52 protein-coding genes and 3 pseudogenes (2 of these 55 only partly in view) are annotated in these 56,964 nt (G+C 68.7%); 31 read left to right on the top strand and 24 right to left on the bottom strand.

All coding sequences use genetic code 11. The annotated features are described in order from the left end of the window. Window positions 1-1,515: the 5' portion of an acyl-CoA dehydrogenase family protein gene (locus BN971_RS20690; protein ID WP_090350524.1), read on the bottom strand. Its footprint begins 711 nt before the window's first position; 1,515 of the gene's 2,226 nt are visible here — the first part of the coding sequence; its start codon is at window positions 1,513-1,515; its stop codon lies beyond the left edge, outside the window. A 194-nt stretch (window positions 1,516-1,709) separates the two neighbouring features. Here BN971_RS20690 and BN971_RS20685 point away from each other — a divergent pair, with 194 nt between their 5' ends. After that, entirely contained in the window at window positions 1,710-2,315 is a 606-nt protein-coding gene (locus BN971_RS20685) for a TetR/AcrR family transcriptional regulator (protein ID WP_085179692.1), read from the top strand. Between the two features lie 7 nt (window positions 2,316-2,322). Here BN971_RS20685 and BN971_RS20680 read toward each other — a convergent pair whose 3' ends face one another. Next, entirely contained in the window at window positions 2,323-2,643 is a 321-nt protein-coding gene (locus tag BN971_RS20680; protein WP_085179853.1) for a DUF732 domain-containing protein, read from the bottom strand. A gap of 354 nt (window positions 2,644-2,997) precedes the next feature. Between BN971_RS20680 and BN971_RS20675 the strand changes: the two genes are divergently transcribed. Then, window positions 2,998-4,077, top strand: a complete 1,080-nt coding sequence (locus tag BN971_RS20675) for a DUF190 domain-containing protein (RefSeq protein WP_085179693.1) — start codon at window positions 2,998-3,000, stop codon at window positions 4,075-4,077. A 19-nt stretch (window positions 4,078-4,096) separates the two neighbouring features. Here BN971_RS20675 and BN971_RS20670 read toward each other — a convergent pair whose 3' ends face one another. Beyond that, window positions 4,097-4,990 (bottom strand): fructose bisphosphate aldolase, encoded by an 894-nt coding sequence (locus tag BN971_RS20670; RefSeq protein ID WP_085179854.1) that lies wholly within the window; start codon window positions 4,988-4,990, stop codon window positions 4,097-4,099. 66 nt (window positions 4,991-5,056) lie between these two features. After that, window positions 5,057-5,408 (bottom strand): annotated as a pseudogene (locus tag BN971_RS20665) (cytochrome b); the annotation flags it as partial. A gap of 333 nt (window positions 5,409-5,741) precedes the next feature. On the opposite strand from BN971_RS20665, the gene BN971_RS20660 reads away from it, so the two are divergent. The 6 genes from BN971_RS20660 (at window position 5,742) to BN971_RS20635 (ending at window position 11,516) form a co-directional block, all read left to right on the top strand. Then, a complete protein-coding gene (locus BN971_RS20660; protein ID WP_090350523.1) occupies window positions 5,742-6,119 on the top strand; it encodes an STAS domain-containing protein in 378 nt (125 codons plus the stop codon). Window positions 6,120-6,182: 63 nt separating this feature from the next. Further along, window positions 6,183-6,632, top strand: coding sequence for an ATP-binding protein (locus BN971_RS20655; protein WP_085179695.1), 450 nt, complete (start codon window positions 6,183-6,185; stop codon window positions 6,630-6,632). A 58-nt stretch (window positions 6,633-6,690) separates the two neighbouring features. Beyond that, window positions 6,691-7,839, top strand: coding sequence for a phosphotransferase (locus BN971_RS20650; RefSeq protein WP_085179696.1), 1,149 nt, complete (start codon window positions 6,691-6,693; stop codon window positions 7,837-7,839). Between the two features lie 98 nt (window positions 7,840-7,937). Further along, entirely contained in the window at window positions 7,938-9,722 is a 1,785-nt protein-coding gene (locus tag BN971_RS20645; protein WP_085179697.1) for an N-acyl-D-amino-acid deacylase family protein, read from the top strand. Window positions 9,723-9,743: 21 nt separating this feature from the next. Next, window positions 9,744-11,084: an aromatic ring-hydroxylating oxygenase subunit alpha gene (locus tag BN971_RS20640; RefSeq protein ID WP_085179698.1), complete on the top strand. Its 1,341-nt coding sequence runs from the start codon at window positions 9,744-9,746 to the stop codon at window positions 11,082-11,084. Window positions 11,085-11,135: 51 nt separating this feature from the next. Next, a complete protein-coding gene (locus tag BN971_RS20635; protein WP_245836574.1) occupies window positions 11,136-11,516 on the top strand; it encodes a hypothetical protein in 381 nt (126 codons plus the stop codon). A 55-nt stretch (window positions 11,517-11,571) separates the two neighbouring features. Here the strand turns inward: BN971_RS20635 and BN971_RS20630 are convergent, their stop codons facing one another. After that, window positions 11,572-12,900 (bottom strand): sensor histidine kinase, encoded by a 1,329-nt coding sequence (locus BN971_RS20630; RefSeq protein WP_085179699.1) that lies wholly within the window; start codon window positions 12,898-12,900, stop codon window positions 11,572-11,574. Window positions 12,901-13,082: 182 nt separating this feature from the next. On the opposite strand from BN971_RS20630, the gene BN971_RS20625 reads away from it, so the two are divergent. From BN971_RS20625 to BN971_RS20615, 3 genes and pseudogenes are all read left to right on the top strand, one after another. Next, entirely contained in the window at window positions 13,083-13,694 is a 612-nt protein-coding gene (locus BN971_RS20625; protein ID WP_085179700.1) for a TetR/AcrR family transcriptional regulator, read from the top strand. Between the two features lie 25 nt (window positions 13,695-13,719). Continuing rightward, the gene (locus BN971_RS20620; protein ID WP_085179701.1) at window positions 13,720-14,931 is read left to right on the top strand and encodes an acyl-CoA dehydrogenase family protein; all 1,212 of its coding nucleotides are present in this window, start codon (window positions 13,720-13,722) and stop codon (window positions 14,929-14,931) included. Between the two features lie 48 nt (window positions 14,932-14,979). After that, window positions 14,980-16,181, top strand: a pseudogene (locus BN971_RS20615) (GNAT family N-acetyltransferase). A 19-nt stretch (window positions 16,182-16,200) separates the two neighbouring features. Here BN971_RS20615 and BN971_RS20610 read toward each other — a convergent pair. Continuing rightward, on the bottom strand, window positions 16,201-17,451 hold the full coding sequence (locus BN971_RS20610) for a cytochrome P450 (protein ID WP_085179703.1): 1,251 nt from the start codon (window positions 17,449-17,451) through the stop codon (window positions 16,201-16,203). 96 nt (window positions 17,452-17,547) lie between these two features. Between BN971_RS20610 and BN971_RS20605 the strand changes: the two genes are divergently transcribed. Next, the gene (locus BN971_RS20605; protein ID WP_169718554.1) at window positions 17,548-18,156 is read left to right on the top strand and encodes a TetR/AcrR family transcriptional regulator; all 609 of its coding nucleotides are present in this window, start codon (window positions 17,548-17,550) and stop codon (window positions 18,154-18,156) included. A gap of 35 nt (window positions 18,157-18,191) precedes the next feature. On the opposite strand, the gene BN971_RS20600 is transcribed toward BN971_RS20605, so the two are convergent. Beyond that, entirely contained in the window at window positions 18,192-19,373 is a 1,182-nt protein-coding gene (locus BN971_RS20600) for a DUF5005 domain-containing protein (protein ID WP_169718555.1), read from the bottom strand. 194 nt (window positions 19,374-19,567) lie between these two features. Between BN971_RS20600 and ctaD the strand changes: the two genes are divergently transcribed. Next, window positions 19,568-21,307 carry an aa3-type cytochrome oxidase subunit I gene (gene ctaD, locus BN971_RS20595; RefSeq protein ID WP_085179706.1) on the top strand — a complete coding sequence of 580 codons (1,740 nt, stop codon included), beginning with the start codon at window positions 19,568-19,570 and terminating at the stop codon, window positions 21,305-21,307. 7 nt (window positions 21,308-21,314) lie between these two features. Here the strand turns inward: ctaD and BN971_RS20590 are convergent, their stop codons facing one another. Beyond that, window positions 21,315-21,593: a hypothetical protein gene (locus BN971_RS20590; protein WP_085179707.1), complete on the bottom strand. Its 279-nt coding sequence runs from the start codon at window positions 21,591-21,593 to the stop codon at window positions 21,315-21,317. A 206-nt stretch (window positions 21,594-21,799) separates the two neighbouring features. Here BN971_RS20590 and BN971_RS20585 point away from each other — a divergent pair, with 206 nt between their 5' ends. Next, the gene (locus tag BN971_RS20585) at window positions 21,800-23,044 is read left to right on the top strand and encodes an MFS transporter (protein WP_085179708.1); all 1,245 of its coding nucleotides are present in this window, start codon (window positions 21,800-21,802) and stop codon (window positions 23,042-23,044) included. Window positions 23,045-23,135: 91 nt separating this feature from the next. Continuing rightward, window positions 23,136-23,711, top strand: coding sequence for a hemerythrin domain-containing protein (locus BN971_RS20580; RefSeq protein ID WP_085179709.1), 576 nt, complete (start codon window positions 23,136-23,138; stop codon window positions 23,709-23,711). Here BN971_RS20580 and BN971_RS20575 read toward each other — a convergent pair. Then, window positions 23,698-26,673, bottom strand: coding sequence for an aminotransferase class I/II-fold pyridoxal phosphate-dependent enzyme (locus BN971_RS20575; RefSeq protein ID WP_085179710.1), 2,976 nt, complete (start codon window positions 26,671-26,673; stop codon window positions 23,698-23,700). The genes BN971_RS20580 and BN971_RS20575 overlap by 14 nt on opposite strands. A gap of 215 nt (window positions 26,674-26,888) precedes the next feature. Beyond that, window positions 26,889-27,929: a ketopantoate reductase family protein gene (locus BN971_RS20570; RefSeq protein WP_085179711.1), complete on the bottom strand. Its 1,041-nt coding sequence runs from the start codon at window positions 27,927-27,929 to the stop codon at window positions 26,889-26,891. A gap of 78 nt (window positions 27,930-28,007) precedes the next feature. Between BN971_RS20570 and BN971_RS20565 the strand changes: the two are divergent. Together BN971_RS20565 and BN971_RS20560 are read left to right on the top strand one after the other, a co-directional pair. After that, window positions 28,008-28,893, top strand: a pseudogene (locus BN971_RS20565) (SCO6745 family protein). 24 nt (window positions 28,894-28,917) lie between these two features. After that, on the top strand, window positions 28,918-29,184 hold the full coding sequence (locus tag BN971_RS20560; RefSeq protein ID WP_085179713.1) for a YdeI/OmpD-associated family protein: 267 nt from the start codon (window positions 28,918-28,920) through the stop codon (window positions 29,182-29,184). Between the two features lie 16 nt (window positions 29,185-29,200). On the opposite strand, the gene BN971_RS20555 is transcribed toward BN971_RS20560, so the two are convergent. The 3 genes from BN971_RS20555 to BN971_RS20545 form a co-directional block, all read right to left on the bottom strand. Then, complete coding sequence (locus BN971_RS20555) at window positions 29,201-29,554, bottom strand: VOC family protein (protein WP_085179714.1); 354 nt, start codon at window positions 29,552-29,554, stop codon at window positions 29,201-29,203. Window positions 29,555-29,634: 80 nt separating this feature from the next. After that, entirely contained in the window at window positions 29,635-30,150 is a 516-nt protein-coding gene (locus tag BN971_RS20550; RefSeq protein WP_085179715.1) for a hypothetical protein, read from the bottom strand. Between the two features lie 149 nt (window positions 30,151-30,299). Further along, entirely contained in the window at window positions 30,300-31,184 is an 885-nt protein-coding gene (locus BN971_RS20545) for a cyclopropane mycolic acid synthase family methyltransferase (protein ID WP_085179716.1), read from the bottom strand. A gap of 317 nt (window positions 31,185-31,501) precedes the next feature. Between BN971_RS20545 and malQ the strand changes: the two genes are divergently transcribed. Both malQ and BN971_RS20535 read left to right on the top strand, forming a co-directional pair. After that, the gene (gene malQ / locus BN971_RS20540; RefSeq protein ID WP_085179717.1) at window positions 31,502-33,508 is read left to right on the top strand and encodes a 4-alpha-glucanotransferase; all 2,007 of its coding nucleotides are present in this window, start codon (window positions 31,502-31,504) and stop codon (window positions 33,506-33,508) included. A gap of 114 nt (window positions 33,509-33,622) precedes the next feature. After that, complete coding sequence (locus tag BN971_RS20535; protein WP_090350566.1) at window positions 33,623-34,981, top strand: WS/DGAT/MGAT family O-acyltransferase; 1,359 nt, start codon at window positions 33,623-33,625, stop codon at window positions 34,979-34,981. Window positions 34,982-35,059: 78 nt separating this feature from the next. Here the strand turns inward: BN971_RS20535 and BN971_RS20530 are convergent, their stop codons facing one another. The 5 genes from BN971_RS20530 to BN971_RS20510 all read right to left on the bottom strand — a co-directional run bounded on the left by BN971_RS20530 (window position 35,060) and on the right by BN971_RS20510 (window position 38,899). Next, window positions 35,060-35,485, bottom strand: coding sequence for an ATP-binding protein (locus BN971_RS20530; RefSeq protein WP_372512090.1), 426 nt, complete (start codon window positions 35,483-35,485; stop codon window positions 35,060-35,062). A 130-nt stretch (window positions 35,486-35,615) separates the two neighbouring features. Continuing rightward, window positions 35,616-36,437 carry a formate/nitrite transporter family protein gene (locus tag BN971_RS20525; protein WP_085179720.1) on the bottom strand — a complete coding sequence of 274 codons (822 nt, stop codon included), beginning with the start codon at window positions 36,435-36,437 and terminating at the stop codon, window positions 35,616-35,618. A gap of 121 nt (window positions 36,438-36,558) precedes the next feature. After that, window positions 36,559-37,764: an NAD(P)/FAD-dependent oxidoreductase gene (locus BN971_RS20520; protein ID WP_085179721.1), complete on the bottom strand. Its 1,206-nt coding sequence runs from the start codon at window positions 37,762-37,764 to the stop codon at window positions 36,559-36,561. Between the two features lie 5 nt (window positions 37,765-37,769). Continuing rightward, window positions 37,770-37,958 (bottom strand): ferredoxin, encoded by a 189-nt coding sequence (locus BN971_RS20515; RefSeq protein ID WP_085179722.1) that lies wholly within the window; start codon window positions 37,956-37,958, stop codon window positions 37,770-37,772. Continuing rightward, window positions 37,958-38,899: a metal-dependent hydrolase gene (locus BN971_RS20510; RefSeq protein WP_085179856.1), complete on the bottom strand. Its 942-nt coding sequence runs from the start codon at window positions 38,897-38,899 to the stop codon at window positions 37,958-37,960. Before BN971_RS20510 ends, BN971_RS20515 begins: the two co-directional genes overlap by 1 nt. Before the next feature lie 201 nt (window positions 38,900-39,100). On the opposite strand from BN971_RS20510, the gene BN971_RS20505 reads away from it, so the two are divergent. The 7 genes from BN971_RS20505 (at window position 39,101) to BN971_RS25200 (ending at window position 47,477) form a co-directional block, all read left to right on the top strand. After that, complete coding sequence (locus BN971_RS20505) at window positions 39,101-39,958, top strand: LLM class F420-dependent oxidoreductase (protein ID WP_085179723.1); 858 nt, start codon at window positions 39,101-39,103, stop codon at window positions 39,956-39,958. Between the two features lie 63 nt (window positions 39,959-40,021). Next, a complete protein-coding gene (locus BN971_RS20500) occupies window positions 40,022-41,047 on the top strand; it encodes an NAD-dependent epimerase/dehydratase family protein (protein WP_085179724.1) in 1,026 nt (341 codons plus the stop codon). A gap of 88 nt (window positions 41,048-41,135) precedes the next feature. Continuing rightward, complete coding sequence (locus tag BN971_RS20495) at window positions 41,136-41,570, top strand: MarR family winged helix-turn-helix transcriptional regulator (RefSeq protein ID WP_085179725.1); 435 nt, start codon at window positions 41,136-41,138, stop codon at window positions 41,568-41,570. Window positions 41,571-41,586: 16 nt separating this feature from the next. Further along, entirely contained in the window at window positions 41,587-42,447 is an 861-nt protein-coding gene (locus BN971_RS20490) for an LLM class F420-dependent oxidoreductase (protein ID WP_085179726.1), read from the top strand. A gap of 200 nt (window positions 42,448-42,647) precedes the next feature. Beyond that, window positions 42,648-46,808, top strand: a complete 4,161-nt coding sequence (locus tag BN971_RS20485; protein ID WP_085179857.1) for a SpoIIE family protein phosphatase — start codon at window positions 42,648-42,650, stop codon at window positions 46,806-46,808. Then, on the top strand, window positions 46,805-47,107 hold the full coding sequence (locus BN971_RS20480; protein WP_085179727.1) for an STAS domain-containing protein: 303 nt from the start codon (window positions 46,805-46,807) through the stop codon (window positions 47,105-47,107). Before BN971_RS20485 ends, BN971_RS20480 begins: the two co-directional genes overlap by 4 nt. Before the next feature lie 202 nt (window positions 47,108-47,309). After that, window positions 47,310-47,477: a hypothetical protein gene (locus BN971_RS25200; RefSeq protein ID WP_169718556.1), complete on the top strand. Its 168-nt coding sequence runs from the start codon at window positions 47,310-47,312 to the stop codon at window positions 47,475-47,477. Window positions 47,478-47,775: 298 nt separating this feature from the next. Here BN971_RS25200 and BN971_RS20470 read toward each other — a convergent pair whose 3' ends face one another. The 3 genes from BN971_RS20470 to BN971_RS20460 form a co-directional block, all read right to left on the bottom strand. Next, complete coding sequence (locus BN971_RS20470) at window positions 47,776-48,495, bottom strand: NUDIX hydrolase (protein WP_085179729.1); 720 nt, start codon at window positions 48,493-48,495, stop codon at window positions 47,776-47,778. Between the two features lie 54 nt (window positions 48,496-48,549). After that, complete coding sequence (locus BN971_RS20465; protein WP_085179730.1) at window positions 48,550-49,356, bottom strand: cytochrome P450; 807 nt, start codon at window positions 49,354-49,356, stop codon at window positions 48,550-48,552. Window positions 49,357-49,490: 134 nt separating this feature from the next. Further along, the gene (locus BN971_RS20460) at window positions 49,491-50,123 is read right to left on the bottom strand and encodes a TetR/AcrR family transcriptional regulator (protein ID WP_085179731.1); all 633 of its coding nucleotides are present in this window, start codon (window positions 50,121-50,123) and stop codon (window positions 49,491-49,493) included. A gap of 89 nt (window positions 50,124-50,212) precedes the next feature. On the opposite strand from BN971_RS20460, the gene BN971_RS20455 reads away from it, so the two are divergent. From BN971_RS20455 to BN971_RS20445, 3 genes are all read left to right on the top strand, one after another. Continuing rightward, window positions 50,213-50,698: a redoxin domain-containing protein gene (locus BN971_RS20455; protein ID WP_085179732.1), complete on the top strand. Its 486-nt coding sequence runs from the start codon at window positions 50,213-50,215 to the stop codon at window positions 50,696-50,698. Window positions 50,699-50,765: 67 nt separating this feature from the next. Continuing rightward, window positions 50,766-52,001, top strand: a complete 1,236-nt coding sequence (locus BN971_RS20450; RefSeq protein ID WP_085179733.1) for an oxidoreductase — start codon at window positions 50,766-50,768, stop codon at window positions 51,999-52,001. A 284-nt stretch (window positions 52,002-52,285) separates the two neighbouring features. Beyond that, entirely contained in the window at window positions 52,286-52,681 is a 396-nt protein-coding gene (locus BN971_RS20445; protein ID WP_169718557.1) for a MarR family winged helix-turn-helix transcriptional regulator, read from the top strand. Between the two features lie 41 nt (window positions 52,682-52,722). Here BN971_RS20445 and BN971_RS20440 read toward each other — a convergent pair whose 3' ends face one another. Together BN971_RS20440 and BN971_RS20435 are read right to left on the bottom strand one after the other, a co-directional pair. Next, window positions 52,723-53,304: a carboxymuconolactone decarboxylase family protein gene (locus tag BN971_RS20440; protein WP_085179735.1), complete on the bottom strand. Its 582-nt coding sequence runs from the start codon at window positions 53,302-53,304 to the stop codon at window positions 52,723-52,725. Window positions 53,305-53,592: 288 nt separating this feature from the next. Beyond that, window positions 53,593-54,435: a serine hydrolase gene (locus BN971_RS20435; RefSeq protein ID WP_085179736.1), complete on the bottom strand. Its 843-nt coding sequence runs from the start codon at window positions 54,433-54,435 to the stop codon at window positions 53,593-53,595. A 494-nt stretch (window positions 54,436-54,929) separates the two neighbouring features. Between BN971_RS20435 and BN971_RS20430 the strand changes: the two genes are divergently transcribed. Beyond that, window positions 54,930-55,382, top strand: a complete 453-nt coding sequence (locus BN971_RS20430; RefSeq protein ID WP_169718558.1) for a nuclear transport factor 2 family protein — start codon at window positions 54,930-54,932, stop codon at window positions 55,380-55,382. A gap of 226 nt (window positions 55,383-55,608) precedes the next feature. After that, a complete protein-coding gene (locus tag BN971_RS20425; protein WP_085179738.1) occupies window positions 55,609-56,325 on the top strand; it encodes an SDR family oxidoreductase in 717 nt (238 codons plus the stop codon). A gap of 57 nt (window positions 56,326-56,382) precedes the next feature. Here the strand turns inward: BN971_RS20425 and BN971_RS26040 are convergent, their stop codons facing one another. Beyond that, on the bottom strand, window positions 56,383-56,964 hold the 3' portion of the coding sequence (locus BN971_RS26040) for a CGNR zinc finger domain-containing protein (protein ID WP_085179739.1). 24 nt of this gene lie beyond the right edge of the window; 582 of the gene's 606 nt are visible here — the last part of the coding sequence; the start codon falls outside the window, past its right edge; its stop codon occupies window positions 56,383-56,385.

Below are 56,964 nucleotides of genomic sequence, written 5' to 3'. Positions count from 1 at the left end.
CGTCGTGAGCGCGGCCAGATCCGAGCCGGCGCCCGGCTCGCTGAACAGCTGGCACCACGCGATCTCCCCGCGTTGCGTCGGCGGGATCAGGCTGTGCTGCAGGTCTTCCGGCGCGGCGCGCAGCAGCGACGGCAGGATCCATTCCGCAATGCCCAGGGAAGGCCGGACCAGGGCGGGCCGCTTGTCGAATTCCTCGTCGATGATCAATTGCTGCAACGGGCCTGCGCCCAGCCCCCACGGCGACGGCCAATGCGGCGCGACCAGGCCCGCCTCGGCCAGCGCCGTGCGCTGCGGCCCCGTGGCGAACTCCTCATAGTCGCCCTGCCGGCCCGGCCCGTCGTTGCGCAGCTGCAGAGCAGAATCCAGGGCGGCGGCCACGCGCGAGCGGAACTCGGATTCGACGTCACCCAGATTCACGGCCATGTCGCGCTGCCGGGTGCAGGTCAGCTGCCCGAGCCAGCGGGCCCATCGGGTGGCCGGGCCGATCGACGCGGCCAGGCTGACCGCCCGCCGCCAGTACAGGTGCAGGTCGTGTTCCCAGGTGAACCCGATGGCGCCGAACATGGTGAGCGCATCCAGAACCAGGTCGGGCACCGGTGAGATGGCGGTCAGCGCCGCACCCGCCGCGGCGATGCGATGCTGGTCGAGCGGTTCGTCGACGGCGCGGGCCGCGTCCCAGGCTGCGGCGGTGGCCAATTCGCTGCTGACCAACAGCATCGCGGCGTTGTGCTGCAGCGCCTGGAAGGTGCCGATCACCTTGCCGAACTGCTCGCGGATGCGCAGGTGCTCGGTCACCGCGTCGACGCACCACTGCGCGATGCCCGCCGTCGTGCTCGCGACGAGGGCCACCGCCACGCATCGCGCGCGGTCGGCATCGATGCCGGTCAGCACGTCCGGGCCCGTCGCGCGGTGATCGGTGAGTCGCAGGGTTCCGGCGTCGGTCACCAGGTCGGTGCCGGCCACGGATTCGACCGTGGCGCTTGGCTTTCCGGTGTCCACCGCCACCCAAACGGCGCCGCCGTCGGCGGTTTCCGCCGCGATCAGGACGGTCCGCGCCGAACACCCGCCCGCCGTGACGTCGGAAGCGCCGGTGATCAGCCAGTCCCCGCCGTCGGCGCGGGCCCGGAACTCGCCGCCGTCGGCAAGGACGAGGGCGGCGGGCGCGCCGGACGCGAGATCACGCACGAGGGATTCGGCCGCGGGGGTGGCGTCGGCCAGCAGGGCGACGGCGCCGGTGGCCACCGTCGGCAGCAGCGGGCCCGCCAGCAATGTCTTGCCCGCGGACTCCAGCAGGCACGCCGCGTCGATCAGCCGGCCGCCCTGCCCACCGAGGCGCTCGGGCAGATGGACCGCGTGGAAACCGTTGGCAACCAGCGCATCCCACCAGTCCGGCAGCCGTCCCTGCATCAACGCGTCATGCTGGTCGCGCGTGGCGGAGATCGGGGCGTGCCGGCCGGCGAACTGTACGAAGGCGTCGCCGAGGTCTCGCTGCTCGGGGCTCAGACCCAGCGTCATGACGGGTTCACGACCCCGCGGCCTGGCGGGCCGAGATCGCTGGCGTTGGCCGCACGGACTGCTATCCTCCCTATACAAGACGGACCGTCTCGTCTTGTCGGAGGTTACGGGGCGGGCTGACAGATGTAAAGCGGACGCGGTGCCGCCGGCACGGTGCGCTGGGACCCCCGGGCCCGCAGGATAAGGATCGCCAGATGCCGACCGATCTCACCCGGAGCGAACCGCCGGCGGCCTCGCCGAGGCGCCGCAGCGAGAAGTCCCGCACGGCGATCGTCACCGCCACCCGCGAATTGCTGCTCGAGCGCGGATTCGACGGTTTGACCATCGAAGCCGTCGCCGCCCGGGCCGGCGTCGGCAAGCAAACGATCTACCGCTGGTGGCCCAGCCGGCCCGCTCTGGTGGCCGACGTGATGCTCGAAGACGCCGACAAGATCCTGGGGTCGGTGAACCATACCGACGATCTGGCCGCCGACCTTGTCCGCTGGGTGGGCAAGCTCGTCGCCAGCCTCACGACGGGCCGCGGCTCGGCCATGCTGCGCATCCTGACGGTCGCCTGCATGGAGCACGAGGACACCGCCGTCCGACTGCGCGCCGGGTTCAGCGCGCCGCTGCACGACAGCGTGCGCGCGCGCCTGCTCACCGAGGGTATCGACGAGGCGACCGCGGACTCGGCGGCGGACGCGATCGTCGGAGGCGTGGTGTATCCCATCCTTTCGGGGGCTCAGCACTATTCGCGGCGGCGAGCCGAGCTGACGACGCGCATCATCGTCGACGCGCTGACCCCGCGTCACCGCCGGTGACCCGCCGCTACTTCGTATTGCTCTTGGAAAGTTGCTGCGGACAATAGTATTTCGCCGACAGCACGGCGAACTGCGATGCGCTGTCCATGGTGAATCCGGGGTTGCGGACCTCCAGGTCGCGGATTACCCCCAGACCCGGTTCGCCGTCTGCCAAGCAGGTGCACACCGCCCGGGCCGCCGCGATGGCGCGGTCCGGGCTCGAAAAGCTGACGCCGTCGTGCCGCAAGGCAGCGAGAAACCCGTCGTTGGGGCCGCCGGCGTCCCCGTACGCGGGCGCGGCCAGCCCGATCGCGGCGCAAACGCCTATCAGCGCAACGAATAACCTCATCTCCTCCACCCCCGTTCGCGGCCGGCGCCGAAAGAACGTTTGCCGGCGTCGGGTCGATTGCAGTTTCCGATACCCGCGTGCCGGGCACGCGAAGCGCGGTGCCAGCAAAAAGACAGGAAATCCGCAGCGATCGCGCACACCGACCTGCGCCGCGGGCGCGCCGGTCGTCCGCGCAATGGCGGCGGTCCCCACCGCCGCGGCGCCTCGGCCTTTCCGTGCACAGCCATTCAGTGAGTAAGATCCGCAAAGCGGCGCACGTCTGCAACGAATCGTCGACCTGCCGTCGCCGGCGATGGCGATGGCGATGGCGATGGCGATGAAAGTGCTTGCGCGGCAGGTTCGGAGGAGCGATCGGTGGACGAAGACTGCTTGAAGCTCAGTACCTATCTGGCGGAGCGACGACGCACGGACGACGGCTTCGTCTCCGACGTACTGCTGGGCCTGTACGGCCAGAACGACATCGCCGTCAGCGCCGTGCTGCGGGGCATCGGCGGCTTCGGGACGGGACGACACCTGCGGACCGACGAGTCGCTGAGCCTGTCGGAAGACCCACCGGTGGCGATCATCGCCGTGGATAGCCGAACGAAGATCGAAGCGCTGCTCGACCCGGTGCTCGCCATCAAGCAGCGCGGCCTGATGACCCTGGAGCGAGCGCGGTTGTTACGCGGGGAGATCGGGCCGCTCGAGCTCGCCGGGGAATTGCACGAGGCCGTCAAGCTCACGATCTACCTCGGGCGCCGCGACCGCGTCAACGGCGTGCCCGCCCATGTCGCGCTCTGCGAGCTGATGTACCGGCGCGGACTCGCCGGCGCGTCGGTGTTCCTCGGGGTGGACGGCACGCTCGACGGCAAGCGCCAACGCGCCGAGTTCTTCGGCCGCAACAGCAACGTGCCGATGATGATCATCGCCGTGGGGTCGGGCGACCGCATCGGCCGGGCCCTGCCCGAACTCGCCGGCCTCCTGCGCCGGCCGATCATGACGCTCGAACGCGTCCGCGTGTGCAAGCGCGACGGCGAACTGCTCGAGCGCCCGCACGCCCTTCCGGGGTTCGATGAGCACGGCCTGCCGCTCTGGCAGAAGCTGATGGTCTACACCTCCGAATCCGCGCGCCAAGGGGGCATGCCGATCCACCGGGCGCTGATCCAGCGGCTGCGGCGGCGCGAGGCGCCCGACGGTGCGACGGTCCTGCGTGGCGTGTGGGGCTTCCACGGCGATCACCGGCCGCACGGTGACACGCTGTGGTCGCTGGGCCGGCGTGTGCCGGTGGTCACCGTCATCATCGACACCCCGGCCTACATCGCCGAATGCTTCGACGTGGTCGACGAACTGACGCGCTCTGAGGGCTTGGTGACCAGCGAGATGGTGCCCGCACTGGTGTCGGACGAAGGCCGTAGCGGCCCAGGCGGACCGCGCATGGCGAACCACCGCTATTGACGGCGGGCCGCAGAAGCGCTCAGCCGGCGACCGAGGCGTCGTAGATCGACTGGATCGCCCTGTCCAGGGTGGCGTTGAACTGCTCGTCGGACTGGTCGATGGAGAGTCCCTCCGTCAGCGCGCGGCTGAAGCTGGCGATCACCCCGGTGTTCTTGGCCAGCAACTCGTTCGCCTCGTCGCGGGAGTAGCCGCCGGACAGGGCCAGCACCCGCATCACCTTGGGGTGGTTCACCAGGGAGCGGTAGTGGTTGGGTTCGGAGGGCAGGGTCAATTTGAGCATCACCCGCTGCCCGTCGGGCACGGCCTCGAGGTGGTTGGCGATTTCGTCGAGCAACATCTTCTCCGCCTGCGCCTTGTCGGCGATGGAGATCGTCACCTCCGGCTCGATGATGGGCACCAGGCCGTGCGAGAGCACCTGGCGGGCCACCTCGAACTGCTGGGCGACCACCGCGGCGATGCCGTCGGCGTTGGCGCCGCCGATCACCGAGCGTTCCTTGGTGCCGAACACGCCCTTGCTGACCGCTCTCTCCAACAGCGCGTCGAGTCCCGGCATCGGCTTCATCAGCTGAGCATCGTCGGACGCGTCGGCGAGGCCCTTGTCGATCTTGAGGATGGGCACGACGCCTTTGGTCTCCCACAGGTAGGTGGTCGACGGACGCCCCTCGATCTCGCGGTCCATGGTCTGCTCGAACAGGATCGCGGCCAGCACACGGTCGCCGCTGAACGCCGGGGAGGTGATGATCCGCGAGCGCATCTGGTGGATGAGGTCGAACATCTCCTCCTCGGAGGAGTACGCGTCGTCCTGGATGCCGTACAGCCGCAGCGCCTTCGGCGTCGACCCGCCGCTCTGGTCGAGTGCCGCGACGAATCCCTTGCCCGAGGCCATCCGGTCCGCTTGTTGTTGGTTCGGCATGAGAAGCTCCACTTCCTCGTGGTGGTCGTGCCGATCATATGCCGGGCCTGGGCGGCGGCCCTGTGGCGCTACCGGTTTGGCGGGCCACAACGCCATGCGGTCGAGGATGCGGTCGCGCAGCACCAGCGTGTGGAACGACACCGCACAGACATGGTGTGATCGGCAGGCGCGCGGCCGACGGGGCGGCCCGGCCGCTCATGGGCTGGGCCAGGAGCAGCCCGTAGAGCAGGGACTCCGACCAACTCGCGACGCGGCGTTCGGCGGCGCTCATCGTGGGCGGGAGCGGCGGTGGCCGGTGGATCGCCAGCAGCGGGTAGTAGGCCAGCGAGGCGATCATCGTCACGCCGATGAACAACCCCGCGATCACCATCGGCGCCATCAGCCGGTGCAGGATGCGCGACGGCACAGCGAAACAAATTGCGGCGGCGGCGGTTTCGGCGGCCATCGGGACACCTCGCCGACCGTGACCGCGCCGGCCGACTTCGGCTCCCCGGCGCGGCGGTGAACGAGCCACTGCTGGGCGCCCGGCCCGGCGAACGGCTTGCCGGAGGCCTGCCCCGGCGCGCGTCGACAGCGGTTGTTTTCGCGTGGCCTACAATCGACAGGACGCGCGGCTTGCGCAACCACGTTGCGGAATCGGGGAGCGTCTTACCGCCTCGAGCGGGTTTGGCGGGGTTGAACCAACAGCCCCAGGTCAGCGGTAGCTGTCTGAGAGCTAGCGGTGTCCCGCAGGGACGAATGTGAGATAAGCATGATCGAACAATCCGGCGAATCTGTCGGCCCCACCCCCTTCCAGGTGGGAAAACACCAGGTGGATGAGGCGGTCGTCCTCTCCGTGGCGGGGGGGGGGGGCATGCTCAGTGCCCCTCAGCTGTCCGAAGCAATCCAGACCGCCACGGCCGCCAGGCCCGCCACACTGATCGTCGACCTTTCGAAGGTCGATTTCCTCGCCTCGGCCGGCATGACCGTCCTGGTGACCGCGCAAGCGGAAGTGGTGGCGCCGACCCGGTTCGCGGTCGTCGCGCACGGGGCCGCCACCAGCAGGCCGATCAAACTCATGGGAATCGACACCGTCCTCCCCCTGTACAGCACCCTCGACGACGCGCTGAGCGATCTCGCCGGTCGTTGAGCTCGACGGGTGTGGGTGCGCTAGCTGGATCCAACGCGATGTTCTGAACCTCAGCCGCAAGAGATGCCGAACATCGACGACCAATTCCGCTTCGCCCGCTCGCGGGTGCCCGCCGACCCGGGCAGCGCGGCCCGCACCCGAGCCGAGTTCTCCGGCTGGTTGGCCACGCACTTCTCTCTCGGTCCGGAGCGCTTCAACGACGTGCTGCTGGCGGTGAACGAGGCCATCGCCAACGCCGCCGAGTTCGCCTACGCCGATTCTCCGCAACGCGGCACGCTGGACGTCGACGCCAGCTACGACGCCCAATCCGACACGCTGGCCGTGACCGTCGATGACCACGGCCGCTGGCGATACCAGGTCGCGCGCGCGCCCGGCGCGCGGCAGGAGCTGCGGGGGCGCGGCATCCCGCTCATGCAGGCGCTCGCCGACACGCTGATCATCGACCGCACCCCACGGGGGACACGCGTCACGCTGAGCTGGACCGACGTGACCGGTCGCCGCTCCGCCGGCTGAGGGAGCGCCGCGCCGGGGCGCCGGGCGGCGCGGCCGTCGGCTACGTTGTCGGGCGGATATGAGAAGCCCACTGCACGCCGCCGTGCCGATGGCGCGCCTGACCGCTCATCTGAGTCAGGGGTTCGGCCGCGTGGCGATCGACGCGCTGGTGGGACGCCGGGCCGGATTGCCGCGGGCGGTCGGCGAGCTCGACGCCGCGGTCCTGTCCGGCGTCATGGGGGCCACCGTTGGCTCCGCCACCGTCATCGGCAGCGACGCCGGGACGTCGTCGCGGGGCCGTCTCGCGCTGGTCGGGGACGACGTGCCCGGGTCGGTCTTCGTCAAGCTGACCGCGGCCACCGCAGGCACCCGCCTGATGGGCGAACTGGGTCGCCTTGGACACACCGAGGTCCGCTTCTACACCGAGCTGGCCCCGCAAGTGGCCGGTGCGCTCAGCGGCGTTCCCCGGGCCTACGGCGCGGCGTTCGACGCGTGGACCGGCCGCTACCTGCTGGTGCTCGAAGACCTGCCCGCCGGATCGTGCGAGTTCCCCGACACTTTGCACCCGCTCTCCGTCGATCAGGCGAGCCAGGTCGTGGAATTGCTGGCCGGCCTGCACGCCACCTTCTGGGACGGGTTGCCGCCCCACGGGCGGGGGCCGCTCGGCTGGCTCTACACCCCGTCGGGTGACGCCACGTCGCTGCTCACCGGTTCGCTGATGAAGGCGTCGATCAAGCGACTCGCCCCCCGCGCGGACTTCCCGGTCGACGCGGGCCGCTTCATCGCCGACAACTACCGCGCGGTGGCCGCGCTCATCGACACCCCGCCGCACACCGTGATGCACGGCGACGCCCACCCCGGCAACGTGTACTTCCGCCACGGCAAGGCCGGGCTGCTCGACTGGCAGGCGGTGCGCCGCGGGCACCCGTCGCGGGAACTGGCCTACACCCTGGTCACCAGCCTTACCCCGGAGGACCGCCGGGCCGCGCAACGCGACCTGCTCGACGACTACCGGCGGGCGCTGGCCGCCGCCGGCGGCCCCGATCTGGACCGTGACGAGCTCTGGCTGCGCTACCGCCAGGGCGCGCTCTACGCCTACGTCGCCGCCCTGATCACCGCGGGACTCGGTGGCATGCAGTCCGACGACATCGCGATGGAGGGCCTCCGGCGCGGCGTGGCCGCGCTCGACGACCTCCAGACCGTCGCCGCGCTCACGGGCGCTCTGTAGCCGCTGCATCTACCGCCGGACCCACCGCACGAGTTACGCTACCTTGCGTAGCGAAATGCGTCGTTTCGTGCCCGCGCCCGGCACCAAGGAGTGGCCTCATGTTCGACCTGAAAATCACCGGTGGCACCGTCGTCGACGGCACGGGCTCACCCCGCTATCGCGCGGACATCGGCATCAAGGACGGCAAGATCGTCGACGTGGTTCGCCTTCCGGACCGACACGGCGCCGACGACCCCGCCATGGGCGGCCTGGAAACGGCGGACGCGGCCGAAACCATCGATGCCACAGGGCGATTGGTGGCACCCGGCTTCGTTGACATCCACACGCACTACGACGGCCAGGTCAGCTGGGACAGCCTGCTCGAGCCGTCGAGCGGTCACGGAGTCACCACGGTCGTCACCGGAAACTGTGGCGTCGGCTTCGCCCCGGTCCGGCCCGGCACCGAGGACTGGCTCATCGCGTTGATGGAGGGCGTCGAGGACATCCCGGGCACCGCGCTGACCGAGGGCATCACCTGGGGCTGGGAGAGCTACCCCGAATACCTCGACGCGATCGGCAAGCAGAAGTTCGCGATCGACGTGGGCAGCCAGGTCGCCCACGGCGCGGTGCGCGCGTACGCGATGGGCGAGCGCGGTGCGCGCAACGAACCCGCGACTCCCGAGGACATCGCGGCGATGGGCCGCCTGGTCACCGAGGCGATCGAGGCCGGGGCGCTCGGATTTTCGACGTCCCGCACGATGGGCCACCGCGCGATGGACGGTGAACCCGTGCCCGGAACCTTCGCCGCCGAGGAAGAGCTGTTCGGCCTCGGCCGCGCCATGGCGGCAGGCGGGCAGGCGGTGTTCGAGCTCGCCCCGCAGGGCGCGGCGGGCGAGGACATCGTCGCCCCCAAGAAGGAACTGGAGTGGATGCGCCGGCTGGGCCGCGAGATCGACCGGCCGGTGTCGTTCGCGCTGATCCAGGTCGACGCCGACCCCAACCTGTGGCGCGAGATGCTGGACCTGTCCGCCGACGCTCATGCGGCCGGCAGCCGGCTCTACCCCCAGATCGCGGCGCGGCCGTTCGGGATGATGATCGGGTTCCAGGGGCATCACGGCTTCAGCCACCGGCCCACCTATCGTCGGCTGGCGGCCGAGTGCAGCCGGGAGGAGCTCGCGCAGCGCCTCGCCGACCCCGCCGTGAAGGCCGCGATCCTGTCCGAGGACGACCTGCCCGCCGACCCGACATTGCTGTTCGACGGGATGTTCGCCCTGGTGCAGTACTCCCTGCACCGGCTTTACGCGCTCGGTGATCCGCCCGACTACGAGCCCACCCCGGACCGCACCGTGGCCGCGATCGCCAAGGCGCGCGGCGAGGACCCGCTGTCCACCCTGTATGACCTGATGCTGGAGTCGAACGCGACCGCGATGCTGATGCTGCCGCTGTTCAACTACGCCGAGGGCAATTGCGACGCGATCCGCGAGATGCTGATGCACCCCGCCGGGGTGATGGGCCTGTCCGACGGCGGGGCCCACTGCGGCATGATCTGCGACGCCTCCTACCCCACGTTCCTGCTGACCCATTGGGCACGGGACCGGCGCCGCGGCGAGAAGCTCTCACTGGAATACGTGATCCGCAAGCAGTCCCGCGACACCGCCCACCTGTTCGGCCTCACCGACCGCGGCACGATCGAGCCGGGCAAGAAGGCCGACATCAACGTCATCGACATGGACGCCCTCACGCTGCACCCCGCCGCGATGGCCTGGGACCTGCCCGCGGGCGGCAACCGGATCCTGCAGCGGGCGAGCGGCTATTCGGCGACGATCGTCAGCGGCACGGTGACCCGCCGCAACGACGTCGACACCGGGGCCCGCCCCGGACGCCTGGTGCGGGGAGCGCGCTAGACGCGAGGCGCCCGAACGCCGATGGAAACCGTGACCGGCAACGGGGCCCGCACGCGCGACGAGGACGCGATCGGCGCCCCGCCGAAGACGCCGACCCTGGTGCCGGCCGAGCGCTACTACTCGCCGGAGTTCGCCGCGCTCGAGATGCAGCGGATGTGGCCCAGGGTGTGGCAGCTCGCCTGCATGGTCGACCACGTCGCCGAACCCGGCGACTACTTCGAGTACCGCTGCGGTCCGTACGGGGTGTTGATCGTCCGGGGCGACGACGGCGTGCTGCGGGCCTTCCAGAACGCGTGCCGCCACCGCGGCAACTCCCTGTGCGTGGGATCGGGTAGTGGCCTGCGCGAGCTGAAATGCGGCTACCACGGCTGGACCTGGGACCTGGCCGGCGCGCTCAAGCGGGTGCCCGGCCGCAAGGGCTTCGGCGCGATCCGACTGTCCGACTTCCCGCTGCTGGCGGCGCGGGTCGACACCTGGGCGGGGCTGGTCTTCGTCAACCTGGATCCGGCGGCGATGCCGTTGACCGAATACCTGGAAGCGGTGCCCGACGACATCGCCTGGTGCAACCTGAGCGATTTCCACTGCTACGCCACGCTCACGGTCGACGTCGACGCGAACTGGAAAACGATCGCCGACGGCTACAGCGAGACCTACCACGTCCAGACCCTGCACCCCGAACTGCTGCGCTGCGTCGACGACGTTCACGCGCCGCAGCGGATCTGGGGTCACACGGGAAAGTCGGACCAGCCCTACGGCGTGCCGAGCCCACGCTTCGACGGCACGCTGACCGACGAAGAGGTGTGGGACGCCTACGTCTACACCCAGGGCGCCCTGATGGGCGCGGCCGAGGGCACCCCGTTCCCCGCCGACGAGCGCCGGCCGGGGCAGACGGTTGCGGACCTGGTCGCCGCGCGCACCCGGGCATTCGCGGCCGGCCGCGGAGTGAACCTGGACTGGGCCGACACCGACCGGATCACCCGGTTGCACCAGTACAACGTCTTCCCCAACATGACGCTGCTGGCCACCGCCGACCACCTGACGGTCATGTGCTCCCGGCCGGGTCGCGACCCCGACCATGGCGAGATGGTCATCTTCCTGATGACGCGGATGCCGCCGGGGGCGCCGCGAACGAAGCCTAACGACGTCCGCGCCGGCGCGGCGGACGCCGAGCCGGGACTGGTGCTCACCCAGGACATCCGGATCCTGGCGGGGCTGCAGCGCGGCCTGCACCAGCCCGGCCTCACCCACCTGGTGCTCTCCAATGAGGAGCGGCGCGTGATCAACACCCATCGCAACCTCGAGCGCTATCTCGAAGTGCCCGAATCCGAGCGGATGACCGGGGGCGAAACTCCGCCGACGTAATTGCCCCCGGGCACTCCCGAAATCGGTCCGAGTCGAATTAGACTCCCGCTTGTGACGACCCCGTCCAACGCTTGGGGTGACGAACGACGGCACCTATCGCATCAGCTGCAGATGCGATATCCGGCGCTCGGCCGTCGGCGGGCGCGGCGGCTGTGTCAGCGGTTCGAACGGGTGGGGGTCCGGACGGCGCCGGAGCGGCTGCGCGCGATGCTGGCGGGTGCGCCGGTCGCCGACGGTGAGGTCACGGACGTCAATTTCGCGCTGATCGCGATGCAACTGGACCGCGAGGCGCGCCTGGCGAAGTACAAGCGGCTCAAGCGGCGCAGCGCCCGCTCCCTGCTTTTCGCCGGACTGGTGCTCGTCGTCCTGAACTTCCTGTTCTGCATGGCCTACGTGTTGCTCAACCTCGCCCAGCAGACCGCGCCGTTGTGAGTCCGCCTCGGTCGCGGTCGTGGTGACAGACCGCCTCGAGCTCGATGCCGAACTACTAGGCGGGGCCGCGCCCGTCGCCGGCCAGCCTCAGCAGCAGGCGGGTGCCGCCCAGCGGGCTGGTGTGCAAAGACGCTGTGCCACCGTGCAATTCGGCCTGTTGAGCCACCAGGGCCAGGCCCAGCCCGGAACCCGAACGCGAGGCCGTCGAACCGCGGGAGAAGCGTTCGAAGACGGCGGTGCGTTCGGCCTCGGGCACACCGGTGCCGTTGTCGTCGACCGCGATCTCCACACCCTCGCCGGAACTGGCCACGCGCAACTGGATTTCGGTCGCGCTGCCGTGCTTGACCGCGTTGGCGATCGCGTTGTCGATCACCAGCCGCAGCCCGGTGGGTAACCCGATCATCAACACCGTCGGCGACGGCACCAGAGACACCCGCACGCCGGGATAGATCCGAAGCGCGTCGTGCGCGGCGCGGTCCAGCAGCTCGGTGATGTCGAAGGGGACGAAGTCGTCGACGGTGGTCAGGTCGCCCTGGGCCAGCCTCTCCAGCGCCGTCAGGGTGGCCTCGATGCGGCTCTGCGTGCGGATCACGTCACCGATCACCTCGTGGCGCTGGTCGGGACCCAACTCCAGGGTGGTCAACACCTCGAGGTTGGTCCGCATCGCGGTCAGCGGGGTGCGCAGCTCGTGCGACGCGACGGCGGCGAAGTCGCGGGCCGATTCCAGGGCGGCCCTGGTGCGCTGTTGCTCGTTGCCGATGCGGGCCAGCATGCCCTCGACCGCCTCGGCGATCTCCACGGCCTCGCGCACGCCGCGCACCTGAACCTCGTCTGGGCTGGACTGGGCGTTGATGGCGCGGGCCTGCTGCGCCAGCAGCAGGAACGGGTTGACCATGATCAGCGAGATCACCCACCCGACGACGACGGTGCCGCCGATGACGCTGGCGCAGATCAGCAGCACCCGCATGTGCAGCTCGTTGATCCGGTGCTGGGCCTCGGCCAGCGGGGCCGCCAGGGCTATCGAGGCCGGACCCGCGCTGAAGGTGCGGACGCGGTACTGCACGCCGTTGATCGTGGTGTTCGCGTACCCGTTGGGCAGCTTGGGCAGCACGATGTTGCCGGGCACCGACACCGTCACGTCACCGATGCGCGCCGTGCGCACCAGGTTCCCGTCCGGCATCGGGCGATCGGCGTTGGCGAGCTGCGCGGTGTTGATCAGCGAGTTGATGTCGCCCAGGCTGGTGACCGAGTCGAGGCGGCGGTCGAGCTGGCTGTACTGGTCGTTGGTGACGCCGATCCACACCCACGCCCCCAGCGCCAGGACGAGGGCGATCACCGACAACGCGGCGACGATGACGATCGTCCGAAGCGAGAGCACCCGCATCGGCAGCTGTACATGCCGAGGTAGGCGAATAATCGGGGCTCCAGTCAGTGCGCGCTCGAAGTGCCGGACCGACGCCCAAGATATCAGCCGGCGTGGCTTCGCCCCCGGCAGCGCACGGGCCCGGCCGGCAGACCGGGCGCCGCGACTTGCCCGCCGCGGTGGTGAGTGAGTACTCTCTCCCCATGCTCACCGAGCCGACCCGGGGCCGTGACCGGCTGCTCGCCGCGGCGCTGAGGCTCTTCGCCGCGAAGGGGTATGCGGCCACCTCGGTCGCCGACATCCAGCGCGCGTCCGGGCTGGCGCCCGGGTCGGGTGCGCTCTACAAACACTTCGGCTCCAAGCGCGAACTGTTGGAGGCCGCGGTCTCGCACCGGATCGACAGCATCGTGGCCGCCCGGGAGGAGTACGACGCCGGTGAGCCGGGCGGTGTGGAGCATGCGGTTCGCACCGCGGGGCGGTTGATCTGGGACAACTTGAAGCAGAGCGAGGACCTGCTCAAGGTCATGCTGCGCGAGCCCGACGAGCTGGGCGACCTCGACGAGAAGACGTGGCAGGTCATCACCGACAACGCCTATCAGCGCTTCGCCGACGAGCTGGCCGCGAGCAACCGCAGCGGCCGCACCAGCATTCCCGATCCCGAGGCCGCCGCGGCCGTGGCGATCGGCGCGCTGTCCTATGCAGCCACGCTGCAGGCGCTGACCGGCCGCACGCCCGGCAACATCGACGAGGAACGCTACTTCGAGGCCTGGGTCACCCAGACGATGAGCGTCCTGGCCCAGCACGGAAACCGTTGAACACCAACACATCAGGGGAACGATCGTGACTTTTTCACTGCAACTCAGCGACGACGTGATCGAGGTGCGCGACTGGGTGCACAAGTTCGCGGCCGAGGTCATCCGCCCGGCCGCGTCCGAATGGGACGAACGGGAGGAGACCCCGTGGCCGGTGATCCGGGAGGCCGCGAAGGTGGGGCTGTATTCCCCCGACTTCTTCGCGCAGCAGGCGGCCGAGCCGACCGGTCTGGGCTTCATCACCACCTTCGAGGAGATGTTCTGGGGTGACGCCGGCATCGCGCTGTCCATCCTGGGAACCGGGCTGGCGGCTGCGGCGTTGGCGGGCAACGGAACTCCCGAACAGCTGGGCCGCTGGTTGCCCGAGATGTTCGGCACGCCCGACGACCCCAAGCTCGGCGCGTTCTGCTCGTCGGAGCCCGATGCGGGATCCGACGTCGGCGCGATCCGCACCCGCGCACGCTACGACGAGGCGGCCGGCGAGTGGGTGCTCAACGGCACCAAGACCTGGGCCACCAACGGCGGCATCGCCAACGTGCACATCGTGGTGGCGTCGGTGTATCCCGAGCTCGGCACCCGCGGCCAGGCCACGTTCGTGATCCCGCCGGGCGCCAAGGGGCTGTCGCAGGGCCAGAAATTCAAGAAGCACGGGATCCGCGCGTCGCACACCGCCGAGGTGGTGCTCGACAACGTGCGCCTGCCCGAGGACGCGATCCTCGGCGGCCGGGAGAAGTTCGAGGCGCGCATCGCCCGGGTCAAGTCCGGCGCCTCCGCCGGTGGTCAGGCCGCCATGAAGACCTTCGAGCGCACCAGGCCCACCGTCGGCGCGATGGCCGTCGGCGTCGCGCGCGCCGCGTACGAGTACGCCCTCGAATACGCCTGCCAGCGCGAGCAATTCGGCCGCAAGATCGGCGAGTTCCAGGCCGTCGCGTTCAAGCTGGCCGACATGAAGAGCCGGATCGACGCGGCCCGGCTGCTGGTGTGGCGGGCCGGCTGGATGGCGCGCAACAACCACAACTTCGACTCCGCGGAGGGCTCGATGGCCAAGCTGGTGGCGAGCGAAACCGCCGTCTACGTCACCGACGAGGCCATCCAGATCCTGGGTGGCAACGGGTACACCCGCGACTACCCGGTGGAGCGGATGCACCGGGACGCCAAGATCTTCACCATCTTCGAGGGGACCAGCGAGATCCAGCGCCTGGTGATCTCTCGCGCGCTGACGGGGCTGCCGATCCGCTAACGCCACCGCGTTGCGGGCGCCGCCGGGGCCACGCGCCATGATGGCGCTATGACCCCCGAGATCCGCGTCCTCGACGATGAGGACGATCTGGTCGCCGCGCTGAACGTGTTCCGCACCGCCATGGTGGGTTTCCCGCCGCTGTCGAACCTGCGGCCCGGCCAGATCGCCACGCTGCTCGAGCCGGGCCGCACGGTGGGCGCGTTCGTCGACGACCGGCTCGTCGGCACCGCCGACGCGGTCACCAGCCGGCTCACGCTGCCCGGCGGATCGATCGTGGCCCACGCCGCCGTCACCCACATCGGGGTGCTGCCGTCGTTCACCCGGCAAGGCGTCGCCACCGACCTGATGCGTCACCAGTTGTCCGACTGCGCCGCCCGCGGCGAGGTCGTGGCGACACTGCGGGCCTCCGAGGCGACCATCTACGGGAGGTACGGCTACGGGGTGGCCAGCTCGTCGCAGTCGGTGGAGGTACAGACGGCGCGGGCCGCGCTTCGACCCGGTGTCGCGGACGGTGGGCCCGTGCGGCTGCTGGACCCCGCGCAAGCGTGGGACGTCCTGCCCGGGATCTACGCGCGAAACCGACCGTCGCGACCCGGAACGATCGATCGCCCGGACGTGTGGTGGCAGGGACTTCGGCTGCGCACCGAATCATCCTCGGGCGCTTACTATGTCGCGGTACACGGCGAGCCCGGCACGGAATCGGGTTTCGCCCGCTACCGGCCCATCGACACCGAGGCGTGGTTCGTCAGCCAGCAGCGCACCATCGTGGTCGAGGATTTCTTCGCCCCCACCGTGGTGGCCTACCTCGGCCTGCTGCGTTTCCTGCTCAATCTGGATTTGGTTGACCGCGTGCTCTTTTGGATGCTGGCCGTCGACGACCCGCTGCCGTGGCTGCTGGCCGATCGGCGGGCCGCGCGGGTCACCGCGGTGCACGACGAAACCTGGCTGCGCGTGATCGACGCCGGCCGGGCACTGTCTGAGCGCCGCTACGCGGCGGGCGGGGAGGTCACGATCGCGGTGAATGACCCGATGCTTGCGGCGAATTCGGCGAGCTTCACCGTTTCCGGGGAGGGCGCCGAGCCAACGGAGCGGCCCGCGCAGCTACACGTCGCCATCGAGGGCCTCGGCGCCGTCCTGCTCGGCGGGGCGAGGTCGCCGGCCTGGTCCGCGCCGACGACCCCGCGGCGCTGGCCGTGGCCGACCGGCTGTTCGCGGTGCCCGACGCACCCCATGCCGGGTTCTACTTCTGACGCGGCGCCGGGCCGCGATTCACGTGAGCGAGTAGCGAATCGGCAAGTGCTTGAGCCCGCCGACGAAGGTGGTCGCCATCAGCTCGGGTTCACCGGCCAGCTCGATCGACCTGATCCGCGGCACCAGCTCGGAGAAGAAGCTGTTCATCTCCATGCGCGCCAGCGCGGCGCCCAGGCAGAAGTGCACGCCGTATCCGAACGACAGGTGCTTGTTGGGGTCACGGCCGACGTCGAAGCGCATCGGGTCGTAGAACACGTCCTCGTCGCGGTTGGCGGACACATAGGACAGCAGCACCGACTCGCCCTTGGCGATCGGCACGCCGCGCACCTCGGTGTCGGCCTGCGCGGTCCGCATGAACTCCTTGACCGGTACCACGCAGCGGATCATCTCCTCGACGGCGGTGCCCATCAGGCCGGGATCCCGCTGCAGCCGGGCCAGCTCGCCGGGGTTCTCCACCAGCGCCAGCATGCCGCCCGCGATTCCGGCGCTCGTGGTGTCGTGGCCCGCGCTGGCCACGATCACGTAGTAGGACGCGGTGTCCATGTCCGACAACGGTTCTCCGTTGATCGTGGCGTTGGCGATCGCCGAGGCCAGGTCCTCGGTCGGGTGCTCGCGGCGCGACGCGGTGAGTGCCGCGAAGTAGTTGAAGAAGTCCAGCAGCACGGCGAGCATGTCCTCGGGTGAGCCGCCCCGCTGAAACTCCATGTCATCTCCGCCGAACATCTCCTGCGTGAGCTTGAGCATGCGCGGAAAGTCCGACTCCGGAAGCCCGAGCAGCGACAGGATCACGTACAGCGGGTAGTTGACCGCGACCTCCTGCACGAAGTCACACTCGGGACCCTTTTCGACCATCTTCTCGACGTAGATCTTGGCCAGTTCGTCGACGCGGATCTTCAAGTCGCGCATCGCCTTCGGACGGAACCAGTCGGCTCCGATCTTGCGCATGTCGCGGTGCAGCGGGTCGTCCATGTGGATCAGCGTGCGCAGGCCGATCCCGGCCTCCATCTGCGTGCGCAACATGTCCTCGCCCTCGGCGATCATCAACAGGGGGCGAGGATCGTTGGTGAACAGGTCGTTCTGGCGCTCGATGTCCATGATGTCGGCGTGCTTGGTGATCGCCCAGAACGGCCGGTAACCCCTGACGTCGACCCAGGACACCGGAGCGTGCGCCCGCAGGTGAGCCAGCGCGTCGTGCAGCCGCTTTTCGTCGGTGTAGGCCAGCGGCTCGGCCAGGACCCGCGCGGCCTCGTCGATGATCCGGGTGCCCATGCGGTCTCCTTGGGGTCTGGTGCGACGCATCCACGATGTGGAACGATTGCGTTTCAGATTATGGGGGCGCGCCGACAGATGGGTCAAGATGTGGTCATGACGGCGGTGGGTCGCACGTACGGCGGACTGAGCGCACAGCAGCGGTCGCAGGACCGGCGGCTCCGCCTGCTGGAGGCCGCCCGCACGCTCATCGCCGACGGCGGTGTGGCGCCGCTGACCGTCGACCTGGTGTGCCAGCGCGCCGCGCTGAGCAAGCGGTACTTCTACGCCGAATTCGCGACCAAGGACGACCTGCTGGACGCGTGCGCCGAGGAGTTGTTCGGCCGGTTGGGCGCCCAGATGGAGGAGGTGCTGACCACCGCTCCGCTCGCCGATCGCGTCGAGGGCACGCTGCGCGCGGTCGTGCACACCTTGGCGTCGGACCCCGCGGACGCCCGGCTGTACATGGAGTGCCCCGGATTTCCCCGGTTGCGCGAATGCCAGCAGCGCGCGGTGCGCAGATTCACCGAGCGCATGGCCGCCGACGCGATGTCCTTCAGCGGCCGGCCGAAGCCGTCCGTCGACCGGATGCTGGCCACGCGCGCGCTGGTCGCCGGGACCACCGACCTCATCGTGGCGTGGCTGCAGCGCGACCTTGACACCGACGAAGAGCGAATCATCGCGACCCTCACCGCCACCGCGCGCGGGGCGGCGGCCGCTATCTGAGAGCGCCGAAGCGCTCGGGGCGCAACGCTTTCGGGTCAAGGACAGGGCCGCCGGGTGGCCGCGACCGCCGGCCCGGCGTTTGAGCCGCCGTTCCAGCGCAACGACACCACCACGAAGCGCGGCCGGTAGATGCTCACCTGGCGGTACACGTCTCCCCCCGGCGAGGTGTCGAGGCTGTTGACGTCATAGGAGATGACGAGGCTGGTCGGCGTCGAGAGCTCCGGGTGCGCGTGCGCGTTGTAGGTGTAGACCTCCGGGTCGCGATACAGTCCCGAGGCACCGCCCTCGGGGGTCCGGTAGAGGGTGACCGCCGGCCCGAACGGTCCCGTCGGCGAAGAACCGAATCGGCCGACGAGGCGGTCGGTGAACAGCTTCCCGCCCTCCATCGTTGTCAGCAGGTACACCCCGTCGCGCAGCGGGTGCACCGACAGCTCCGCGGAGACGCCGTCGGCCACCCGCGCAGAGTCGGACTCGGACGGGGACCATTCCCGGCCGTTCCAGAATGAAAAGGCTTGGCGCAGATCGGCTCCCGCAACGCGGGCAACGTGCAGGTACTTGCCCTCCCCGGCGCTCTCCACGCCGTAGACGTACGTCCACCGACCCGCGGGCTGCACCCACTGTCCCCACTGAATCCCGCGCGATCGCGGCAGCGGGATGATGGTGGGGGCCGACCGCAGGTCGCTCCCTTCGAAGCGCGCCAGCCATGACCCGACGAACCCGAAGTCAAGCGGGCCCGGCCCGGTGCCGCTCCACTCGGTGAGCGGAACCTGCAACGCCCCGGCGGCGAAGGTGGCCGCGCCCAGCCAGAACCAGTGCGCGGGATCGGCCGGCTCGATCAATGCCGCGGGGTGGTCGGGGCTCCCGCCGACGACGGTCGACCAGTGGCCCTGCGCATCGCGGACGACGAGGGAATTGTGCACGAACGCCGCGCCGGGCGGCCGGCTCGGCGGAGTGATGGGTCCGAGGAAGGTGTCCGAGAAGGCAAGCACCTCCCGGTCGCCGGGCAGCGGCGCCGACCAGGTCGAGTCCCCGCCCGTCCAGCCGGTGCCGGAGTCCGCGTAGCCGGTGAGCGCGGCCTGCAGGCAGGTGAGCGGTGCGGCCCCGGTCACGGCGGGCGGCGCGGGCCACGCGCCGCGGCCGCTTGAGCTCGGGATGACCAGCCCGAGTGCGGCCGCCGTCGCGATGAGGACGACGAGGAATCGGCCGGCCCGCCACACGAGCACACCATAAGCCAGATTTGCTCGATACGGACGCCGGGGGAAGGTAAGCCTCACTTTGTTGTGGCGCGGGCGTGACCAAACGCGCAGCGAAATTAGGGACGTTTGGCCCTAGGGCCGTCCGCGGACCGGCCGGAATACTTGGGCCGCTTGTCATTTGCTGGGGGCGATGCTGAGTTGCAGGGAGGTAGTTCATGACCGCTGAGGCGCCGCCCGTCGGTGATCTGGAGGCCCGTCGGCCGTTTCCGGCGCGAACGGGCCCGAAGGGCAACCTGATCTACAAGATCATCAGCACCACCGACCACAAGATGATCGGGATCATGTACATGGTCGCCTGCTTCATCTTCTTCTTCATCGGCGGCCTGATGGCGCTCTTCCTCCGCCTCGAGCTGGCCAGGCCCGGGCTGCAGTTCCTGTCCAACGAGCAGTACAACCAGCTGTTCACCATGCACGGCACGGCCATGCTGCTGTTCTATGCGACGCCCGTGGTCTTCGGGTTCGCCAACCTGGTGCTGCCGCTGCAGATCGGCGCGCCCGACGTGGCCTTCCCGCGCCTGAACGCCCTGTCGTTCTGGCTGTTCGTGTTCGGCGCGCTGATCGCGTTGAGCGGCTTCATCATGCCCGGGGGTGCGGCCGACTTCGGCTGGACCGCCTATACGCCGCTGTCGAATTCGGTGCACACGCCCGGCTCCGGCGGCGACCTGTGGATCCTCGGCGTCGGGGTCGGCGGCCTGGGCACCATCCTGGGGGCGGTGAACATGATCACCACGGTGGTGTGCATGCGCGCGCCCGGTATGACCATGTTCCGGATGCCGATCTTCACCTGGAACATCTTCGTCACCAGCGTGCTTGTCCTGATGATCTTTCCGTTGCTGACCGCCGCGCTGTTCGGTCTGGAGGCCGATCGCCGCATCGGTGCGCACATCTACGACGCGTCCAACGGCGGGGTGATCCTGTTCCAGCACTTGTTCTGGTTCTTCGGGCATCCCGAGGTGTACGTCATCGCGCTGCCGTTCTTCGGCATCATCAGCGAGGTGGTGCCGGTGTTCTCCCGCAAGCCGATCTTCGGCTACACCACGCTGGTCTACGCCACGCTGTCGATCGCCGCGCTGTCGGTGGCGGTGTGGGCGCACCACATGTTCGCCACGGGAGCCGTTCTGCTGCCGTTCTTCTCGTTCATGACTTTCCTCATCGCCGTGCCGACCGGAATCAAGTTCTTCAACTGGATCGGCACGATGTGGAAGGGGCAGCTGACGTTTCAGACACCGATGCTGTTCTCGCTCGGCTTCATGGTCACGTTCCTGTTCGGTGGCCTCACCGGGGTGATGCTGGCCAGCCCGCCGCTGGACTTCCACGTCAGCGACACCTACTTCGTCGTCGCGCACTTCCACTACACGCTGTTCGGCACCATCGTGTTCGCCACGTATGCCGGGGTGTACTTCTGGTTCCCGAAGATGACGGGCCGCCTGCTCGACGAGCGGCTGGGCAAGCTGCACTTCTGGCTGACGTTCCTCGGCTTCCACACCACGTTCCTGGTGCAGCACTGGCTGGGCAACTCCGGGATGCCGCGCCGCTACGCCGACTATCTGCCCACCGACGGTTTCGCAACGCTGAACTTCATCTCCACCATCGGCGCCTTCATCCTCGGCGCGTCGGTGCTGCCGTTCGCGTGGAACGTGTTCAGGAGCTGGCGGTACGGGGAGCCGGTGCTGGTCGACGACCCGTGGGGCCACGGCAACTCGCTGGAGTGGGCGACCAGTTGCCCGCCGCCGCGGCACAACTTCACCGAGCTGCCCCGGATCCGTTCGGAGCGGCCGGCTTTCGAGCTGCACTACCCGCACATGGTGCAACGGATGCGCGAGGAGGCCTACGTCGGTCGCGGCCACGCGAAGGCTGCGCCCGACGAGCTGACCGCCTCGACGCCGAGTTCGTAGCGGCGCGTCAGCCGTGGGGCGCCTCTGAGATCTTGCTGTCGGGCTTGCCCACCGTCTGGCAGTAGGTCGTCGCGGACAGCCGCGTCGCCGAGATCTCCAGGCTGGTCGGGTCGGCCCCGCTCTTGTCCTTCAGCATCTTGCTGACTTCGTCGTTCTGCTTCTTCTCGTCCTGCGTGGTGAAGTCTTTGCACTTCGTGTCACCGCCGGTGTTGATGACTTGGGAGGGCGAACATGCGCTGAACAGCAGCACGGCGGCGGCGATCATGGCCCGTGAGGCTTGCTTCATCGGTTGCCTTTCTGGATGGGAGGGGTTGCTACGTTTTCACCAAAGCCCCGAAATTCTAAACGCCGGCCGCTCACCCGCCGTTTGCTGACGGCCCGGACGCGTCACATTCGAAACGCGTGCGGCCCCCTGCGGCGGGAATACCTTCCCCGTCGGTCCGGCTGTAACGGAGGCCGGCCGGCCACGGGTGGCTAGGGGGAGGGCATTGGATGGGGTCGAACGGGGCGACCGGCCTGGCAGGCCGGACGGAACTTCAGGCACGCGGGCGGGACGGATCGAATGCGACGCTGTTCGCCGCGGTCTTGTTCCTGCTGTTCGCGATGGGCTGGGCCGCCAGTCACTTCGTGGCGTTGATGCCCGCGATCAGCGACAGCCAGCACATGAGCCCGGCCATGCTCGACGCCATCTTCGGGATCTACGCGCTCGGTTTGCTCCCCGGGCTGGTGGTGGGCGGGCGTACGTCCGACGCGTGGGGGCGGCGGCCGGTCGCCCTGACGGGCGCGGCTGCCGCCCTGGTGGGGACGCTGGCGATGGTGGTCTCCGAGCACTCCTTCCCGTTGCTGGTGGGCCGTTTTGTCGTCGGGCTGGGCGTCGGTCTGGCGATGAGTTCCGGCACGGCATGGGCCTCGGACCTGAGGGGAACGCCGGGCGCGGCCACCGCCGGGGCGGTGCTGATCGCCGGGTTCGCGGTGGGCCCGTTCATCGCGGGAGCGGTCGCCGGCGCCGGGCGGCCCGGCGTCGGCCTGTCGTTCTGGATCGCCGCCGGGCTGCTCGTGCTGGCGATGGGCATCGCGGCGGTCACGCCGCAGGACGCGGGCGCGTCGGCCGCGGCGCGCGACCCCGAGCACGCGGCGCACGCGCGGCACGGCGTCGGGTGGGCCCTGGGGTGGGCGATGCCCCTGGCGCCGTGGGTTTTCGCGTCGGCGACCCTCGGGTTCGTCACGCTCCCGGCCCGCATGCACACCGCGCTGTCTGCTCCACTGGCGGCCGGCACGGCGACGCTGCTTGTCAACGGTGTCAGCGGGCTTGTCCAGGTGGCCGCGCGCGCCCGCGCGTGGGGTCCCCAGGCCGGCACGGTGGGGGCGGTGCTGGCGGCGCTGGGCTACGCCGCTTCCGCGGCGGCGCCGCCGACCATGTCGCTGGCTATGGGCCTGCCGCTGCTGCTGGTATTGGGGTGTGCGTCCGGTCTGTGCCTCCGCGAGGGATTGATCGATCTGCAGACCGCGGCGCCGCCCCGGGTGCGCGGCGCGCTCGTCGGCGCGTTCTACGCGGTGACCTACGTCGGCTTTGCCTTGCCACTGCTGCTCACCGTGGTCGGCTCCCCGACGGTGTCGGCGCTGATCCTGCTCGCTTTGGCCGCGGTCGCGGCCGCGACCGCCGTCGGCAGAGCCGTGCGCCTGAGACGAAACGCGCACCGCGGCAAGCCAATCGGCCACCGGATGCCCGGGCCGTGACACCCATTCCAGCCGGAGCGGTTGACTGGCTCCGCCGGCATGGGACACGATGGCCGCAAACGTTCGACGGCCATCAATAGACGGGGTGCGAGTGGCTGACATCACCAGTTTGATCCTCGCGGACCACGAGTGGTTCCGCGAACAATTCGCCAGCCTGGACGAACTGCAGGCCCGGACACCGGTGAACCGCGGCGCGCTCGAGCGGGTGTGGCGACCGCTCGCGGACAAGCTCGACGTGCACGCCTACATCGAAGAGAAGATCTTCTACCCGCAGCTGCTCAAGCGGGGCGCCGACGATCCCGAGGGTGAGACGATCGACGCGATCGGCGACCACAACGACATTCGCGATGCGGTGCGCGCCGCCAACGGCTCACCGGTGGGCAGCGACGCGTGGTGGGAGGCGGTCGGCGACGCCCGAGTGGCCAACGACGATCACATGGCCGAAGAGGAACGGCAAGGACTTTCGGACTTCCGCCGCCACGCGCCCATCGGGCTCCGAGAGGCACTCGGGCGCCAATACGGCGAGTTCATGGCCTCCCATCCCACCACCGAGGGAGTCCCGATCGTCGACCGTGACCCCAGGCGCTACGTCGAGGAGATCGAGAACCCCGCGCCGGACAAGCGCGACGACGGTTCGCTGGGCATCGGCAGCCTCAAGGGCCGGTGAGTTCCGCCGCACCGACCTCGACGACGTCCGGGCCGGTGGGCGGAGGAGCCGGTGACACCGCGTCGCCGGGAACCTGCTGGCCGATCAGCTCTTCCTGCCCGATTTCGGGAACGCTGCCGCCGTCGTCACTTCCGCCGCGGCGCGGCGGCTTCCTCTTCGACGATTTGGTCCGTGCCGTCGCCGGCGGCGCGGCGGAGCCGTGGCCGTTGGGCGGTAAACCGGCGCTGGCGCTGGCGATTTCGACGGCCTTGTCGGTGTAGACGCGGTAGCCGAAGTTCGGCAGATAGCCGTGGATTTCGGGTGTGTCCAGGTCGCGCATGAACTGCAGGATCTCGCGGCTGAACACCTGGCCGGGCACCAGCACGGGAAAGCCGGGCGGGTAGGGCGTGACAAAGGTGGCCGACACGACCTCGTATCCGGCGTCCAGCTTCTCGTCGATCTGCTCGCCCCTCAGGTACTCACAGTTCGTGTCGTCGTAGGACAGGTAGAACCCGCGGCGGACGTCTCCCTCGGGCGTGGGCTTGCTTCCGCTGTGGTCCATGAACGCGGGATGGAAACCGCTGAAATCGGGTAGGGGCAAAGGCATTTCGGTGAGCCGGAAGACGGCGCGCTCGAACTGCTCGCGCTCGCCCAGGCTCATCTCGGAGATATTCTGGTCGAGCTCGCGCGCGATGTTGACCAGGACCTCCACCAGGAAGGCGACCGAGCTGCGCGTGGTGCCGATGTTCGTCATGAACAGCACGCTGTTGCGCGACGTCTTGTTGATCTGGATCCCGTAGCGGTCCATCAGCTGCTGGCGCTTGAAAGTGTCGCCGTCATAACCGGTATGGCCGATGAACAAGGTGATCCTCGACGGGTCGAGCACGAACTCGTCCTGATCCCACGCGGCCATCATGTTGCGAAGCCCCGACCGAAGCGGCTGCGCGATGGCCGACGGACGGTACCGCTCCGGGATCAGGTCCGACGTGCGAAGGCATCTCATGTACTTGCTCAGCAGCGGATGGTTGTCGATCGCGTCGCGCAACTGCATCGCGTTCTCGATCTGCCGCTGCACCAGTTCGACGCCTTCGAGCGCCACCTGCCGCCGGCCCAGGTCCAGCGAGGCGAGGATCTGATAGTTGGGCGAGGTGGAGGTGTGCGCCATGTAGGCCTCGTGGAACGGCTCGGCGACCTTCTGGTCGAAATCCTGGTCGAAGACGTGGATCATCGATCCCTGCCGCAGCGCGGTCAGCGTCTTGTGCGTCGACTGGGTGGCGTACACCCGCACCCGGGCGCGCGCCGGATCCGGAATGAGCCGCCGTTCCAACAGGTCCTCGTCGTCGGTCTTGCCCGCGGCCCCTTCCCCGGCCAACGACTCCTCGTACCGTCGCCGGTAATCGGGGTCCTGGAGCCGCTCGCGCAGCGCCCGGGCGGCGGCCATCGCGGTCCGGGTGCGATAAACCGGGTGGAAGCGCGCGAACGCGAACCAGGCCTCGTCCCACAGGAACACCAAGTCGGGCTTGATCGCCAGGCACTCCTCCATGACGCGCTCGACGTCGTAGACGATCCCGTCGAAGGTGCAGTTGGTCAGCGACATCATCTTGACCCTGTTGAGCTTGCCGGCGCGCTTGAGCGCCAACAATTTCGACTTGATCTCCCGCAGGGGCACCGCGCCGTACATCGAGTATTCGTTGAGTGAATATGCCTCCAGGTAAACGACATTCGCTCCGGCGAGCATCATCCCGTAGTGATGCGACTGGTGGCAGTTGCGGTCCAACAGCACGATGTCGCCGGGCGCGACCAGAGCCTGGGTGACGATCTTGTTGGCCGTGGACGTCCCGTTGGTGACGAAGTAGGTGTGGCGCGAGCCGTAGGCCTGCCCGGCCAGTTGCTGGGCTTCCCGCAGCGGCCCCGTGGGCTCCAGCAGCGAGTCGAGCCCGCCACACGTCGCCGACGTCTCGGCCATGAACACGTCCAGGCCGTAGAAGCCGACCATGTCCTTGATCCAGTGCGAGTTCACGATCGACTTGCCCTGCGAAATGGGCAGGGCGTGAAAGACTCCCGTCGGCCGGTGGCTGTATTGCTTGAGCGCGCTGAAGAACGGCGTGCGGTAGCGCGCGGCCACCCCGTGCAGGATCGACAGGTGCAGCTCCAGCATGCCTTCGCGGGCGTGGAACACCCGGCGGAAATACTGGCCGAGCCGGCCGGCGATGTCCTCCACATCGATTTCGGTCATCAGGTACAGGTCCAGCTCCGGCCGCAGGTTCGACAGGGAAACGGCGAGGATCTGCGCTCGCTCCTCGGGCGTCTGGTGGTCCGCCAGTTCGTTCGACACCTCGGTGTCGACGAATTCCGACAGCGCCGACAGGTCCCGGGTTGACTGGTGCGAGAAACGCCGCCTGATCACCACCGCCTGCAGGTTCACGTTGAGCCGGGCGGCGATGAGCGCCTCGTCCCCGCTGGACACCACCACCAGCTCGTAGACGAATTCGTCGTCGGGCCGTCGCCATTTGCGCACTTCGCTGCGGAGCGCGCGCTCCTGGTCCTCGGTCATCTTCTCGACGACGAGCACCTCGAAGTAGGGCCGGTCACGCTGGGACGCCGGCTGGTGTTCGACGAGCTGGCGCGGGTCGGACGGGAACATGTCCAGGTCGTCGGTGCCGGCGTTGTCCACGTCGCCCGAGCGGTAGGATTCCGTGGTCAGCGCGCGATTGACCTGCCCGACGGTCTGCGCGAACTTGTCGTAGCTGCCGGCCGCGAAAAGCCTTTGCAAACGCGCGAATTGGGGTGAGCCGGGATAGGCCCAGTAGGGCTCCAGGGTACTCAGGCGACCCAGCAGCTCCCGGCAGGCGTTGGCCCATTTCTCCTTCAGCGCCCCGGTGGTGGACGGGCGCGTCAACCGGTCGGCGGCCTCTTCCAATCGGCACCACGAGTCGCTGCGGACCTGCCACAGGCTGTTGTAGGCGCGCAGGTGTTCTGTCATGGCCACCTCTTTTCGGGCGTTACGAGCGGCTCCGCCGTGCGGAGTCGGTCAAGGGTCGCAAATGCAGCCCGCCCCGTGGTAGACGGAAGGCAAACAACGCGTGTCCGTCCGATTACGGCGGGACAGGCCTTCACCCGCGGTCAACACCTCGGATTTGACCGACGGCTTAAACCGTTTGGGAAGAGCAACTTTCGCCCGGCCGTCGATTCGAGCGATCAGAGTGACGGGGCACTGATGCCGAGCAGCTCCGCCAGCTGCGCGGCCGAGTACCCGCCCGGGCTGCCGCCGTCGCGCAGTGCCATCCGCACCGCGCGTGCCAGCGCCGCGTTCCGGGGAGCCGTGCCGCGGTGGCGGTGCGCGATTCTGACGATCTCTCCGTTGAGGAAGTCCGTTTCGGCGTCTCCGGTGCTGCGGCTCAACGATTGCCAGGTCGAGTTGCTCGGTCCGCCGTCCCATCCGGGGACTGGCCGGACCGTCGGTCCGTTGGCGCGCGCCGCGGTGGAATCGGCGAACGAGACGAATTCGATGCCGGCGCGCCGCAACACCTCTTGCCCCTCGGCGCGCACCGCGGTGACCAGATCACCGGCCGCCTCGGCGGTCAACGCGCCCACCGCGTTACCCAGGTTGCTCAGCAGCTTGTTGTACTTCCAGGGCGCGACGTCCTTGGGCAGGGATACACGAATTCCGGCATCGCTCCACGTTTCGGCGAGCCGCGCCAGCAGGGTCGCGTCCTCCGGCGTGCGGGCCGAAGCGGGCCACCGAGCGATGTGGAACTGGCCGGCCAGCGGCCAGGACCGCACGATCACCTCGCCGGGCTTCAGATGCACGGCGGGCATCCAGACGCAGATACCGAACACCCGCCGGAAGTAGCGCAGCGACTTCTCCTCGGCGACAACGCCGTTGAGCGCGGTCATCACCGGCAGTCGCTCGCCGGCGGTCCCGGCGGGTCGACCGTCGTCGCAGACGGGGCGATCAACCCAGTCCTGCAACGCCGTGTCGAGTTGCTGAGTCTTGGTCGCAAAGACCAGCACGTCGCGGGAGGTCAACTCCACGTCGTCGGGCCGCGACGCCGCGGCCACGGCGATGCGCAAGGTGCCGTCGGGAGTCCGCAGCGTCAAGCCGTCGGACGCCAGCGCCTGCGCATGCTCGCCGCGCGCCACCAACACCGCGGGAATCCCGGCGCGGGCGAGCACCGCGCCCACCGTGCCGCCTATCGCGCCGGCGCCGATGATCACGTATCGGTGGTCGGTTGACATTTCGCTGGGCCTTGGGTCGTCGGTCGGGGACACAATCCGCGAGAGTACGTCGGCGGGCCGGGTGGTTTACTGCCAGGAGTGCACAGAGAACCGAAATTGGCGCGGCGCTTCTTCGATCGATTCGAGCCGATACACGCCGTGACCTACTTCGCGCCCGAGGCGCGGGCCGCGCTGGACGAGCTGGGCTACCGCGGATTCTGGATGGGTTATTTCGCCGCGCGCTCGGCGCCACTGGGCACGGTGGCCACCGAGGTGGTCACCGCGATCTTCTACAACTTCGCTCCCGAGCGCGTCGCGAAGGCGCTGCCGGCGGCGTGGCAGATCGCCGGTCCGGAGGCCGCCCTGCGCGCGCGGCACGAGTCGGCGGTCGCCGCGCTGCGCCGGTACGGGCTCGACACGAATGAGAACCTCGGCTCCGCCGTCGAATTGGCCGCCGAATTGGCCGCCCAGGCCGCGCGCAACGCCCCGCTCGACGGCCGGCCGCTGTTCGCCGCGAACCGGGCGCTGCCGTGGCCCGTGGCACGCGACGACGCTGCTGCGCGAACAGCGCGGCGACGCACACGTGGCGGCCCTGACGGCCGCCGGCATCTCCGGCCGGGAATCCAACGTGCTGCACGCCGCGGCCGGCGGAGTCCCGCGGGACTACATCGCGCGCACCCGCGATTACGACGAGGCGGCGTGGCGCGACCACGTGCACGCGCTGGCCGCGCGCGGCCTGCTGCACGACGACGGGTCGCTGACCCGCGCCGGCCGCGAACTGAAAGACGAGATCGAGTCGACCACCGACGCCCTGGGCCTGTCGGCGCTGCACGCGCTCACCGACGACGAGGTGGAGACGCTGTTTCAAACGCTGACTCCCATCACCCGGGCCGTCGTCGCCGCCGGCGACGTCCCGGCGCTCACCCCGATGGCGTTGGGCCGCGACGAATTGCACGACGGCAGCGCACATTTGGCCGCCCACTAGCTGGTGGCGGCTACCCTGGGGGCCATGGCGAACCACCGAGTGCCGGGTGGAGTGGTGCACGAGCTGCCGGCGGATCTGCGCGAGTCGCTGATCGGCAACGCCGCGGCGCTGGCCGCCTGGAAGGACATCACGCCGCTGGCGCGCAACGAGTTCATCTGCTGGGTCGAGGACGCCAAGCAGGACGCGACCCGGCAGCGCCGCATCCGACGCACCCAAGAGGAGTTGGAGGAGGGCAAGCGGCGGCCCTGCTGCTGGCCGGGGTGCAAGCACCGCGAACGGACCGGCCGTTAGCCGGGGCTCGGCGCGGTCAGCGGCCTAACGACTTATAGAAGACCAGGCCGTTGCCCTTGTTGTCGTACACGACGGCGCGACGCTCGTGGGCGTCGTCGTAAGGGGCCTTGACGATGGCGCCCCCGCCGGCCTCGACCGCGTTGGCCGCGGCATCGACGTCGGCGGTCTTGATGCCGACGACGACCCGGCCGGGGATGGGATGGTCGACGGCGGTCGCCAGCGCGAGGGTGACCGCGCCGCCGTCGAGGGCCGCGAAGTGGGCCCCGTCGCGGAACTTCAGCGACATGCCCAAGGTTTCGGTGTAAAACCGGATCGATTCGTCCAGATCATCCGTCGACAGGACGATCATCTTCACTTCGTGGTCGCTCATGGCTGCCTCCCGTGGCTCGAACGCCCCCAAATACTAGGGGGAGGCAGCCCGGTGCGGGGCCGGTTGGCCCGTCGCCTCGGCTACGCGGCGCCCGGAGCCGTGCTCGCCGGTTGAGCGACATCGAAATCCATCGGCGGCCCGTCGCCGCGTCCGGCGTCTTGGTCGGCGACGGCCGTCGCCAGCGCGGTGCCGCCGCGGATCGTCCCGACGATGTCCACGCGCTCGTTGAGCGCGAAATGTCCAGGGGCCGTCGCGGTGCGAGCACCGGCCCTGGTGATGAGCGCGGTGTCCGGGGTGAGCAGGTAGGTCTGCGTGTACCCGTCGGGACTGCGGGCGGTCACGGAGTCCGCCGACACCGCGATCACGGTTCCCTGCTGGCGCACCGGCTGGGAGACGGCCGCCGGGCCCTCGTCGGCCACCAGCGATCGCTTTTCCGGCTCGACGTTGACGATCAGACCCACGGCCGACGCGCACAGCACGGAGGCGGCGATTACTTCGCACGCGCCCGCGACGCCGGACAGCGCCCGTCGCGCTCCCCCATCGGCGCGCGATCGTCTTTGCTGAGTGCGGCTGGTCATGCGGTGCTTGGCGCCCACGGTCAATCCTTCCTGCGGTTTCGCGCCGACGTGCGGTGGCGGCTACCGAATCAGGTTGTTGCTCGTGGTGTTACCCGTCGCGCACAACCGGTAAACCGCGGGCCGGGGGGCCGCGCGGCACGCCGGGGTGCGAAACGCGGTGGTGGGCGTCAGGCTTTGGTCAAGGTGAACTGCGCGACGTCGGTGTAGCCCTCGCGGAAGAGGTCGGCGCAACCGGTGAGGTACTTCATGTAGCGGTCGTAGACCTCTTGCGACTGAATCCGGACGGCATCCTCGCGGCGCTCCTCGAGCGCGGCGGCCCAGGTGTCCAGCGTGCGGGCGTAGTGCGGGCGCAGCGGCTGCACCCGCTCGACCGCGAAGCCGACGCTCTGGGCGTGCTCGATGACACCCTTGGCCTGCGGCAGGTCACCGCCCGGGAAGATCTCGTCCATGATGAATTTCATGAACCGCAGCTTGGTCATGGTGATCGGGAGCCCGCGCTCGGCGAACTCCTCATCGCTGGGCTTGATGATGGTGTGCAGCAACATCACGCCGTCGGCGGGTAGCGCCTGGTAGGCCGTCTTGAAGAAGTCCGCGTAGCGGTCGCGCCCGAAATGCTCGAAGGCGCCGATCGACACGATCCGGTCCACCCTCTCGTCGAACTGCTCCCACCCCTGCAACAGCACGCGCTTGCTGCGCGCGCTGGGATGCTGGTCCAGCCGTTGCTGCACGTGAGCCTGCTGGTTGCGGCTCAGCGTCAGCCCGACCACGTTCACGTCGTAGCGCTCGAGCGCCCGGACGATGGTGGTCCCCCACCCGCACCCGATGTCGAGCAACGTCATGCCCGGCTCCAGCCCGAGCTTGCCGAGCGACAGGTCGACCTTGGCCAGTTGGGCCTCCTCGAGCGTCATGTCGTCGCGTTCGAAGTAGGCGCAGCTGTAGGTGCGCGTCGGGTCCAGGAAGAGCGCGAAGAACTCGTCGGACAGGTCGTAATGCGCCTGCACGTCGTCGAAGTGGGGCACCAAGCCGGTGGTTTCGCTGCTGTTTTCGGGCACTGCACGACCTTTGACATTGACGTTGTTACGGCTCGGCGGCCGTCAGATCCACGCCGATCGAAGAACCCCCGAACCACCCAGTGTATCGGGCGCCGCGGCGGGCGACGCTCCCAGCTACCCTTCGCCGCGGCCGGCGCGGATCGGCGAAAGGGCCCCGGGGGGCCGCACGTCCGCGGAATTTGTTGGGACCAAGCGCAATACCCCGGTGTGTCGCCGGCCGCCGCGGCGCCGGCGCGGTGTGAGAAACCCGCACCGGGGTATAGACACCCAATGCCTACACCTGAGCGCTGTTCCGGCGCCGCCGCGGGGGCCCGGTAGTGGCGAAGCAGCAGTCGATCCCGGAAGATCTGCGGCGGTTGGCGGCCGCGCACGGGGTGGCGACCTCCTACCGCAACGAGCGCCGCGAACCCGTCGAGGTCGACGCCGACGTCGTGATCCGGGTCCTCGGGCTGCTCGACGTCGAGGCCCGCACCGAGGCCGATCGGAGCCGCGAGCTGGCCAGGCTCCAGCAGCGCAACCGCGCCGGTGTGCTGGCCCCCTCCATCGCGGCGCGGCTGGACGGCCGCCCCCACCCGCTGCCCGGAGCCGCGCTACTGGTCGGCGAGCACGGCGACCGGTTCGAGGTGCGCGACGAGCTGCCCGGCGACCTCCCGCCCGGCTGGTATCGGCTGCACACCCGCGACGGTCAGGAGGCCACCCTGGTGGCGGCGCCGCAGCACGTCCCGGCCGCGCCGGCCACCTGGGGTTGGATGCTGCAGCTGTATGCGCTGCGCTCGTCGCGCTCGTGGGGCATCGGTGACCTGGGTGACCTGCGCGAGTTCATGGACTGGACCGCCGCCGAGCACGGCGCCGGGGCGGTGTTGCTGAACCCGCTGAGCGCGCCCGGGCCGACGCACCCGGTGCAGCCCTCGCCCTACACGCCGTCCAGCCGGCGGTTCGCCAACCCGCTGGCGCTGCGCGTCGAAGACCTCGACGCCTACCGCGGGGCAGACCCCGACACCCGCGCGGAAGTCGATGCCCTGCGGGTGTCGGCGGACACCGAGCGCATCGACCACGACCTCGTCTGGGCGGCCAAACGCGACGCGCTGGAGTTGCTGTGGCGAGCCGAGGGTCGGCCCTCTCCGCTCGACGAGTCGCCCGCCCTCGCGGGGCTGCGCGACTGGGCCACCTACTGCGCGCTGGCCGAGCGGCACGGCGGCCGTTGGTCGCGCTGGCCCGACGCCCTGCGCGACGTATCCGGGGCGGCCGTGGCGTCCGCGCGCCGCGACCTGGCGCCGCGGGTGGCGTTCCACGCCTGGGTGCAGCAGCGGTGCACCGAGCAGTTGGTCGCGGTGCGGCAGGCAGCCCGCGACGCCGGCATGGCGCTCGGGGTGTTGCACGACCTGCCGGTCGGGGTCGACGCGGAGGGCGCGGACGCCTGGGCGCTGGCCGAGGTGCTCGCCGGCGGGGTGAGCGTCGGGGCTCCGCCCGACAACTTCACCCCGCGGGGACAGGACTGGGGGCTTCCGCCGTGGCGACCGGACCGACTGGCGGCCACCGGCTACTCCGCGCTGCGGGACATGCTGCGCGCCGTGCTGACCTACGCCGACGGTCTGCGGATCGACCACGTCGCCGGGCTGTGGCGGCTGTGGTGGATCCCGCCCGGCGACGGCCCCGACCGCGGCACCTACGTGCACTACGACGCCGACGTGATGCTGGCCGTGCTGGCGCTGGAAGCGCATCGCGCGGGGGCGACGGTGGTCGGCGAAGACCTGGGCACCGTCGAACCGGAGGTCACCCAGGCCCTGTCCGCCAATGGGATGCTGGGGTGCGCCGTGTCCTGGTTCACCCGCGACGAGTCCGCGCCTTCAGAGCCCCTGCTCCCGCCGGCGCAGTGGCCGTCGCGGGCCGCCGCCAGCCTCTCCACCCACGACCTGCCCACCGCCGCGGGGTTCCTGCGCGGCGAACACGTGCGGGCGCGCGCCGACCTCGGCCTGCTCGTCGACGTCCCGGCCGAGCGGACCAAGGCGGAGCGGGAACGGGCCGAGTGGCTGGCGCTGCTGCGTTCCGAAGGGTTACTTCCTGACGAACCGCCAGAGCCGGACGATGCCCAGATCATCGTCGCGATGCACCGGTTGCTCGCGGCGACCCCGAGCCGGTTGAAGCTGATCTCGCCCTATGACGTGATCGCCGAACCGCGCCAACCCAACCTGCCGGGCACCATCGACGAGTATCCGAACTGGCGGCTCCCGCTGCCGGAGACCCTCGAGCAGCTGCGGGACGACCCGCGGGTCGCCGAGATCACCGACGTCTTTCGCAGGGTGTCGGCGCCCCGCGGCCGCTAGCACCCCGCGCGGAACTCGGGCGCCCGTTTGAGTGTGGCCGGCGTCTCGTTCGGCTACAGGGAGGTAGAGCGTGTGCCGGGCGGGCGGCGCAGCCGGGAAAACGGGGTGAGGGCCATGAAACCGATATCGCCGACGGACGCGATCTTCCTGATCGGCGAGTCTCGCGAGCATCCGATGCACGTGGGCTCGCTGCAGCTGTTCGAGCCGCCGGAGGACGCCGGCCCGCACTTCGTCCGCGAGTCGTATCAGGCCATGCTGGAGTGCGCCGAGGTGCAACCGACCTTCCGCAAGCACCCGGCCTTCCTGGGCGGCTTCACCAACGTCGCCTGGTCGTTCGACAACGACGTCGAACTCGACTACCACCTGCGCCGCTCCGCGCTCCCCGAGCCCGGACGGGTGCGCGACCTTCTGGAGCTGGCGTCCCGGTTGCACGGGAGCCTGCTCGACCGTCACCGCCCGCTGTGGGAGGCCCACCTGGTCGAGGGGCTGGAGGACGGCCGGTATGCCGTGTACACGAAGTTCCACCACTCCCTGATGGACGGCGTGTCCGCGCTGCGGCTGATGCAACGCGCCTTCACCTCCGACCCCGACGACGATGAGGTGCGGGTTCCGTGGAGCATCGGTCCCCGCAAGCGCGGCGATCGAGGCGGCCGCCCGTCGCTTCTCGAACGGGCCGGGCGCACCGCCGGCTCGGCGTTGTCGCTGGCGCCGTCCACGTTGAAGCTCGCGCGGGCCGCGCTGCTCGAGCAGCAGCTGACGCTCCCATTCCGCGCGCCGCGCACCATGTTCAACGTTCGGATCGGCGGGGCACGGCGGGGGGGCGCCCAATCGTGGGGCCTGGACCGCATCAAGGCGGTCAAGTCGGCGGCCGGGGTGACGGTCAACGACGTGGTGCTCGCCATGTCGGCGGGGGCCCTGCGTGCCTACCTGCAGGACCAGGGCGCCCTGCCGGAGAGCTCCCTGACCGCGATGGTGCCGGTCAATCTCCGCAAGGACGACGACGACGGGGGCGGCAACATGGTCGGGACCTTCCTGTGCAACCTGGCCACCGACCTCAGCGACCCGGCCCGCCGGCTCGAGGTCATCAGCACATCCATCCGCGACACCAAAGAGGTGTTCTGGCAGCTGCCGCCCGTCCAGCAGCTTGCGCTGTCGGCGCTGAATGTCGGCGGGCTGTTCGCCGGGCTCATCCCCGGCTACCTGTCGGCGGCCTCGCCGCCGTTCAACATCGTGATCTCGAATGTCTCGGCCGGCCGCACCGAACCCCTGTATTGGCGCGGTGCGCGGCTGGACGGAAACTATCCGCTGTCCATCCCCCTCGACGGGCAGGCCATGAACATCACGGTGACCAACAACGCCGCCAATCTCGACTTCGGTCTCGTCGGCTGCCGGCGCAGCGTTCCGCATCTGCAGCGGATACTGGGCCACCTCGAGACGTCCCTGAAGGAACTCGAACGCGCCGTCGGAGTGTGACACCGGTGGCGGCGGGCCCATAAGCCGTTGCGGGAAGCCGATATTGGGTCTAGCCGACACCTCGCGGCTGGTGATGCGTCACGACCATCGATTCCAGCCGCTTGGGGTGTCGGCGATGTACTCCAGAGAGACCGTCGTGCCGCTCGGCCGGGCATCGATGGTGCAGTGGTCGGCCAGCGCGTGCATGAGCAGGATCCCGCGTGAGGCCCGCGGGTCCTCAGGCCTCTTCGGCGGCCGCCGGTACCAGCTACCGGAATCGCTGACGTACACCCGAATGTTCTGTGCCGCTTGGTCGTAACTCGCGCGCAGGGTCATGGTGCCGGCGGTGTGGCGCGCGCGGTAGGCGTGCTCGACGCAGTTGGCCAGCGCTTCGTTGACGCCCAGCACTACGTCCTGGCAGACTTCCGCGCTCATCCACGTGAGTTCGTTCAGCCACTCGCGCAAGACATGGCGAAGCTTGGCCGCGGTCACGGCGTCGGCGGCACCGGCAAGCACCAGTTGCACCGGGATCGCGGTCATTGACGGGGAACTCATGTGCAACGGATACCCAATTGGGCTTCGGCCCATAACGTGGTTCGCGTCTCGCTTCGGATAAGTACTCGTTGCGCGCTGAGATCTTGATTTCCAATCGTTTTCACGACGACGCCTCCGCGTCGGCCCGCTCCTCCTGCAGTCGGTCCTTGCTGCGCAGCAACCTGAGCAAGGTCACGAAGCCGAGACCACCCGCGACGTTGCCGACCACCGTGTAGCCGAACCAGCCCAGCCAGTCCCAATAGCCGAACGGCGCCTTGCCCGTGGCGAGGGCGCCGAAGATCAGCAGCGAGTCGAGGATCGAGTGGAACAGGCGCGTCCCGGCGAGCAGGAAGGCGCCCGCGATCGCGGCGGCGATCTTCGCGGGCACCGAGTCGGTGCCGTGCTGCATTCGGGTCATCAGGGTGATCACCATGCCGCCGAGCACCGCCAGCGCCAGCGTCCGCGCCGACAGGGGCGCGGTCGCGAAGTGAACGCCGGACTCGATGGTTTGTGCGTGCAGTTCGGGAAAGCCCGCCATGATCAGCCACATGATGACCCAGCCGCCGACCAGGTTGGCGAGCATCGTGCCGCCCCACAACTTGAACAGTTGCGCCAGGCTGGCGCGCTTGGCCGCCACGGTGACGACCGGTACCAGGAATCCCTCGGTGAACAGTTCGCTGCGGCCCAGCAGGAGCGCCAGGAATCCGATCGAAAACGCCAGACCCGCCAGCAGCGGCTGGTGGGTGGCCTCCAGCACCGACAGGTAGGCGAGCACACCCAGCGCCACCTCGGTACCACCGAAAAAGCCGGTGACCAGCACACCCCGCCAGGTGCGGTGCATCCGCTGGGTGCCTTCGCTCAGCATCCTGGTGAAGGCGTTCTCCAGTTCGTCCTCGATGGGACTGTCGTACTCTCCCAGCTGCCGCTGGATCGCTTGACTCATGGGTTCCTCACGCCGGCGTCGCTACCCGTTCCGGGTGCAGCCGAGTGGATACCCGCTTCCGGCGCCCGGTCCCCCGCGTTTGTGGCGGACCCCACAGCCGCCGGCCGATACCGCGTCGCCGCTAATCCGGGCGGCGGGGCGGGAAATCGGCGCGCTTGGCGATCGCGTCGCGATACGCGTAGACCCGGTCCGCGATCGTGCCCAGCACCGCGACGGTCCGGCCGCCGCGCCCGTAGGCGGCGACGAAGCCGCCCGCCCCGGGCCGTCCTTCCACGAACTCCAACGCGTCGTAGTCGGCCGGCACGCCAAGCATCTGCACCTTGACGTCGTACTGATCGGACCAGAAGTACGGCACGTCGTCGAACGTCTCGGCCCGATCCGGGCCCGCCAGCAGCGTGCGGGCGGCGGCGGCCCCCCGCCGCCCGGCGGTGTCCCAGTGCTCGATGCGGAGGTGGCGCTCGTACAGCGGATGCCACCAGCGGGCGACGTCACCCGCGGCGACGACGCCTTTCACGCCCTCGGCGGCGCCCGTCGCGTCGCACACGACTCCGTCGTCGATGCGCAGGCCCGAACCCCGCAGCCAGTCGGTGGCCGGGGTGACACCCAGCCCGACGACGACCAGATCGGCGGGGACCTGCGAGCCGTCGGTGAGCCGCACCCCCTGCACGCGCCCGTTGCCGACGAACGCGTCGACACCGACGCCGACCCGCAGCTCCACGCCGTGGCGTCGATGCAGCTCGGCCCAGCACGGCGCCATCTCCTCGCCCAGCGCCAGCGACAGCAGCCCCCCGGACTTCTCGACCAGCACGACGTCGAGTCCCAGGGATCGGCAACTCGCGGCCACCTCGGCTCCGATGAACCCGCCCCCGACGACCACCACGCGCGGCCGCGCGCCGAGCCGCTCCCGAATGGCCAGGCAGTCCTCGACCGTGCGGAGCAACAACACGCCCTCGGGCACCGGCCCGCCCGGCCAGGCGCGCGGCACGGCGCCGCTGGCGATCACGAGCCCGTCGAAAGGCAAAGCCAGATCACGGTTTTCGTCGCGCACCGCGACGGTGCGCTCCGACATGTCCACTCCGACCGCCGAGGCGCCACGCAGCACGCGCGCGCCGAGGTCGAACTGGGCGGCCATATCGATACCCGCGCGGTGCACCTCGCCGGTGAGCAGCTTCTTCGACAGCGGGGGCCGGTGGTAGGGGGCCTGGCGTTCGGCGCCGACGATGGTGAGGTCGCCGTCGTAGCCGTCCAGTCGCAGTGTTTCGGCGGCCCGCATCCCGGCCACGCCGGCCCCCACCACGACCACCTTGCTCAGTTGATCCGTCGGCACGGGCTTCAGTCCTTCACCGTGATCGCCCGGGTGGGACAGGACACCTCGGCGCCCCTCAACTTGTCGCGGAGCTCGGCCGACGGCTCCCTCTGGAGCACGTGCAGTCCGTCTTCCCGCACATCGAACACCTCGTGGCAGATGCTCATGCACACGCCGTTGCCGTCGCAGGTGTCCAGGTCGACCCAAACCTTCATCACGCGCCCGCCCGCTCGGGCGACAGGTTGGGCCCGCCCGACGTCCGCTGCGACAGCGCGCGCTCGCGGGCGTCCCTGGCCGCCGGCGAATACTCCAGGTAGTCAACAGCCATCTGCGTGGACCCCTCGTCGTTCGGGTGGTGGCGGGGCCGCATATACCGGAGAGGCGTCGTCACGAGCAGCTTCCACGGGCCCGGCAACCGATACTCGCGGGCGGCCCACAGCCAGTCCCGCCAGCGCCATTTGCGATCGATGGTCGGGTCCTGGGCCATCAAGTAGCGGGCTCCCGCGACCCACCAGCCGATGAACAGCGGCGCCGTGAACAACATCGAGAACGCCCTGATCAGGTAGCTCCCGCAGACATGCTGGTAGACGTCGAACACCAGTGCGCGGTGCTCGACCTCCTCGGCGCCGTGCCAGCGCAGCAGGTCGAGCATCATGGGGTCGGCCCGTGCGTAGTCCAGGCCCCGGTTGGTCAGCACCCACTGGCCCAGCATCGCCGTGAAGTGCTCCAGCGCGGCGACATCGGCAAGGCGCCGGTACAGCCACCACCGCTTCATGGCCGGAGGAAACCACCGGGGGGGATCACCCAGCGTCATCGACAACACTCGCCCGAGCCGATCGGTGTACGGCCTGGTGTCGATCCCCTGCTCGGCGAGGCGGTCCAGTACCACCTGGTGCGCCCAGGCGTGCCAGGACTCCTGCTGGATGAACGGTTTGATGGACGCCTCGAGCTCGGGATCGTCGACCATCGACGACGCCTCGAGCACGGCTTTGATGAAGTGCCGCTCGCCCTCGGGCAGCAGCAGGTGCAAGACATTGATCATGTGCGTCGAGAACGGGTCGTCGGGCACCCAGTGCAGCGGCGTCTTCGACCAGTCGAAACGGACCATCCGCCGGTACTGCGGGTGTCCGTCGTGATGAAGTTCTACCTCCGGCACGGCACGCTCCTTCCGGTCGACCGACCGAGGGCCGGTCCTCCCCATCGCCTCGAGGAACCGGTCGACCGCCGCGGAATTCCGAACAGCCCGCGCGGCGACCATCCAACCGGCCGGATACCCGGCCCGTCTGGCCGCTATACATACCGGCGGCGATTTCCGCGGCTCTGGAAGCAATCGCGGCGTGGCGGGGTTGAACGGTGGATGCGCATTGGTGTCGTCTTCCCACAGACCGAACTCGGCGGGGATCCCGCCGTCGTCCGCGCGTACGGGCAACGGGTCGAGGAGCTGGGGTTCACCCACATCCTGGCCTATGACCACGTCGTGGGCGCCGATCCGAAGGTGCACCGAGGCTGGGACGGCCCCTACGACATCGGCTCCACGTTCCACGAGCCGTTCGTCATGTTCGGCTACCTGGCCGCCGTCACGTCGCTGGAACTGGTCACCGGCGTCATCATCCTGCCGCAGCGGCAGTCGGTCCTGGTCGCCAAGCAGGCCGCCGAGGTCGATCTGCTCACCGGCGGCCGGTTCCGGCTTGGCGTCGGCCTGGGTTGGAACGCCGTCGAGTACGAGGCCCTCGGCGAGACGTTCACCAACCGCGGCAGGCGCTCGGAGGAGCAGGTGGAGGTGATGCGCAGGCTGTGGACGGAGCCCTCGGTCACGTTCAACGGGCGGCACCACACGATCACCGCGGCGGGCCTGGCCCCGCTGCCCGTGCAACGCCCGATCCCGGTGTGGTTCGGCGCGGCCTCCGACCGCGCCTACGAGCGCGCCGGACGGCTGGGCGACGGCTGGTTCCCCATGGTGGGCCCGGGGCCGCGGCTCGATCACGCCCTCGAGCAGGTGCGACGCGCGGCGACGGCGGCGGGGCGGGACCCGGAAAGCCTCGGGATGGAGGGGCGCGTGAGCTGGTCCGGCGACCGCGACAAGGTGGCCGCGGACATCGCGGCCTGGAAAGCCGCCGGGGCGACGCACGTTTCGGTGAACACCATGAACGCCGGCCTGGCCACCGTCGACGACCATCTCGCCGCGCTCGAACGGGTGCTCGCCGACCTGGCCTAGCCCCGTGCGATTCTTACTGTCGGCATCACAGTAAATCCGACGGCGAGAAGTCGAGGTCTTCAGATGGCGGCAGGCGCAGACCCCGCGGTGGCCGGACAGCGCGCCCTGGTGATGGGGGCCAGCGGCAACGTCGGAGCGTGCGTGACCCGCCACCTGGTGGCCGGTGGCGCCGACGTCCGGGTGCTGTTGCGAAAATCGAGCTCCACCAAGGGCATCGACGGCCTGGCCGTCGACCGGCATTACGGCGACATCTTCGACACGGCGCAGGTCGCCGCCGCCATGTCCGATCGCGACGTCGTCTACTACTGCGTCGTCGACACCCGAGCCGAATTGCGCGATCCCGCACCGCTGTTCGAAACCAACGTCAAGGGTCTGCGCAACGTCCTCGAGGTGGCCGCGAAGGCCGACCTGCACCGATTCGTGTTCCTGAGCACCATCGGCGCGATCGCGATCGGCGAGCACGGCGAAACCGTGGACGAGGAAACGCCTTTCAACTGGGCGGACCGGGCCGGCAGCTACATCGAGTCGCGCCGTCAGGCCGAGGACCTGGTGTTCTCCTACGCCGCCAACCACGGCCTGCCCGCCGTGGTAACCAACGTGTCCAACCCCTACGGGCCCCCGGACTGGCAGCCGCGGCAGGGAATGCTGGTGCGGCTCGCGGCGCTCGGGAAACTGCCGTTCTATGTGCGCGGCGTCGGCGCCGAGGTGGTGGGCATCGACGACGTCGCCGACGCCCTGCTGCTGGCGGCGCAAAAGGGGCGAATCGGCCAGCGCTACATCATTTCCGAGCGCTACATGACCCAGCGGGAACTTCTCACGCTGGCCGCCGAGGCCGTCGGCGCGCGGCCCCCGCGGATCGGCATACCGATGGCGCTGGTCTACGCGTTCGCCGCGCTGGGCGAGGCCGCGCGACCGCTGCTGCGGCGAGACCTTCCCATCGGTCGCCAAAGCGCCCGGCTGATCGCCCTGACCTCGCCCGCCAGCCACGCCAAGGCCACCCGCGAACTGGGCTGGCACCCCGCGCCCACCGAAGAGTTCATCCGGCGCGCGGCCCAGACCTTCGTCGACAGAGCCGCGGAAGGCGAGTAGCCCCGCACCAAATGCGTTCGCACTTAAATATTGTCAGCGTAGCCATCCCCAACTCGACAGGCCAGACTGCACAGTCTAGGCTGTTCTTATGGCGCGTTTCAGCGAATCCTCCGTCCAGGCCGCCAGGGACCTGCGCGTGGTGTTCAGCAGGTTGCGCAGGAGGCTGCGGGACATCACCACGGGCGATGACCTCACTCCCCCGCAGACGGCGGTGCTGCTGCGACTCGCCAAAAACGGCGCGGCCTCCACCAGCGAGCTCGCCGGTGCGGAACGCGTCCGCCCGCAGTCCATGGCCGCCACCGTGGCGGGGCTCGACCGGCACGGCCTGATCGATCGCGCCCCCGACCCCCATGACGGCCGCCGCCAGCTGATCACGCTGACCGCGCTCGGCCGGCGCCGTGCCGAAGGCCATCGCGCGGTCCGCGAGGAGTGGCTGGTGCGGGCGCTGGAAGACCGTTATACCGAGCGTGAGCGTCGGGTTATCAACGAGGCCCTGGCGCTGCTCGGTCGACTCGACGCATGAAAGGCTCGGTGAAACAATGAGATTCGGTATTCACTACATCGACTTCCTGCCCGGCGACGCGGAGCGCCTGGGTCCCACCCTGGCCGCCACGGCCAGGGCCGCCGAGGACGCCGGCGCCGAGATGTTCTCCCTGGCCGACCATTTCTTCCAGATGGAGGGGGTGGGGCGCGCCGAGGACCCGTTCCTCGAGGGCTACACCTCCATGGGATACCTCGCCGCCCTGACCGAGCGCATCACCCTGACCATGCTCGTCACCGGCGTCACGTACCGATACCCGGGCGTGCTGGCCAAGACGATGACGACGCTGGACGTCCTGGCCGGCGGTCGAACGATGTTCGGGATCGGCGCCGCCTGGTACGACCGCGAGCACCACGCGCTGGGCATCCCGTACCCCCCGCTGCGCGAGCGGTTCGAGATGCTCGAGGAGACGCTGCAGATCTGCCTACAGATGTGGAGCGCCGACGACGGCCCCTACGAGGGCAGCCACTACCGCTTGGCCGAGACCATCTGCCGGCCGCAGCCGCTGCGCCGCCCGCCCATCCTCATCGGGGGTTCGGGCGAACGAAAGACTCTCCGCCTGGTCGCCCAATACGCCGACGTGTGGAACAGCACGTCGTCGCTGGACGAGCTGCCGCACAAGATCGACGTGCTGCGCCGCCACTGCGATGCGGTCGGCCGTGACTTCTCCGAAATCCGCTTGACCGCAGCCTATTACGTCGATCCATTCGCCGACATCGACCAGTACCTGCGCACCCTGGACCGTTACGCCGCGCTGGGTATCGACCTGATCAACACCGGGCCGCTGCCCGGCAACCCCGACCCCGCCGGCTGGGTCACGCGGTTCGGCGATCGGGTGCTCCCCCGCCTCGCCGCCTGACCGCGACCCCACGCCCGCGCGTCCGTCCCGACGGACACCGGGGCGACGCGGCGCTCCGGTAGGCTCCGGTGATCGAGATGCGGGGCCCTGCCGATAGCGGTGCAGCGCAAGCGCCCGACTGGATGAGCCAGCCGGGTGACGGCGGCGCGCCCGTGTCCCAGACCCCTGCCGACCACACGACCGACCCCCCGGCGGCCGCGATGTTTGACGCCGACGCCGAACTTCGATCCGCCCTCGTCCGCGTCGATTGGCCGGCGACCCCGCTCGGATCGCCGGACGGGTGGCCCCAGAGCCTGCAGACCGCGGTGAACATCCTTCTGTCGTCGCGGTTTTCCATGTGGATGGCGTGGGGGCCGGACCTCACGTTCTTCTGTAACTCCGCCTATCGGCACGCCACCCTGGGCCGCAAATACCCGTGGGCGCTCGGGCGCCCCGCCCGCGAGGTGTGGGCGGAGATCTGGGCCGACGTCGGCCCCCGAATCGAGCAGGTGCTCTCCACAGGCCAGGCGACCTGGGACAGGACGCTGCAGCTCTTCGTCGAGCGGTCGGGCTACGTCGAGGAGTCCTACCACACGTTCTCCTACAGCCCGCTGCGCGATGACGGCGGGCAGGTGGCCGGCATGCTGTGCGTCGTCAGCGAGGACACCGACCAGGTGATCGCCGAGCGGCGGCTGGCGACACTGCGTGACCTCGGCTCCGACCCGACCGCGGTGCGCACCGAGGACCAGATGCTGGCCTTCGCGACGCGTCAACTCGGGCTCAACAAGCGCGATTTGCCGTTTGCGCTCATCTATTTGTTCGGCCCAGACGGTGACGCCCGGCTCGGTGGCGTGAGCGGGATCGAAAGCGACCATCCGTTGGCGGTCGCGCTGCCGGACCTGGCCGACGCTGCGGTTCACGGCCTCGGACAACCGGCGCGCAGTGATTCGACGTTGCTGACGCTCAACGGTGAACTCGCGGCGGGCCTGCCGACCGGAGCCTGGCCGGAGCCGCCCACCCAGGCTCTGGCGGTGCCGCTTGTCCAGCAAGGCATCGCGCCCTACGGAATTCTGGTGGCCGGGCTGAATCGCTACCGGAGGCTGGACGACGCCTACCGCGGGTTCCTGCACCTGGTCGCCGCGCATCTGGCGGCGGGAATCGGCAGTGCGCGCAGCTACCAGGCCCAGTTGCGACGGGCCGAGGAACTCGCAGAGCTGGACCGCGCCAAGACGACGTTCTTCTCCAACATCAGCCACGAACTGCGCACACCGCTGACGCTGATCCTCGGGCCGGTGGCCGAAATGCGGGCGCGGGCCGACGGTTTCGACGCCGGCACGCGGGAGGAACTCGACGTCATCCATCGCAACGGCCTGCGCCTGATCAAGCTCGTCAACACGCTGCTCGACTTTTCGCGCATTCAGGCCGGCCGCATGCAGGCCCATTACGAGCCCGTCGACCTGGCTGCCGTCACCGCGGACCTGGCCAGCATCTTCCGGTCTGCCGTCGAGCGCGCGGGGCTGGTCCTCGACGTGGACTGCCCGCCGCTGGACGAGCCGGTGTACCTGGACCGCGACATGTGGGAAAAGGTCGTCCTCAACCTGCTGTCGAACGCGCTGAAATTCACGTTCGAAGGCTCCATCACCGTCGCGGTGCGCCGGGACGCCGGTGATGCCGTCGTCACCGTCAGCGACACCGGCATCGGCGTCCCCGCCGCCGAAGTGCCGCGGTTGTTCGAGCGGTTTCGCCGCATCGAAACGCCCTACGCCCGCTCCGCCGAGGGCAGCGGAATCGGGTTGGCTCTGGTCAAGGAACTGGTGGGCATGCACGGCGGCGGCATCACCGTGGACAGCGTCGACGGCGCGGGCACCTCTTTCACGATCCGCTTGCCTCTGGGCACCGCGCACCTGCCGCCCGATGCCGTCTCGCCCACCGAGAGTTCTCGCGGCGGTTCGGGTATCGCCGAGCCGTACGTGCAGGAGGCCCTGCGGTGGGTGGCCACCGACGCGGCCACCGTGGCGTCGCCGGACGCGGACGTGGGCCTAGCTCCGGTCGGCGCCTTCGGCCAGGCGTGGAGCGCCGGGCCACCGCCGCGGGTGCTGATCGCCGACGACAACATCGACATGCGCGAGTATCTGGCACGTTTGCTCGGGGCCGCGGGTTACCTCGTCGAGTCGGTCAGCGACGGCGTGCAGGCCTTGGCGGCCGTGCGCGCCAAAGCGCCGGATCTGGTCATCAGCGACGTGATGATGCCCCGGCTGGACGGGATGACGCTGGTCAAGGAGTTGCGTGCGGATGCGCGCACCGCCGCCGTACCGGTCGTGCTGGTGTCCGCCCACGCCGGGCAGGAAGCCTCCATCGAAGGATTGCGTGCCGGCGCCGACGACTACCTCGTCAAGCCGTTCGTCGCCGCCGAACTGCTGGCCCGCGTGCGCGCGAACATCGAATTGGCGCGGCTGCGCAACCACCAGGCCCGCTGGCGCAGCGCGTTGATCGAATCCACCCAGGAAGCGTTCTTCGTGTGCGACGACCGCGGCGCCGTTACCGAGATCAACGCCGCGTTCACCCAGATCCTGGGCTATGGCCAAGGCGGCCTGCCGTACCAGGCCCCGCACCCGTGGTGGCCCGATGCGGACAACGACCACGACTCGTACGTACAACTCGCCGACGTCTCCAGGGCGCTCCGCGGCGAGACCAGCGGCACCTACGTCGTGCCCGCCGTCCACCGCGACGGGCATCGGATATGGATCCGGACGGCCGTCAACCACGCCCGCGACCCCGACACCGGCAGGCGGGTGGTGGTCGGAACATTCGACGACGTCACCACCGAGCACTACGCCGTGCAACGCCAGAGTGCGCTGGCCGACCTCAATGAGCAACTGGCGCAAGCGGATACGGTCGACGACGCGGTCCACGCCGCCGTCCGGGGCCTGCGCCGGCTCTGGCGGGCGCACCGTGTCGTCGCCCTCACGTTTCCCCTTCGGGCCGGCCAGTCGGGCACCCCGCACTCCGGCTGGGGACCACCCAGTCTGGTGTCGGATGGCGGGCCCGCACTGTGGGCCGACTTGCCGGCCGCGACCCAGGACACGATCTGCTCGTTGCGCGACGGTCAGATGCTGACCGCCGACACCACCGAACACGGGGCGGCCGGCATCGCCCTGCAGCATCCGCTGGGCGTGCTGGTGATCTGGGTCGAACTCGCCGAACGACGCCCGTTCAGCGCAGACGACCAGACGCTGCTGACGGTTCTGGCCGGTCGGCTGGGGCAGGGCCTGCAGCGGGTCCACCAGATCGACCAGCAACGCGAGACCGCCCTGGCGCTGCAGCACGCCATGCTCGGCCCCTCGGTCTTGCCCGCCGGATTCGCGGTGCGGTACCAGCCCGCCGCGCGTCCCCTACAGGTCGGGGGAGATTGGTACGACGCGGTCGAGCTGGAAGACGGTCGCGTGGCGCTGATCGTCGGGGACTGCGTCGGGCACGGGCTGGCGGCGGCGACGGTGATGGGGCAGCTGCGCAGCGCCTGCCGCGCGCTGCTGCTGGAGAATCCCAGCCCGGGTTCGGCACTCGAGGGGCTCGACCGATTCGCCGCGCAGCTGCCCGGTGCCCGGTGCACCACCGCGTTCTGCGCGGTGCTCGACGGCGAGACCGGGGAGTTGGTGTATTCCAGCGCCGGTCACCCGCCTGCCGTACTCGTTCATTGCGACCGCACGGTCCAGCTGCTCGACGACGGACGCGGCATCCCGCTGGGTTTGCGCCTGCGGTCGGATCGGCATCGTCCCGAAGCGCGGCTCAGCTTGCCGGCGCGGGCGACCCTGCTGCTCTACACGGACGGTCTCGTCGAGCGGCGCCGCGTCGCGCTCGACATCGGCATCGCGCGCGCCGCCGACATCGTGCGCGGTTGTGGCGACACCACGCTGGACTACCTGGCGAGCGAGCTGATGACGAACCTCGCGCCGCGCGGCGGCTACCAGGACGACGTCGCCGTCTTGCTCTACCGGCAGCCCCCGCCGCTGGAGATGTCCTTTCCCGCCGAGGTCAACCAGCTCGGCCCGACCCGCGCCGCGCTGCGCGGCTGGCTTGCGCGCGCCGGAGTCAATGCCGATCAGACCCTCAGCATCCTGGTGGCCGCCGGCGAGGCGGTCGCCAATGCCATCGAACACGGCCACCGCCACACGTCGGGCAACATCGGCCTCCGCGCGAGCGTGATGGCCGACGACGTGCACATCACAATCACCGACACCGGCAGCTGGAAGGCGCCCCAACCGGCTCCCGGAAATCATCGCGGGCGTGGCTTCACCCTGATGCGCGGCCTCATGAATGGCGTCACCGTCGCGCCGGGCGCTGCGGGCACCACCGTGGAGCTGCGGGCGAGGATCACCGGATGACCACCCCACTGAGCGTCACCCGGGAGCGCCGCGGTGAGGGTGGGGACGCGTTGATCGTGCGGGGCGAACTCGACCTCAGCAACATCGCCACCTTCACTGACGCACTGCGCGATGCCGTGACCGGGGGCGGGACCGTGGTCGTCGACTTCGGCGCGGTGGAGTACCTGGACAGCGCGGCGATCAATGCGCTCTTCGACCACGTCGGTCAAATCGAGATCATCGCGAACGAGATGTTGATGCCGCTCCTCACGGTCAGCGGACTGACCGACGTGGTGGCCGTGCGTCCCGCGCCGGAATAACCGCGCGGCGCCGGCCGTTGGTGGGGGGCGACGGTGCCGGACATTCCCCCGGGTACCACCTGAAGAATCGTCGCTTCGAGCGACCACCTGCCGAGAGGCGCGAAGCCGGCACCGTCCCTCCTGCTTTCCCCGCCGCCGCGGGGTTTTGAACCGGGCCATCCGGGCGATCCTGATCAAAACCCCAAGGCTCGGAGGAACCCTCGTGGATCAGCAAAACAACTTGGACCCGGCGCCAACGCCGAAGGACGCCCGGGAGGCGACCGAGGAGCAACGTCGCCTGCAGGAGCAACTCGAGCACCGCGATGGTGATCCGGACGCGCCGGGTCTGCACCAATCGCGGCACGACGTCGCCGACGAAAGCCGACGGTAGCTGCGCACGGGCGACTTGTGTTGTGCGACAACGGGTCCGGGAGGGCTTGATTCAAGCCCTCGGACAGCGGGTATCCGAGGGCGTCGCACGTAAGCGAGGGGGACGTAAGCAATGACAGTCGAACGAGGCCGTACCCGGTGCCCGCGTTGTATGGCGTGGGCCAACTACCGGTTCCTGGAGAATGGCGAAAACCTGCTCGAGTACGCGGTGAATTGCGAAGCCTGCGGGAATTTGCACTCCGAGGTGGCCTCCGTACCGACTGCCCAAACGGCCGCGGCGTAGGTCGGTCGGTTCCCCGCTATTTCCAGGCGAACACCGGTTGTTCGAGACCGTCGACGGGGTCGTGGCGACCCTCCAGGCATAACCAGCGCACCTGCAGCAGCACCGCGCCCGTCGGCGCGTGAATCAAGTCGTTTCCCAACGGAATCTGCACCACCGGCCGCGGGCTCTCGGGGATGCCGATGAACCGCGGCGAATCGTCGCGTTGCAGTTGGTGCAGCCCGACCCGATAGACCGCGACCACCTCGTCGGGCGCGGGCCGGGGGTCAAGCCGACCGCCGCCCCACAGCACCACGGGGGTGATGACGTAGCCGGACCGCGTCGCGTAGTCGTCGAGCAGCCCCAGCACGTCGTCGCCGGACAGAGTGATGCCGACCTCCTCATCCAACTCCCGCAGTGCGGCGTCGACCGCGGTTTCGCCGGGGTCCAGCCGACCGCCCGGCAGCGCCCACTGCGCGGAATGGGAACTGAGCCGAGTTGCCCTGCGGCACAGCAGGAATGCCGCGCCACCGGACACGCCGACCATACGGCCGTCGAGGTCGGCGCCGGGCATGGGCCGGCCCGCGTTCCAGTCCTCCACCGACACCGGGTTGACCCTGTCCTCGCCCACTTCGGAGTCGACCAGGACCACCGCGACGGCCGCGTGCCGCCTGCTCGGGTCGGTCACCGCCCGGCGGTCGTGACCCGCGATGTTCGCGCGCACCCGTTCGCGCAGCGCGCCGTCGTAGGGGATCGTCACCGCTCGACTATATGCACGGCCCGCGGCCAGGAGCGTCGTGATCGTGAACCGGTACTAAGCGCTCGTCACTAGCGGCAACTCCGGCAGCCACAGGGTGCTCTGTGTAATCGGGAACTCGGCCTCCGGCCGGAAGCCGGGGACCACTGCCACATGCCCGGCCCGGTCCACCCACTCCTCGACCAGCACGCGCAACACCTGCCGGACGATGTGCCCGCCGCGGCACCGCATCGACCCGGCACCCAGACTCCAATGCCGGTGGGCCCTGACGCCGATCACGAGATCATCGGTGGACATGGCGTCACTGCCGTCGCGCTGCACCGCAGCGATGCACAACATCACCACCACGCCGGGCGGCAGCTCTACACCCCCGACGGTCGTTGGCTGGTTGGTGAAGCGCTGGCAACCCTGCACCATCGGCTCCAACCGCAGGACCTCTTCGACGAACTCGCGTATCAGCTCGGGCTCGCGTCGAAGCGCGTCGCGCAGCTCGGGGCGGCGTGCCAATTCGAATAAGTGCCAGCCGGCGTGTTTGAACAGGTTGCGGCACGCCTCCAAAAAGACGTGGCCGGACCGCCCATACAGGTGTCCCACGGGCAACAGCCGCAGGCGCGACACGATATCGAAAAGGGCGCCGGCCATCGGCGTGGTCACGTCGGCCACCGCGTCGCCGCCGCCGGCGGCGACGAATCGATCGATCTGCGCGGCGGCGATCGGACGGAACTGCGCGGCGATGTCGTGGGCTGCTTTGGGCGCGAATAGCTGGCGGTGAACCTCGAGATCGCTGTCGGGCACGGCACGGGCGCGATCCAACCCTGCATCGTCCAGATGCGCCAACACCTCCACCCGCCCCACCACGAACACCCAGTTAGCCCCTGGATCGCGCAGAACCGGGCCGGCCTGTCGCGCCAGGCGCCAACCCAGGCCGCGGTCCGTGGGCAGGGCGGCTCCCGCCTCGGGGGGAAACTCTGGACAGTCGGCTAGCTTCACAAGCGCCCTCAAGCCGTGCTGCGCCGGTATCTGGCGACGTGCCCCAGGGCCATGTTGAGTGCGAGTTCAAGGGGACGGGCGCTACGCGTGGCCTGCCCCATGAGTAGTCCGCCTTGCAGCGCGCTCATCATCGTCAACGCGAGATCGTCCGCGTCGGCCTCAGCGGCGAGTTCCCCATTGGCGCGCATAGCCGCGAAGCCCTTGGACAAATAGGACTGCCAGTCGGCGAAGGACCGCGCGAGCTCCTGTCGCGCCGATTCGGATCGGTCGGCGAGCTCGCTCACGAGTGAGCCCAGTGGACAGCCGCCGACACCTTGCGTTTCGCTGACCATGGACACGAGATGATCGCACCAGCGCTGCAGACCCTCCCAGGAGGAGAGCTCGCTCAGCAGCGGTTCCTGCGCGGCGATCACGCGGGCGAACTGGGTTTTGATCACCTCACCGATGAGCGCGTCTTTGTTTTCGAAGTAGTGATACAGCTGCGACCGGCTGGTGCCGGTGGCCGTCATCACGGCGTCCAGGCTCGTCCCGGCGACCCCGTACTCCCGAACGAGGGTGGCCGCTCCAGCCACGATGCGAGCCTTCGTCGCCGCGCCGCGATCGGTCAGCCGTGCGGTAGGACGACCCCCCTTCGAAGCCATGGCCGCACACTATCCGGATTGGAATTGTCAGTCCAGTTTTCTCGCAGCATGATGCCGAGTAGTCAACGAACCACCGTGAAGGGAAGCCGATGTCGCGACTCAACTATGGCCAGCCGCTGCCCGCGCTCGAGATTCCCGCCGTCGGTGGCGGCATGATGTCGCTGCCCGGCGACCTCGCCGGCTCCTACGGGGTCATCTTGATCTATCGCGGTTCCTGGTGCCCGTACTGCAACGCGCAACTCAGCGCGTTCTCGCGCGCGCTCGACACGCTGAGCGAACTCGGTGCCAAAGTAGTCGCCTTCTCCGTCGACGATGAGGACACGTCCGCGGCGCTCGTCGCCAAACGCGGGCTGCGTTTTCCGGTTGGCCACAGCGCCGACGCCGGCAAGGTCGCCGCGGCGGTAGGTGCGTACGTCAACGACGATCCGCACTATCTGCAATCGACTGGCTTCATCCTGGCGCCCGATGGGACGATACGGCTCGCCGTGTACTCAAGCGGGGCGATCGGGCGGCTGGTCGCTGACGACGTCGTCGGCTTCATCCGATATCTGACCGACCACCCGGAGGCTCGTTGAGCAGGTGCCCCAAGGCTCCGGTTCGATGAGATCCCAATAAAACTCGACGACGAGGGTAACCGAGTCCATGTCATGGCAACAGCGACCACGCTATGAACCGCTGTTCCGGCAGGCATCCATCGGCGGGGTTGACCTGGGGAACCGCGTCGCGCTGGCGCCGATGACCCGAGTCAGCGCGACGGCCGACGGTGTTCCCACCGATCGGATCGGCTCCTATTACCGGACTTTCGCCGAGGGTGAGTTCGGACTGTTGATCACCGAAGGTCTCTACATCGATGAACAGACCAGCCAGGGTTACTTCTTCCAACCCGGCATCGCCAATCCCGCTCAGGCCGCGGCCTGGAAACCAGTTGTCGCCGGCGTCCATGCCGCCGGGTCGAAGTTCTTCGCCCAACTGACGCACGCCGGCAGCCAGTCACAGGGCAACCCGCACACCACCGCCACCTGGGGGCCCTCAGCAGTGCGTCCCCGGGGTGAGCAGCTGGCGATGTACCGCGGGTCAGGGCCATTTCAGGTACCCGAGGCGATGACCACTGAGCAGATCGGTCAGGTCCGCGCCGCGTTCGTCGACGCGGCCCGGTTGGCACGCGACGCGGGGTTCGACGGCGTCGAGATCCATGGCGCCAACGGATATTTGCTCGACGCATTCCTCACCGAATACATGAACACCCGCGCCGACAGCTACGGCGGCAGCGTCGCCAACCGCGTCCGGTTGGCGAGCGAGGTCTGCGGTGACGTCGCAGCCGCCGTCGGTGCGGACATCGCCGTTGGTATCCGTATCTCCCAGGGCAAGGTTTCAGATAATCATCATCGGTGGGCGGGCGGCGAGGATGACGCCGCCGCGATCTTCACCGCACTGGCCGACACCGGCATCGACTACATCCACACCACCGAGTACCGAGCTCTGGCACCGGCCTTCGGAGCGGCCGGAATGACGTTGGCACAGCTTGCCAAGCAGTACAGCGGGCTGTCGATCATCGCCAACGGCCACCTGGATGATCCCCGCGACGCGGCCTCGATCATCGACTCCGGCTCCGCCGATGTCGTCGCCCTTGCCAAACCCGCGCTGGCCAACCGGGACTGGCCGCGGCGCGTGCGAACGGGCCAACCGCTGTCGCCTGACGTGCCCGCCGATCTGTTCGGGCCAGTAGCAACTGTCAAAGACTGGGAAGTCGCCGCGACGACGGGCGGGGCTGCCCGCCCGCAAGGCCATGACGACAGCCGCCTCCGATCCAAAAGCGCTGACGCAACGAGCAATCAGCAATCGCTGGGAACCATCTCGGGCAGGGAAGCAATCGAGTAGTCAGCACCTCCGAGGTGAGACGCGGCGATCGCCAGACCGCTGCACTGCAGGGCGGCGAAGCCTGACTCCCGAGCCCGCTCTGCGAGTCGGGAGGCTTTGCCTTGACTACTCGTCATAATGAATCCTCAATTCGTGCAACATGATCGAATATCTATGTAGAATAGCTATATGATATTTTTATCCGGCGTCGCGCAAACTGTCGTCAGGACCACCGGTTGCGTCCGTGGTCCCCGGAAGCCCGCAGGATGAATCAAAATCAAGCGGCGGATTTCCGTCGTCAACTCATGGCGCTGCAACGGCGTCTTCGCCGCGAGATGGCGTCGGGCTCGGTGCCGCTGTCTGACGCACTGGTACTGGGTGCGATCGAGCGCCGCGGCGCGGCGGCGTCGCCGGGGCAAATCGCGGCGGACCTGCTCATGGCGACCTCCAACGTCGCGGCGTCTCTGCGGCTTCTGGAGCGCGAGGGACTCATCCGGCGCGGCCGCGATCCCGACGATGCTCGCCGTGTCCTCATCGAGATCACGGCGGCCGGCCGGCGATATGTGTCCGACGATCGACAGCGCCGAGACGGCTGGCTCTGCGAGGCCATCAACGCGACACTGAGCAGCCGCGAGCAGGACACCCTGCGTCGTGCCGGCGAGCTGATGAATCGCCTGGCCGCCCACGGCCTGGACCACTGAGACCACGAAGTGTTCATCCGAGCGTCTTCGACACGTCTAGATCAGGCCGGCAGGGTTTGATCGCCGACTTTGTCGATGACTTCCTGTTCGCTTTCGGCGGGCACCCGGGTGCTGATCAGGAAGCGATTGAACATGTTGTACCAACAGATCACCACGATGTAGTTTCGTGCGGTGTGATCGCCGAATCGATCCTTGAGCGCGGTCAGGGTGGCGTCTTGCAAGCCTGCGGTGCTGGTGATCTCCTCAGTCGCGCGCATGACCAAAGCCGCGTCCTCGTCAAGGCCAGTCACCGGGCCGTCGTTCTGGATGCCTTCCTTCTCGGCTTCCGTAGCGCCAAGATTGTCTAGCATCCGCAGATTCGGCCCCCACGGGTTGACGCAGCCGAGAATCTTGGCGATGCGCAGAACGATGAACTCGCGGATCTTGGGATCGACACCGTCGACCCGAAATACGGCCCGCGCCAGGGCAATCATCGGGCGCCCGACGCCGGTGCCCATCATCATCCGTCCGTCCTTGTAGTTGCGGCCGTAGTCGTGCAGGAACTTCACGTCGTCCGCTCCGAGTTCTTCATCGGTGGGCAACGGGATTGAGACCGCGAACGGGTAGCTGTTCAGGTGAGGCATCCGAAGGTCCTTTCTTCCAACATTCCGGTGACACGGCACCACGTATCGACGCAATCGCCGCGACCGCAGCTGTCGCGGATATCTATATATTATAGCTATCTATCGTAGGCAATGCTAGATGCGGCCACACGTCGCGCCCCGCTGAACGGTCTTGCTGGGCCGCCTCTTCAGCAACTTCGTCGCGCGTGCGACCGCGGTCCGCCATGCCGACCGGGCCGCGTGCGTGAATCCGGCGGCAGCCTCAGACGGTCACCGTCGTGGCAGGATGCGCCGAGCGGCGGTTCGTCCTCACGAAACGCCTTCGACGACGGACCTCAGTGACGCGCCGATGGCACGCATCCCCCGCAGCGCCGCGTCTCGGAGGTCGGGACCCGCGGCGTCCCAATTGGCGATCGCAGCGTAGGCGAAACACACGTCGTTTCGGCCCACCGTTCCGACGTCTGCCCGGACCCCCGTATCGGTGCCAGTTTTGTTGCGGACGAGCAAGTTTTGATCTGACACCGCATGGGCTAACGGATCGAGGCCGAAAGCGGACGCGACCATGGACAGATCGACGCCAGTAGCCAGCCACGCATTCACCTGTTCCGAAACCGTCGATGAGATCAGGTCCTTGCGGGCCAGTTGACTTATCAGACGCGACAACTCCGATGCCGACCCCGTAGACAGTGTCGGCGGGTCATCGGGGCCACGGTGATCTCGGACGTAGTCCAGCAACATCGTGTGGACCAAGCCAAGGGACTCGGCAAGGTCGCGAATCCTGGGCAGGCCCACGCGCTTGAGAAGGACGTTTGTGGCCAGATTGTCACTGACGCTGGCGGTCAGCACGCAGAGGTCGTCAATGGGCAACTTCTCGATACGAAGGTGCTGCCAGATGCCCGAGTCGGCGACCTGGAGCTCCGGATCCCGGGCGAGCACGGTGGCACCCGTGAGATCGCCTGCGCCGCATTGCCGTGCAACCTCGACGAGCAACAGGAGTTTGCCGATGCTCGCCGTCCGCATCGAACGATCGGCGTTGGACCACGCCAATTTCTGACCCTCCGCATCGCGAATGCAGATCGACCAGTCGACGTCGGCGGTCGCACCCGTGACGTCGTCGATCGATCGCTGCAGTGCCTCCAGCCCTCGGGTCATTGGGGTCCGCTCCGACGATCTCCGGTGTTGTAGGTTCTCAGTTTCCGTTTCCTGTCGCGGTCGCCTGACCTGCGCAGGAGCAGGTTGTCTCACGCCGTTCCATACGGGATTGTCTCATTTACTGTTACGTTTCAAGCTGAGCGTTGCGGCGCCTTAAGGGCGCATCGATGGAGGCACCGACACCGCGGCGAGTTCCGCAACATCTTTTCAGCGCGCCACTCAACAACGCCGCCCCACAACGCCGTTCGGATTTGGCTGGAATGCGAGGGCCTCAGGGCCGGCACTGTCACCGCACTCATGGACGCGATAGCGTGGCCGAGTTGCTGCCTGGCTGCGCAGGTTATCGCCTGGCCCAGCAGCCTGGCTCTTGACAATCGACATACCCATGCGTAACTCTTTAAAAGAGCATTCAATGGTTACGCGAGGGTGAGGTGCGGAGGGTTGCAGCAGCCACGGAGGGTGTCGACCGGACATCGCACAAGGTTCGTGAAGCCTTGACGCGCGACCACGAACCGCTAGCGGTACCGGGCTCGGAACCTGAAGCAAGGACTGCGAGCCGCCGGGCGCCCGTCGAGATCGTCAAGGAACTCTACGCAAAGTTGACTGCCGGCGATCCAGGCGGCGCTCTCGACCTGATGTCTGACGACATTGAGTGGATCACCATGATGGACTACAAGGTCGCCGGCCGCGGCCCGCAAAAAGTCCTTGAGGGCATGCTGGTACCGGCAATGCAAGAGTGGGAACCGTACACGCTCACACCGCACGAATTCATCTGCGACGGCGATAAAGTCGTATCGGTCGGGCGGTTCACGGGAACGAACCGTGCGACCGGTAAACATGTGGAGGTTGACTACTCCCACATCTGGGAACTCCAGGGCCACAAGATTATACGACACCGCCAATTCATCGACACCGGCAAGATTGAGCCGGCGCGCCATCCCGGCTGAGGCCGCTGCGGCGCGGACGTCGCAGAACATCTGCGTGGTATCGATCGAGTGGCGCTCGATCCGCCAACGCGCCGACGATTCTGCTCCTTCCTGGGTTCACATCATGGTCGGGCACGGGCGACTTCGCGTCGGGCCCGCTTGCTGAAAATGGCTTATCTCGTCGACGACTTCCTCAGCGGCACAGCACAAAGCCATTGGCGCGGCGCAGCAGAAAGGGGTTTGTAGAGTGGGCGAGACGTTGCGGGGTAAGACCGTTGTCGTGGTGGGGCAAGGGGGTGGTATTGCGCGTGCCGTCACGGTTGTGGCCCGTTCTGAGGGCGCTCGAGTCGTGGTTGCCGGGCGCGACAAGGCCCGATTGGCAGCCGCTTACCAGGACCCAGGTATCGATGCCGAGATTGTGGACGTGACCGATGATTCGTCGATCGCGGCCCTCGCACAGCGAGTAGGGCTTGTTGACCATGTCGTGTCGGCGGTCTCGGCGCGCGCACGGGGAAGACTTGATGCGCTGGAGCGTGCGAGCCTGCTGAAATCGTTTGATACCAAGGTGCTTGGGCCGATGATGCTGGCGAAACGCTTCGCGGCACAGATCAATCGGGATGGGTCGTTCGTCCTTTTTTCGGGGTTTCCCGCTTTCAAGATCAATGTCGGCTTTCTTGGGGTGGCGATCACCGACGGTGCGGTCGACTTTTTGACGCGCTCGTTGGCTGTCGAGCTAGCTCCGATCCGGGTCAATGCGATCTCTCCGGGTGTCATTGACTCCGGCGCGTGGGATTCGCTGGGCGAACAGGGCAAGCGCGACCACTTCGGGAACGCGAGCCGCACCAACTTGGCGCAGCGGATAGGGACGGCCGAGGAGGTGGCCGATGCCGTGCTTTTCGCGATGACGAACACATTTCTAAGCGGTGTGACGCTGAAGGTCGACGGCGGCCAGCATCTGACGTGATCCCTTGCCGGCGATTGGGCCGCTGCCGGCGGCGGTTCACGTTGTCCCGTTGGTGTATCAGCCGGCGGATGTTCGGTGGCGCCGTACTTTGGCGCGGTTGCCGCACAGTGCCATGGAACACCACCGCCGGCGGTGGGCTTTGGTGCGGTCGTAAAAGATAATGGTGCAACCAGGGCATTGCCGGATCAGGGTCGGGTCGGCGTCGACGAGCAGGTGCGCCCAGGCTTGTGCGGAGGGGACCAGAAGCTGGGTGGGCTGCTCCCAGTGCCGCCGCTCATGCAGCATCATCGTGTCGTCGTTGTCGGGGTTGAGTTGGGTGTATCGGCGATCCTGGGACAGCAGCGCATTGAGCTCGTCGATCACATCTGCGGGGAATGGCACCGGCTTTTCGCCGGTCCAGGCCAGCAGAAGCGGCCGCAGCTTTTCCCGAAGAGTACGGGCGTCCGCGGCGGCAGCGTCGAGTTGATCAGCGTGGAACAGATCCTCGAGTACTACGAGGTCGTCGTGATCGATGAGTTCCGTGCGCGCGAGCCACTGAAGATAATCAGCGCCGTTTCCGATCAATTCGATGGGCTCTGCACCCGGGGACGGTGTGGCCCGGCTGTTCAGCAGTTCCAGGGCAGGGTGTCCTGCGAGGCC

Origin of the sequence: Mycobacterium bohemicum DSM 44277, assembly GCF_001053185.1 — a bacterium.
Lineage (GTDB): Bacteria > Actinomycetota > Actinomycetes > Mycobacteriales > Mycobacteriaceae > Mycobacterium > Mycobacterium bohemicum.
Note: the sequence above shows the minus strand (reverse complement) of the source record. Positions and strands in the feature narration are given on the sequence as shown.

Excerpts from the sequence above, each read along its gene's own strand:
- BN971_RS20685 (WP_085179692.1), top strand. The coding sequence starts at position 1,710 with ATGCCGACCGATCTCACCCGGAGCGAACCGCCGGCGGCCTCGCCGAGG.
- BN971_RS20680 (WP_085179853.1), bottom strand. The coding sequence starts at position 2,643 with ATGAGGTTATTCGTTGCGCTGATAGGCGTTTGCGCCGCGATCGGGCTG.
- BN971_RS20670 (WP_085179854.1), bottom strand. The coding sequence starts at position 4,990 with ATGCCGAACCAACAACAAGCGGACCGGATGGCCTCGGGCAAGGGATTC.
- BN971_RS20660 (WP_090350523.1), top strand. The coding sequence starts at position 5,742 with ATGATCGAACAATCCGGCGAATCTGTCGGCCCCACCCCCTTCCAGGTG.
- BN971_RS20655 (WP_085179695.1), top strand. The coding sequence starts at position 6,183 with ATGCCGAACATCGACGACCAATTCCGCTTCGCCCGCTCGCGGGTGCCC.
- BN971_RS20650 (WP_085179696.1), top strand. The coding sequence starts at position 6,691 with ATGAGAAGCCCACTGCACGCCGCCGTGCCGATGGCGCGCCTGACCGCT.
- BN971_RS20645 (WP_085179697.1), top strand. The coding sequence starts at position 7,938 with ATGTTCGACCTGAAAATCACCGGTGGCACCGTCGTCGACGGCACGGGC.
- BN971_RS20640 (WP_085179698.1), top strand. The coding sequence starts at position 9,744 with ATGGAAACCGTGACCGGCAACGGGGCCCGCACGCGCGACGAGGACGCG.
- BN971_RS20630 (WP_085179699.1), bottom strand. The coding sequence starts at position 12,900 with ATGCGGGTGCTCTCGCTTCGGACGATCGTCATCGTCGCCGCGTTGTCG.
- BN971_RS20625 (WP_085179700.1), top strand. The coding sequence starts at position 13,083 with ATGCTCACCGAGCCGACCCGGGGCCGTGACCGGCTGCTCGCCGCGGCG.
- BN971_RS20610 (WP_085179703.1), bottom strand. The coding sequence starts at position 17,451 with ATGGGCACCCGGATCATCGACGAGGCCGCGCGGGTCCTGGCCGAGCCG.
- BN971_RS20605 (WP_169718554.1), top strand. The coding sequence starts at position 17,548 with ATGACGGCGGTGGGTCGCACGTACGGCGGACTGAGCGCACAGCAGCGG.
- ctaD (WP_085179706.1), top strand. The coding sequence starts at position 19,568 with ATGACCGCTGAGGCGCCGCCCGTCGGTGATCTGGAGGCCCGTCGGCCG.
- BN971_RS20590 (WP_085179707.1), bottom strand. The coding sequence starts at position 21,593 with ATGAAGCAAGCCTCACGGGCCATGATCGCCGCCGCCGTGCTGCTGTTC.
- BN971_RS20585 (WP_085179708.1), top strand. The coding sequence starts at position 21,800 with ATGGGGTCGAACGGGGCGACCGGCCTGGCAGGCCGGACGGAACTTCAG.
- BN971_RS20575 (WP_085179710.1), bottom strand. The coding sequence starts at position 26,673 with ATGACAGAACACCTGCGCGCCTACAACAGCCTGTGGCAGGTCCGCAGC.
- BN971_RS20570 (WP_085179711.1), bottom strand. The coding sequence starts at position 27,929 with ATGTCAACCGACCACCGATACGTGATCATCGGCGCCGGCGCGATAGGC.
- BN971_RS20560 (WP_085179713.1), top strand. The coding sequence starts at position 28,918 with ATGGCGAACCACCGAGTGCCGGGTGGAGTGGTGCACGAGCTGCCGGCG.
- BN971_RS20555 (WP_085179714.1), bottom strand. The coding sequence starts at position 29,554 with ATGAGCGACCACGAAGTGAAGATGATCGTCCTGTCGACGGATGATCTG.
- BN971_RS20535 (WP_090350566.1), top strand. The coding sequence starts at position 33,623 with ATGAAACCGATATCGCCGACGGACGCGATCTTCCTGATCGGCGAGTCT.
- BN971_RS20525 (WP_085179720.1), bottom strand. The coding sequence starts at position 36,437 with ATGAGTCAAGCGATCCAGCGGCAGCTGGGAGAGTACGACAGTCCCATC.
- BN971_RS20515 (WP_085179722.1), bottom strand. The coding sequence starts at position 37,958 with ATGAAGGTTTGGGTCGACCTGGACACCTGCGACGGCAACGGCGTGTGC.
- BN971_RS20505 (WP_085179723.1), top strand. The coding sequence starts at position 39,101 with ATGCGCATTGGTGTCGTCTTCCCACAGACCGAACTCGGCGGGGATCCC.
- BN971_RS20500 (WP_085179724.1), top strand. The coding sequence starts at position 40,022 with ATGGCGGCAGGCGCAGACCCCGCGGTGGCCGGACAGCGCGCCCTGGTG.
- BN971_RS20495 (WP_085179725.1), top strand. The coding sequence starts at position 41,136 with ATGGCGCGTTTCAGCGAATCCTCCGTCCAGGCCGCCAGGGACCTGCGC.
- BN971_RS20490 (WP_085179726.1), top strand. The coding sequence starts at position 41,587 with ATGAGATTCGGTATTCACTACATCGACTTCCTGCCCGGCGACGCGGAG.
- BN971_RS20485 (WP_085179857.1), top strand. The coding sequence starts at position 42,648 with ATGTTTGACGCCGACGCCGAACTTCGATCCGCCCTCGTCCGCGTCGAT.
- BN971_RS20480 (WP_085179727.1), top strand. The coding sequence starts at position 46,805 with ATGACCACCCCACTGAGCGTCACCCGGGAGCGCCGCGGTGAGGGTGGG.
- BN971_RS20460 (WP_085179731.1), bottom strand. The coding sequence starts at position 50,123 with ATGGCTTCGAAGGGGGGTCGTCCTACCGCACGGCTGACCGATCGCGGC.
- BN971_RS20455 (WP_085179732.1), top strand. The coding sequence starts at position 50,213 with ATGTCGCGACTCAACTATGGCCAGCCGCTGCCCGCGCTCGAGATTCCC.
- BN971_RS20450 (WP_085179733.1), top strand. The coding sequence starts at position 50,766 with ATGTCATGGCAACAGCGACCACGCTATGAACCGCTGTTCCGGCAGGCA.
- BN971_RS20445 (WP_169718557.1), top strand. The coding sequence starts at position 52,286 with ATGGCGCTGCAACGGCGTCTTCGCCGCGAGATGGCGTCGGGCTCGGTG.
- BN971_RS20440 (WP_085179735.1), bottom strand. The coding sequence starts at position 53,304 with ATGCCTCACCTGAACAGCTACCCGTTCGCGGTCTCAATCCCGTTGCCC.
- BN971_RS20435 (WP_085179736.1), bottom strand. The coding sequence starts at position 54,435 with ATGACCCGAGGGCTGGAGGCACTGCAGCGATCGATCGACGACGTCACG.